Origin of the sequence: Streptomyces sp. NPDC086777, from assembly GCF_040702065.1 — a bacterium.
Classification (GTDB): Bacteria; Actinomycetota; Actinomycetes; order Streptomycetales; family Streptomycetaceae; genus Streptomyces.
On sequence record NZ_JBFBJI010000033.1, the window covers coordinates 1 to 57671 of the forward strand.

At 70.0% G+C, this 57671-nt stretch carries 47 protein-coding genes and 2 pseudogenes (1 of these 49 running past the window's edge); 29 read left to right on the forward strand and 20 right to left on the reverse strand.

Translation table 11 applies throughout. The features are described from left to right. Together AB0472_RS34500 and AB0472_RS34505 are read right to left on the reverse strand one after the other, a co-directional pair. Positions 1–681 (reverse strand): maltotransferase domain-containing protein (locus tag AB0472_RS34500; protein WP_366362416.1); only part of this gene is annotated, 681 nt, incomplete at its 3' end. Between the two features lie 254 nt (positions 682–935). Beyond that, a complete protein-coding gene (locus AB0472_RS34505) occupies positions 936–2174 on the reverse strand; it encodes a S8 family peptidase (RefSeq protein WP_366362418.1) in 1239 nt (412 codons plus the stop codon). 296 nt (positions 2175–2470) lie between these two features. Between AB0472_RS34505 and AB0472_RS34510 the strand changes: the two genes are divergently transcribed. Further along, entirely contained in the window at positions 2471–5095 is a 2625-nt protein-coding gene (locus tag AB0472_RS34510) for a glycosyltransferase family 1 protein (protein ID WP_366362420.1), read from the forward strand. An 81-nt stretch (positions 5096–5176) separates the two neighbouring features. Here the strand turns inward: AB0472_RS34510 and AB0472_RS34515 are convergent, their stop codons facing one another. The 7 genes from AB0472_RS34515 to AB0472_RS34545 all read right to left on the reverse strand — a co-directional run bounded on the left by AB0472_RS34515 (position 5177) and on the right by AB0472_RS34545 (position 17458). Then, positions 5177–5692, reverse strand: a complete 516-nt coding sequence (locus AB0472_RS34515; protein ID WP_366362422.1) for a DUF1990 domain-containing protein — start codon at positions 5690–5692, stop codon at positions 5177–5179. 71 nt (positions 5693–5763) lie between these two features. Continuing rightward, positions 5764–7410 (reverse strand): M4 family metallopeptidase, encoded by a 1647-nt coding sequence (locus tag AB0472_RS34520; protein ID WP_366362424.1) that lies wholly within the window; start codon positions 7408–7410, stop codon positions 5764–5766. Between the two features lie 250 nt (positions 7411–7660). After that, the gene (locus tag AB0472_RS34525; protein WP_366362426.1) at positions 7661–9706 is read right to left on the reverse strand and encodes a M4 family metallopeptidase; all 2046 of its coding nucleotides are present in this window, start codon (positions 9704–9706) and stop codon (positions 7661–7663) included. A gap of 313 nt (positions 9707–10019) precedes the next feature. Beyond that, positions 10020–11762 carry an ABC transporter ATP-binding protein gene (locus AB0472_RS34530; RefSeq protein WP_366362428.1) on the reverse strand — a complete coding sequence of 581 codons (1743 nt, stop codon included), beginning with the start codon at positions 11760–11762 and terminating at the stop codon, positions 10020–10022. Beyond that, the gene (locus AB0472_RS34535) at positions 11759–13657 is read right to left on the reverse strand and encodes an ABC transporter ATP-binding protein (RefSeq protein ID WP_366362429.1); all 1899 of its coding nucleotides are present in this window, start codon (positions 13655–13657) and stop codon (positions 11759–11761) included. The genes AB0472_RS34530 and AB0472_RS34535 overlap by 4 nt, the downstream gene beginning before the upstream one ends. Before the next feature lie 43 nt (positions 13658–13700). Then, positions 13701–15569, reverse strand: coding sequence for an ABC transporter ATP-binding protein (locus tag AB0472_RS34540; RefSeq protein ID WP_366362430.1), 1869 nt, complete (start codon positions 15567–15569; stop codon positions 13701–13703). Next, positions 15566–17458, reverse strand: a complete 1893-nt coding sequence (locus tag AB0472_RS34545; RefSeq protein ID WP_366362432.1) for an ABC transporter ATP-binding protein — start codon at positions 17456–17458, stop codon at positions 15566–15568. Before AB0472_RS34545 ends, AB0472_RS34540 begins: the two co-directional genes overlap by 4 nt. 192 nt (positions 17459–17650) lie before the next feature. Between AB0472_RS34545 and AB0472_RS34550 the strand changes: the two genes are divergently transcribed. The 4 genes from AB0472_RS34550 to AB0472_RS34565 are packed head-to-tail and all read left to right on the forward strand — an operon-like array spanning position 17651 to position 21209. Then, complete coding sequence (locus tag AB0472_RS34550) at positions 17651–18559, forward strand: ABC transporter ATP-binding protein (protein ID WP_366362434.1); 909 nt, start codon at positions 17651–17653, stop codon at positions 18557–18559. Then, a complete protein-coding gene (locus tag AB0472_RS34555; protein ID WP_366362436.1) occupies positions 18556–19290 on the forward strand; it encodes an ABC transporter permease in 735 nt (244 codons plus the stop codon). Before AB0472_RS34550 ends, AB0472_RS34555 begins: the two co-directional genes overlap by 4 nt. Before the next feature lie 28 nt (positions 19291–19318). Beyond that, positions 19319–20575 carry a sensor histidine kinase gene (locus tag AB0472_RS34560; protein WP_366362438.1) on the forward strand — a complete coding sequence of 419 codons (1257 nt, stop codon included), beginning with the start codon at positions 19319–19321 and terminating at the stop codon, positions 20573–20575. Then, entirely contained in the window at positions 20565–21209 is a 645-nt protein-coding gene (locus AB0472_RS34565; RefSeq protein ID WP_366362439.1) for a response regulator transcription factor, read from the forward strand. The genes AB0472_RS34560 and AB0472_RS34565 overlap by 11 nt, the downstream gene beginning before the upstream one ends. A gap of 19 nt (positions 21210–21228) precedes the next feature. Here the strand turns inward: AB0472_RS34565 and AB0472_RS34570 are convergent, their stop codons facing one another. After that, the gene (locus AB0472_RS34570) at positions 21229–21918 is read right to left on the reverse strand and encodes an XRE family transcriptional regulator (RefSeq protein ID WP_366362441.1); all 690 of its coding nucleotides are present in this window, start codon (positions 21916–21918) and stop codon (positions 21229–21231) included. 617 nt (positions 21919–22535) lie between these two features. Here AB0472_RS34570 and AB0472_RS34575 point away from each other — a divergent pair. Together AB0472_RS34575 and AB0472_RS34580 are read left to right on the forward strand one after the other, a co-directional pair. Beyond that, entirely contained in the window at positions 22536–22742 is a 207-nt protein-coding gene (locus AB0472_RS34575; RefSeq protein ID WP_366362443.1) for a hypothetical protein, read from the forward strand. Beyond that, a complete protein-coding gene (locus AB0472_RS34580) occupies positions 22742–23026 on the forward strand; it encodes a hypothetical protein (RefSeq protein ID WP_366362445.1) in 285 nt (94 codons plus the stop codon). The genes AB0472_RS34575 and AB0472_RS34580 overlap by 1 nt, the downstream gene beginning before the upstream one ends. Positions 23027–23227: 201 nt before the next feature. Here AB0472_RS34580 and fxsT read toward each other — a convergent pair whose 3' ends face one another. Both fxsT and glgX read right to left on the reverse strand, forming a co-directional pair. After that, positions 23228–25126, reverse strand: a complete 1899-nt coding sequence (gene fxsT, locus AB0472_RS34585) for an FxSxx-COOH system tetratricopeptide repeat protein (RefSeq protein WP_366362447.1) — start codon at positions 25124–25126, stop codon at positions 23228–23230. 245 nt (positions 25127–25371) lie between these two features. Continuing rightward, the gene (gene glgX / locus AB0472_RS34590; protein WP_366362549.1) at positions 25372–27543 is read right to left on the reverse strand and encodes a glycogen debranching protein GlgX; all 2172 of its coding nucleotides are present in this window, start codon (positions 27541–27543) and stop codon (positions 25372–25374) included. Positions 27544–27864: 321 nt separating this feature from the next. Between glgX and AB0472_RS34595 the strand changes: the two genes are divergently transcribed. From AB0472_RS34595 to AB0472_RS34620, 6 genes are all read left to right on the forward strand, one after another. Beyond that, complete coding sequence (locus AB0472_RS34595; RefSeq protein WP_366362449.1) at positions 27865–29100, forward strand: Ig-like domain-containing protein; 1236 nt, start codon at positions 27865–27867, stop codon at positions 29098–29100. Positions 29101–29312: 212 nt separating this feature from the next. Continuing rightward, the gene (locus tag AB0472_RS34600) at positions 29313–30491 is read left to right on the forward strand and encodes an Ig-like domain-containing protein (RefSeq protein WP_366362451.1); all 1179 of its coding nucleotides are present in this window, start codon (positions 29313–29315) and stop codon (positions 30489–30491) included. A gap of 69 nt (positions 30492–30560) precedes the next feature. Continuing rightward, positions 30561–31328: an enoyl-CoA hydratase-related protein gene (locus AB0472_RS34605; RefSeq protein ID WP_366362452.1), complete on the forward strand. Its 768-nt coding sequence runs from the start codon at positions 30561–30563 to the stop codon at positions 31326–31328. Between the two features lie 289 nt (positions 31329–31617). Then, positions 31618–32121, forward strand: coding sequence for an ATP-binding protein (locus tag AB0472_RS34610; RefSeq protein WP_177232932.1), 504 nt, complete (start codon positions 31618–31620; stop codon positions 32119–32121). A gap of 149 nt (positions 32122–32270) precedes the next feature. Further along, positions 32271–33032 (forward strand): polysaccharide deacetylase family protein, encoded by a 762-nt coding sequence (locus AB0472_RS34615; RefSeq protein ID WP_366362453.1) that lies wholly within the window; start codon positions 32271–32273, stop codon positions 33030–33032. Further along, positions 33032–34225 (forward strand): hypothetical protein, encoded by a 1194-nt coding sequence (locus AB0472_RS34620; RefSeq protein WP_366362454.1) that lies wholly within the window; start codon positions 33032–33034, stop codon positions 34223–34225. Before AB0472_RS34615 ends, AB0472_RS34620 begins: the two co-directional genes overlap by 1 nt. A gap of 47 nt (positions 34226–34272) precedes the next feature. On the opposite strand, the gene AB0472_RS34625 is transcribed toward AB0472_RS34620, so the two are convergent. Next, positions 34273–34956 (reverse strand): GNAT family N-acetyltransferase, encoded by a 684-nt coding sequence (locus tag AB0472_RS34625; protein WP_366362456.1) that lies wholly within the window; start codon positions 34954–34956, stop codon positions 34273–34275. Here AB0472_RS34625 and AB0472_RS34630 point away from each other — a divergent pair. Continuing rightward, positions 34955–35899, forward strand: coding sequence for a MerR family transcriptional regulator (locus AB0472_RS34630; protein WP_366362457.1), 945 nt, complete (start codon positions 34955–34957; stop codon positions 35897–35899). The two genes, AB0472_RS34625 and AB0472_RS34630, sit on opposite strands and share 2 nt — an antisense overlap. Before the next feature lie 60 nt (positions 35900–35959). Continuing rightward, the gene (locus tag AB0472_RS34635) at positions 35960–36172 is read left to right on the forward strand and encodes an EF-hand domain-containing protein (protein ID WP_366362459.1); all 213 of its coding nucleotides are present in this window, start codon (positions 35960–35962) and stop codon (positions 36170–36172) included. A 50-nt stretch (positions 36173–36222) separates the two neighbouring features. On the opposite strand, the pseudogene AB0472_RS34640 reads toward AB0472_RS34635, so the two are convergent. Next, positions 36223–36813, reverse strand: a pseudogene (locus AB0472_RS34640) (hypothetical protein); the annotation flags it as partial. A gap of 622 nt (positions 36814–37435) precedes the next feature. On the opposite strand from AB0472_RS34640, the gene AB0472_RS34645 reads away from it, so the two are divergent. Further along, a complete protein-coding gene (locus tag AB0472_RS34645; protein WP_366362551.1) occupies positions 37436–38134 on the forward strand; it encodes an NAD(P)-binding domain-containing protein in 699 nt (232 codons plus the stop codon). 83 nt (positions 38135–38217) lie between these two features. Here the strand turns inward: AB0472_RS34645 and AB0472_RS34650 are convergent, their stop codons facing one another. Both AB0472_RS34650 and AB0472_RS34655 read right to left on the reverse strand, forming a co-directional pair. After that, positions 38218–38778, reverse strand: coding sequence for a glycoside hydrolase family 25 protein (locus AB0472_RS34650; protein ID WP_366362460.1), 561 nt, complete (start codon positions 38776–38778; stop codon positions 38218–38220). Positions 38779–38878: 100 nt separating this feature from the next. After that, the gene (locus AB0472_RS34655; RefSeq protein ID WP_366362462.1) at positions 38879–39922 is read right to left on the reverse strand and encodes a phosphatidylinositol-specific phospholipase C domain-containing protein; all 1044 of its coding nucleotides are present in this window, start codon (positions 39920–39922) and stop codon (positions 38879–38881) included. Between the two features lie 157 nt (positions 39923–40079). Here AB0472_RS34655 and AB0472_RS34660 point away from each other — a divergent pair, with 157 nt between their 5' ends. Then, complete coding sequence (locus tag AB0472_RS34660; RefSeq protein WP_366362464.1) at positions 40080–40982, forward strand: PfkB family carbohydrate kinase; 903 nt, start codon at positions 40080–40082, stop codon at positions 40980–40982. Between the two features lie 1039 nt (positions 40983–42021). Here the strand turns inward: AB0472_RS34660 and AB0472_RS34665 are convergent. Beyond that, complete coding sequence (locus AB0472_RS34665; RefSeq protein WP_366362465.1) at positions 42022–43512, reverse strand: MFS transporter; 1491 nt, start codon at positions 43510–43512, stop codon at positions 42022–42024. A 577-nt stretch (positions 43513–44089) separates the two neighbouring features. Then, complete coding sequence (locus AB0472_RS34670; protein WP_366362553.1) at positions 44090–44554, reverse strand: helix-turn-helix domain-containing protein; 465 nt, start codon at positions 44552–44554, stop codon at positions 44090–44092. 600 nt (positions 44555–45154) lie between these two features. On the opposite strand from AB0472_RS34670, the gene AB0472_RS34675 reads away from it, so the two are divergent. The 12 genes from AB0472_RS34675 to AB0472_RS34730 all read left to right on the forward strand — a co-directional run bounded on the left by AB0472_RS34675 (position 45155) and on the right by AB0472_RS34730 (position 56982). Beyond that, positions 45155–46216 (forward strand): MBL fold metallo-hydrolase, encoded by a 1062-nt coding sequence (locus AB0472_RS34675; protein ID WP_366362467.1) that lies wholly within the window; start codon positions 45155–45157, stop codon positions 46214–46216. Positions 46217–46461: 245 nt separating this feature from the next. Further along, positions 46462–47364, forward strand: a complete 903-nt coding sequence (locus AB0472_RS34680) for a helix-turn-helix domain-containing protein (protein ID WP_366362469.1) — start codon at positions 46462–46464, stop codon at positions 47362–47364. Between the two features lie 143 nt (positions 47365–47507). Then, positions 47508–48341 carry an alpha/beta hydrolase gene (locus tag AB0472_RS34685; RefSeq protein ID WP_366362555.1) on the forward strand — a complete coding sequence of 278 codons (834 nt, stop codon included), beginning with the start codon at positions 47508–47510 and terminating at the stop codon, positions 48339–48341. A 215-nt stretch (positions 48342–48556) separates the two neighbouring features. Next, entirely contained in the window at positions 48557–49441 is an 885-nt protein-coding gene (locus tag AB0472_RS34690; protein WP_366362471.1) for an alpha/beta hydrolase, read from the forward strand. Between the two features lie 102 nt (positions 49442–49543). Continuing rightward, positions 49544–50515, forward strand: a complete 972-nt coding sequence (locus tag AB0472_RS34695; RefSeq protein ID WP_366362473.1) for a TDT family transporter — start codon at positions 49544–49546, stop codon at positions 50513–50515. A 77-nt stretch (positions 50516–50592) separates the two neighbouring features. Next, complete coding sequence (locus tag AB0472_RS34700; protein ID WP_366362474.1) at positions 50593–51108, forward strand: carbonic anhydrase; 516 nt, start codon at positions 50593–50595, stop codon at positions 51106–51108. Positions 51109–51185: 77 nt separating this feature from the next. Continuing rightward, positions 51186–51725: a carbonic anhydrase gene (locus AB0472_RS34705; protein WP_366362476.1), complete on the forward strand. Its 540-nt coding sequence runs from the start codon at positions 51186–51188 to the stop codon at positions 51723–51725. Positions 51726–51800: 75 nt separating this feature from the next. Beyond that, positions 51801–52601 carry an alpha/beta hydrolase gene (locus tag AB0472_RS34710; RefSeq protein WP_366362478.1) on the forward strand — a complete coding sequence of 267 codons (801 nt, stop codon included), beginning with the start codon at positions 51801–51803 and terminating at the stop codon, positions 52599–52601. Between the two features lie 270 nt (positions 52602–52871). Next, entirely contained in the window at positions 52872–53714 is an 843-nt protein-coding gene (locus AB0472_RS34715; protein ID WP_366362480.1) for an alpha/beta hydrolase, read from the forward strand. 143 nt (positions 53715–53857) lie between these two features. After that, entirely contained in the window at positions 53858–54718 is an 861-nt protein-coding gene (locus AB0472_RS34720) for an alpha/beta hydrolase (protein WP_366362482.1), read from the forward strand. A gap of 108 nt (positions 54719–54826) precedes the next feature. Then, positions 54827–55729, forward strand: a complete 903-nt coding sequence (locus AB0472_RS34725; RefSeq protein WP_366362484.1) for an NAD(P)H-binding protein — start codon at positions 54827–54829, stop codon at positions 55727–55729. Between the two features lie 269 nt (positions 55730–55998). Further along, positions 55999–56982: a nitrilase-related carbon-nitrogen hydrolase gene (locus tag AB0472_RS34730; protein WP_366362486.1), complete on the forward strand. Its 984-nt coding sequence runs from the start codon at positions 55999–56001 to the stop codon at positions 56980–56982. A gap of 274 nt (positions 56983–57256) precedes the next feature. Here AB0472_RS34730 and AB0472_RS34735 read toward each other — a convergent pair whose 3' ends face one another. Together AB0472_RS34735 and AB0472_RS34740 are read right to left on the reverse strand one after the other, a co-directional pair. Further along, a complete protein-coding gene (locus AB0472_RS34735) occupies positions 57257–57388 on the reverse strand; it encodes a hypothetical protein (protein WP_366362487.1) in 132 nt (43 codons plus the stop codon). Positions 57389–57512: 124 nt separating this feature from the next. Further along, positions 57513–57671 (reverse strand): annotated as a pseudogene (locus AB0472_RS34740) (IS3 family transposase); its annotated part runs 468 nt beyond the window's last position; the annotation flags it as partial.

Sequence of the window (57671 nt, forward strand, 5' to 3'; positions counted from 1 at the left end):
GTACCACGAGCCGAACAGCGCCCGTTCACGCTCCACCAGCAACGGCAGCGGCTCCGAGACCGTCACCAACTCCCGCACCGGATACCGCGCCAGGACCTTCTCCGCCTCCGGGCTGAGGGCGGCGGCCAGGCGCCAGGGCGCGGGCCGTTCCTCGTCGCGGAGGGCGGCGGCCGCGGTCAGCAGGATTTCCCGTTTTTTTGCCTTCGGGACGGCGGCGGCGGCCCGTTCGTAGAGCCGGGCGCCCTCCTCCAGGACCAGTTCGGTGTCGATGCCCGCGGGAATCTTGATCTGCGCGTGGTGGCGCCAGGTGGCGACCGGATCCCCCCATGCCTCGACCTGGTAGGTCCAGCGGCCCGGTTTCCCGTCGACGGTCACCGTGGCGCCCCAGCGGTCCGTGCCGGGGGCCAGCTCCCGCATCGGGGTCCAGGGGCCGGGTCGGCCCTTCGGATCCTTCAGTACGACGTTGGCGGCGACGGCGTCGTGGCCCTCGCGGAAGACGGTGGCGGTGACCTCGAACGACTCCCCGGTGACCGCCTTGGCGGGCCGGCGCCCCTGCTGGACCAGCGGGCGGACGTCGAGGACGGGTATGCGGCCGACGGCGGTGGCCTCGTCCGCGGGGGGTGGCGCGCCGGGGGACGGGCGCCGGGTCGGAGGTGCTGACGGTTGGTGCGTGGCGGGCATGACCGCTCCTGTCCGCGGCAACGTGGGTGTGGGCGGATGGGTGGTGGGGAGGTGGGTCCTGCGGGGTGTACCTGGTGTTGTACCGCTGCCTGGTGTCAGTGCTGTGTCTGTGGGGTGTACCGGAGGAGCCTTCCCACCCTATTCGGGTGGGCAATCCGGCACTTTGTTAACTACTCAGCCGTATGTCTACGCACAAGACCGGCCCCGTTCACGGCGAACGGGGCCGGTGGCGTGATCGCGTACCGGAAACCGCTTTACGTCTCCGGCACCCGCAGCAGCCTGTTGGGCGACCCGTGCCCCGCATCCGACACCTTCCCGCTCGCCGCCCTCGCAATCAGGGCGTCGGCGACCTGAGCGGGGGTCGCCCCGCGGTGCCCGGCGAGATAGAGGGCCGCGGCGCCCGCGACGTGCGGTGCCGCCATCGACGTACCCGAGTAGGTCGCGCTGGCGGTGTCGCTCGCGTTCGAGTCCGAGGTGATCGCCACCCCCGGGGCGAACAGGTCGACCGCGGAACCGTAGTCGGAGAAGCCCGCGCGGGCGTCGGTGCGGTCGGTGGCGCCGACGGTGAGGGCCTGCGGCACGTCGGCCGGCGAGTAACGGGCGGCCGGGACGCCGCCGTTGCCGGCGGCGACCGTGTAGGTCACGCCCGCCCTGATCGAGTTCCGTACGGCGGCGTCCAGTGGGGGGCTGTGGTAGCCGCCCAGGCTGAGGTTGGCGACCGCCGGCCTGCGGGCGTGCGCGGTGACCCAGTCGACACCGGCGATGACCTGGGCGGTGGTGCCCGACCCGGTGTCGTCCAGGACCCGCACGGAGACCAGCCGGGCCTTCTTGGCGACGCCGTACCTGGTACCGGCGATGATGCCGGCGACATGACTGCCGTGCCCGTTGCCGTCGCCGGCGGACCCGTCGTTCCCGACGAAGTCCCAGCCGTAGCCCGCACGTCCGCCGAAGTCGGTGTCGGTGATGCGGACACCGGTGTCGATCACGTACACGGTGACGCCCGCGCCCCCCGAACCCGGCGAGACGAACGACCTGTTCAGCGGGAGTCCTGCCTGGTCGACGCGGTCCAGCCCCCAGGACGGCGGGTTCTTCTGGATGTTCTTCCGGATGTTCTGCCGCGTGTTCTCGCGGGTGCGCACCAGTTGCACCCGGCTGTCCTGGACGACGGAGGCGACCCGCGGGTCCGCGGCGAGCCGCCTGGCCTGTGCAGCGCTTGCTTCGACGGCGTAGCCGTTCAGCACGGCGCCGTAAGTATGGCTTATTTTCGCCCCATACCGGGCGGCGACGTCCCTCCCGGCCGCCGACGCCCCCTTGATTCCCGCGTCGAGCGTCACCAGATAGCTCCCGCCGACCGAACCGGCCCGGCCGGCGCCGACGACGGTTCCCTCCGGTAGGGCGTGCGCGGGCAGGGTGGCCGTCGACAGCACCGCGGCCGTCACGACCGCGGTCACGCCCCCCACCAGACGCAGCCACCGGCTGTACGTCCGTGCCATGGCTGTGAGTCCCCCTCCTCGGCTCAGGGGGGCAGGGTCTCGTACGGGGCGAAAGCCGACAAGAAGGCCTCCGGGGCCACACCCCGGTCCGCCCCGCCTCCGGCCCGCCGGGAGCCTCGGGACAATGGCCGGTCCCCACCACCTCCGGCCCGTCCGGTGAGGACGAGGCCGATCAGGCCGAAGTGGGGGTCTGGGGGCGGCAACCCCCGGTGCCACCCCCCGCACCGGTACTGTCGGACCGACGCCGAGCCGCACAGGGTTGTACGGCTCCCCTTGCGAACTGCACGAGGTGGAATGTGAAGGCGATCCGTCGGTTCACCGTCCGTCCCGTTCTCCCCGACCCCCTCCGCCCCCTCAGCGACCTGGCCCGTAACCTGCGCTGGTCCTGGCACGCCGAGACCCGCGACCTCTTCCAGGCCGTCGACCCCGAGCGCTGGGCCGCCTCCGAGGGCGACCCGGTGCGGCTGCTCGGCAGTGTGCCGCCGGCGCGCCTCGCCGAACTGGCCGGGGACCGCCGGTTCCTGCGCCGGCTGACCGCTGCCGCCGACGACCTGAGCGACTACGTGACCGGCGACCGCTGGTACCAGACCCGTCCGCAGACGGCCGAACTCCCGGCCGCCGTCGCGTACTTCTCACCCGAGTTCGGGATCACGGCCGCCCTGCCGCAGTACTCGGGCGGCCTCGGCATCCTGGCCGGCGACCACCTCAAGTCGGCCAGCGACCTCGGCGTGCCGCTGATCGGCGTCGGCCTGCTCTACCGGCACGGCTACTTCCGGCAGACCCTGTCCCGGGACGGCTGGCAGCAGGAGCACTATCCCGTCCTCGACCCCAACGAACTCCCCGTGGCCCTGTTGAAGGAGGCCGACGGCACCCCGGCGCACGTCTCCCTCGCGCTGCCCGGCGGCAGACTGCTGCGCGCCCGAATCTGGCTGGCCCAGGTCGGCAGGGTGCCGCTGCTGATGCTGGATTCGGACGTCGAGGAGAACGACACCGGCGAACGCGGGGTCACCGACCGGCTCTACGGCGGCGGCAGCGAGCACCGGCTGCTCCAGGAGATGCTGCTCGGGATAGGGGGTGTACGGGCGGTGCGGACGTACTGCCGGCTGACCGGCCACCCCGAGCCCGAGGTCTTCCACACCAACGAGGGGCACGCCGGCTTCCTGGGCCTGGAGCGGATCGCCGAACTGGTCCGCGCCGGGCTGGACTTCGACGCCGCCCTGGAGGCGGTCCGCGCGGGCACGGTCTTCACGACCCACACCCCCGTCCCGGCCGGCATCGACCGCTTCGACCGCGAGCTGGTCGCCCACCACTTCGGTGCCGACGCCGAACTCCCCGGGATCGGGGTCGAGCACATCCTGCGGCTCGGCATGGAGACCTACCCCGGCGGCGAGCCCAACCTGTTCAACATGGCCGTGATGGGGCTGCGGCTCGCCCAGCGCGCCAACGGGGTCTCGCTGCTGCACGGCAACGTCAGCCGGGAGATGTTCTCCGGGCTGTGGCCGGGCTTCGACCCCGACGAGGTGCCGATCACCTCGGTGACGAACGGCGTGCACGCCCCGACCTGGGTGGCCCCCGAGGTGGTCCGGCTCGGTGCCCGGCAGCTGGGCGACCGCCGTACCGAGGAGGCGCTGACGGTCGGAGGCCCGGAACGCTGGGACGCCGTCGCCGAGGTCGCCGACCAGACGATCTGGGAGCTGCGCCGCAGCCTGCGCGAGCAACTGGTGCTGGAGGTGCGGGAGCGGCTGCGGGCGTCCTGGCGGCAGCGCGGCGCCGGTACCGCCGAGCTGGGCTGGATCGACAACGCCCTCGACCCCGACGTCCTGACCATCGGGTTCGCCCGGCGCGTCCCCTCGTACAAGCGCCTCACGCTCATGCTGCGCGACCGTGACCGGCTGATGGACCTCCTGCTCCACCCCGAGCGGCCGATCCAGATCGTGGTGGCGGGCAAGGCGCACCCGGCCGATGACGGCGGCAAGCGGCTGGTCCAGGAACTGGTCCGCTTCACCGACGACCCGCGCGTCCGGCACCGCGTCGTCTTCCTGCCCGACTACGGCATGGCGATGGCGCAGAAGCTGCTGCCCGGCTGCGACATCTGGCTCAACAACCCGCTGCGCCCCCTGGAGGCGTGCGGGACCAGTGGCATGAAGGCGGCCCTCAACGGCGGCCTGAACCTGTCGGTCCTGGACGGCTGGTGGGACGAGTGGTTCCAGCCGGACTTCGGCTGGGCGATCCCGACGGCGGACGGCGCCGGCACCGATCCCGACCGCCGGGACGACATCGAGGCCGCCGCGCTGTACGACCTCCTCGAACAGCGGGTCACCCCGCGCTTCTACGAGCGCGGCCGCAGCGGTCTGCCGGACCGCTGGATCGAGATGGTCCGCCAGACCCTCACCCTGCTCGGTCCCAAGGTGCTGGCGGGCCGCATGGTCCGGGAGTACGTGGAGCGCCTCTACACCCCGGCGGCCCACGCCCACCGGTCCATGACCCCGGACACGGCCCGTGAACTCTCCGCCTGGAAGGGCAGGGTGCGGGCCGCCTGGCACGGCGTCTCGGTGGACCACGTCGAGACGGCCACCGTCACGCCCACCGCCGAACTCGGCACCACCCTCGCCGTCCGGGTCCGCGTCCGCCTCGGCGACCTCGCCCCCGACGACGTGGAGGTCCAGGCCGTCTCCGGCCGCGTCGACCCGGAGGACCGCATCACGGACGCGACCACGGTGCCCCTCAAGCCGGTCTCCGGCCCCGACCTGGAGGGCCACTGGACCTACGAGGGCCCCCTCTCCCTGGACCGCACGGGCCCCTACGGCTACACGGTCCGCATCCTCCCCACCCACCGCCTACTGGCTTCCGGCGCGGAACTGGGCCTGGTGGTGGTGCCGGTGGAAGGGGCGGTGACGGGTGCCGGGGTGCTGATGCGCTGAGGTCCTGAGGGGTGCTCCGAGGGCGGGCGGTCTCCGCTCGCCCTCACGTCCGTCCGGCAGGGGCCGCCCGTCGCGGTCGCGTCAGAACTCCGGTTCCGCGTCCGCGCACAGGCGGCGTAGTACGGCGCCGCATCTGCGGGCGTACGCCTGCTGCAGGCCGCGGGTCGCGGCGCCGCCGGCGCGGGTGTACCACTTGGCGGGTCTGCTGAAGGCGGCGACCGTGAGCCAGACCGTGCCGTCGCCGGTGCGGTCGACGACGAAGGCCTCCTCGCCGCTTTCGGGGTGGCCGGCGAGGGTGCCGTAGGCCCAGCCCGCGCGGCGGGCCTCCTCCGCGGTCCAGACTATTCGGCAGGGGGCCTTGATGAGGCCGGCCAGGGTGACGGTGACGTCGACGCCGGGGGCCGCGCGGTCGGCGGCGGTGTCGATGCCCACACCGAGGGCGCGGTGGAGTTCCCAGGTGAGGACCGCGTCGGCGGCCCGGCGGAAGACTTCCTGGCCCTCGCCTATGCGCGTGCGCACGTGCAGGGGGTGGAAGCCCGGTGGGCAGGCGGCGAGGTTGTCGCGGGTGGCGCCGACCGCCTCGTACGTGAAGGACATGGGACAGAGGGTAGGGCGGGCCCCCGGGACGGCTTCGTCCCGGGGGCCCGCCCGAGCGTTCCGCTAGCGCGTCACGCCGTGACGTTGACCGCGGTCCAGGCCGCCGCCACCGCGTTGTACTCGGTCGAGCCGGAGCCGTACAGCGCGGCCGCCGCGGACAGCGTGCCGGTGCGGGCCGACTTGTAGTTGGTGGTCGACGTGAAGTACGTGGTCAGGGCCTTGTACCAGATCTGCAGGGCCTTGTCCCGGCCGATGCCCGTGACCGTGGAGCCGTTGTACGTCGGCGAGTTGTAGCTGACGCCGTTGATGGTCTTCGAACCGCTGCCCTCCGAGAGGAGGTAGAAGAAGTGGTTCGCGACGCCGGACGAGTAGTGCACGTCCAGGTTCTTCACCGACGAGGACCAGTAGTTGGCGGAGGCGCCGTCCTTGCTGGGCTGGTCCATGTAGCGCAGCGGGGTGCCGTCGCCGTTGATGTTGAGCTTCTCGCCGATGAGGTAGTCACCGGGGTCCGAGGCGTTGTTGGCGTAGAACTCGACGCCGGTGCCGAAGATGTCGGAGGTGGCCTCGTTCAGGCCGCCGGACTCGCCGCTGTAGTTGAGGCCGGCGGTGTTCGAGGTGACGCCGTGGCTCATCTCGTGGCCGGCCACGTCCAGCGAGGTCAGCGGGTGGGTGTTGCTGGAGCCGTCGCCGTAGGTCATGCAGAAGCAGCTGTCGTCCCAGAACGCGTTGACGTAGTTGCTGCTGTAGTGGACGCGGGAGTAGGCGGCGACGCCGTTGTTCTTGATGCCGTTGCGCCCGAAGGTGTTCTTGTAGAAGTCCCACGTCTCCTGGGCGCCGTAGGCGGCGTCCACGGCGGCCGTCTGGTCCGTGGAGGAGCTGGAGGCCGTGCCGGTGCCCCAGGTGTTGTCGGCGTCGGTGAACAGCGTGCCGGTGCCGGAGGTGCCGCGGGCCAGGTTGTACGTCTTGTGGCCGCCGCGCGTGGTGTCGTACAGCTGGTACGTCGAGCCCGACAGGTTCGTGCTCAGGCTGACGGTGCCGGAGTAGAGGCTCTTGCCGGTGCCGGTGGCGTTCTCGATGCCCTGGTACTCGAAGAGCTTCTTGCCGCTGGCGGCGTCGGTGATGACGTGCAGCTGGTTGGGGGTGCCGTCGTCCTGGAAGCCGCCGACGACCGTCTCGTAGGCGAGGACGGGGGTGCCGGAGCCGGCCCAGATCACCTTGCGGGCGCCGTCGGCGGCCGACTTGGTGGAGCCCAGGGTCCTGGCGGCGGTGAGGGCCGCCTTCTCCGCCTTGGCGACGCTGAGCTGCGGCTTCAGCGAGGCCACCTTGATGGTCGCCTTGGTCGCCTTGGTGACGCCCTCGGTCTTGCCGGCCTTGGAGGTGTGCACGACGATGTCGCCGCCGAGGACGGGCAGGCCCGCGTAGGTGCGCTCGTAGCGCGTGTGGACCGTGCCGTCGACGTCCTTGACGACGTCCTTGACGACCAGCTTCTCCTTCGTGCCGAGGCCTATCTGCTGGGCCGTCTCGGCGACGTTCGCGTCCGCCTTCTGGATCAGGGCGGTGCGGGCGGAGTTGGAGAGCAGGGTGGGGGCGGCGGCCAGCGGCTGCTTGTCGACGGCCGAGGCGTTCGCGGTCATACCAGTGGTGAGGAGGGCGCCGGCGGCGACAGCGGTGGCGATGGCGAGCGTGGTGCGCTTGTGACGCGCGTAGAGGGGGCTCACTCAAGCTCCTTCAGGATGTGGGGAGTCCGGGGCGGAGTGGGGTACTGGCCCGGCTGTGGGGTTGTGAAGTTGCTGTGCTGTGCGACGGGTGAAGGAAGAGTGACATCAAGGTCGCGTACATGTCAGTCCCCTGAAGTGATGTTGGCCGAAAAGCAGCTGTTGGGTGAACGTTGCGGGCATGTAAAAAGGGCGCCGCCCGCGGGGAGGTCCCCCGTGGACGGCGCCCGGTGCGCGCGTCTGTTACCTGCGGTTACGGGAAGGTCAGCTTCCACCCGTTGATCGTGCCGACGTCCTGCGCGGCCTGGTCCTGGACCTTGAGCTTCCAGGTGCCATTGGCCGATTCCGACGAGGCGTTCACCGTGTAGGTGTCCGTCACGTCGTCCGCGGAGTCGGAGGAGCTGAAGTTCTTCAGCCGGTACGACGTCCCGGACGGACCGACCAGGTCGATCACCAGGTCGCCGCGCCACGTGTGGCTGATATTCGGCGTTACCTGCAAGTTGTTCGGGGCGTTCCCGGTCCGGCCGGAGACCGTGATCGACGAGGTGACCGCGGGCCCGTTGTCCGGAATCGACACAGGCGTGGTGCTCTCGTACGACGTGCCCGTGCCGCCACCGCCGCCGGACCGCGAGCCGACCGCGACGGCCGCCCAGGCGTCCTGCACCGCCTTGTACTCGGTGCTGGTGGTGCCGTACAGCTCGCCCGCCGCCGCGAGGCTGCCGGTGCGCGCGGCCGCGTAGTTGGTGGTCGAGGTGAACTTGGTGGTGAGCGCCCGGTACCAGATCTGCAGCGCCTTGTCCCGGCCGATGCCGGTGACCGGAAGGCCGTCCTTCGTGGGCGAGTTGTAGCTGACGCCGTTGATGACCTTGGCGCCGCTGCCCTCGCTCAGCAGGTAGAAGAAGTGGTTCGCGACGCCGGACGAGTAGTGCACGTCGAGGCCGCCGACCGACGAGGACCAGTAGTCGGCGCTGCCGCCGTCCTTGCTGGGCTGGTCCATGTAGCGCAGCGGGGTGCCGTCGCCGTTGATGTCGATCTTCTCGCCGATGAGGTAGTCGCCGACGTCGGAGGAGTTCGCCGCGTAGAACTCCACCCCGGTGCCGAAGATGTCGGAGGTGGCCTCGTTCAGGCCGCCGGACTCGCCGCTGTAGTTGAGGCCGGCGGTGTTCGAGGTGACGCCGTGGCTCATCTCGTGGCCGGCCACGTCGAGCGCGGTCAGCGGGTCCGCGTTGCCGGAGCCGTCGCCGTACGTCATGCAGAAGCAGCCGTCGTCCCAGAACGCGTTCACGTACGAGTTGCCGTAGTGGACGCGGGAGTAGGCGCCGACGCCGTTGTTCTTGATGCCGCTGCGCCCGAAGGTGTTCTTGTAGAAGTCCCAGGTCTCGGCGGCCCCGTAGTGCGCGTCGGCGCCCGCGGTGGCGGCGTTCGACGTGGTGCCGTTGCCCCAGGTGTTGCTCGACTGGGAGAACAGCGTGCCGGTGCCGGAGGTGCCGTGGTTCAGGTTGTACGTCTTGTGGCCGCCGCGGTCGCCGTCGGTCAGCGTGTACGTCGAGCCCGACTGGGTCGTCGACAGCGACACCGTCCCGCTGTACTGGGTGTTGCCGGTGCCGGTGACGTTCTCGATGCCCTGGTACTGGAAGAGCTTCTTGCCGGTGGCGGCGTCGGTGATGACGTGCAGCTGGTTGGGGGTGCCGTCGTCCTGGAAGCCGCCGACGACCGTCTCGTAGGCGAGGACGGGGGTGCCGGAGCCGGCCCAGATCACCTTGCGGGCGCCGTCGGCGGCCGACTTGGTGGAGCCCAGCGTCTTCGCCGCGGTGAGGGCGGTCTTCTCGGCGCTCGCCGCGGTCCTGGCCGGGGTGAGGTCGGCGACCTTGAGCGTGGCGTTGTTCGCCTTGATGACGCGCTCGGTGGCACCGGACTTCGCGCTGTCGACGATCAGGTCGCCGCCGAGCACCGGCAGGCCGGCGTAGGTGCGCTCGTAGCGGGTGTGCAGGGTGCCGTCGGCGTCCTTGACGACGTCCTTGACGACCAGCTTCTCCTGGGCGCCGAGGCCTATCGCCTTGGCGGTGGCGGCCCGTTCGCCGCTCGCGTCGCGGAGCAGTTCGGCGCGCTGCGAGGGGGAGAGCTTGACCGCCGCGTGGGCCGGGTTGGCCCGGCCGAGCTGCGGCGCGGCCGGAGCGGCGCTGGCGGCGCCCGACTGGACGGCGGCGGCGATCAGGGCGCCGACCCCGGCGAGGGCGACGGCCGCGGTGCGGCGGTACGTGCTGTGGGGGGTGCGTCTGCGAGAGGAACTGCTTCTCAACACTGACTCCTTCTGCGTGGCCGCGGGTCACACGGCCAGGGGAGATCCGGACGGCGGGTGGGCCGGCCGGGCAGAACTTGGCGGAACGCGGAACCATGTGCGTGTGCAGTGCCGGACCCGGCAGCGACGGTGGGGATGAAGCTGTGGGGTTGCTGTGAGTCGGCCGTGGGAAGAGTGGCAGCAGAAAACGCCACCTGTCAGGACCGCGTCAGAAACTTGGCCGGAAATCGTCCGTTGTCCGGATGTTCATGTTCGGTATGCGGATTGTTGAGGAGGTGCCGAGGACGCCCGGCAGCACGGGGCCCGCGACCGCTCAGGGCGCCGTGTCCCCGTGCCAGGTCGCCCACAGCGCCGCGTACGCCCCGCCCGCCGCCACCAGCTCCTCGTGCGTGCCGAGTTCGGTGAGGAGGCCGTCCTCCATCACGGCCACCCGGTCGGCGTCGTGAGCGGTGTGCAGCCGGTGCGCGATGGCGATGACCGTACGGCCTTCGAGCACGGCGGCCAGCGCACGCTCGGTGTGCCGGGCGGTGGTCGGGTCCAGCAGCGCGGTCGCCTCGTCCAGGATCAGCGTGTGCGGGTCGGCCAGCACCACCCGGGCCAGCGCGAGTTGCTGCGCCCGGGAGCCGTCGGTGGCCGTGCCGCCCGTGCCGAGCGGGGTGTCGAGGCCGCCGGGCAGTCCGCGCACCCAGTCGTCGGCGCCGACCGCGGTCAGCGCCGCCCACAGGTCGGCGTCGGTGGCGGCCGGTTCGGCGATCAGCAGGTTGTCCCGGACCGTGCCGAGGAAGACGTGGTGCTCCTGGGTGACCAGGACGACCTGGCGCCGCAGCCGCTCCGGTGCCAGCCCGGCGACCGGCACCCCGCCCACGGTCACCGTGCCCGACCCGGGCGCCTCGACGCCCGCCAGCAGCCGGCTCAGCGTCGTCTTCCCGGCGCCGGACGGCCCCACCACCGCGAGCCGCTCGCCGGGCCGCACCGTGAGGTCCACCCCGCGCAGCACCTCGCCGCCGCGCTCGTAGGCGTACCGCACCCCGCGCACGTCGATCCGGTCGTCCGCGGGCGTCGGCGCCGCCCCGTCCGGTACCGCCCGCGGGGCCCGCGCCAGCCCCTCCACCCGGGCGAACGAGGCACTGCTGGACTGGAGTTGCTCCACCCGCATCAGAATCTGGTCCAGCGGTTCGGTGAACTGCCGCAGATACAGCGCCGCCGACACCACCACCCCGACGCCCGCGTGCAGCAGCCCGCCGACCAGCAGCACCCCGGCCACCGGCACGGAGTACGACACCTCGACGGCCGGAAAGAACACGGTCCGCAGCCACAGAGTGTGGACTCGGGCCTTCCGGTTGGTCTCCAGGGCGTCCCGGCTCGCCGTGATCCGCTGCTCCTGGAGCCGGAAGGCCTCCACCGTGCGGGCGCCCGCCACCGTCGCCGTGACGATCTCGGCGACCCCGGAGGTGGCCGCGCCCTCGGCGAGATAGCCGTCCCGGGCCCGGCGCAGGTACCAGCGCAGCGCGAACCAGACGGGGGTCAGCCCGAGCACCCCGAACGCGGCGAGCAGCGGGTCGAGGGCGAACACCGCGCCCATCACGAACAGCGCCTGAACCGTGCAGACCAGCAGTTCGGGACCGGCGTCCCGCAGGGTGGTGCCGACGGTGCTCACGTCGCCCGTGCCGCGCGCGGTCAGGTCGCCGGTGCCGGCCCGCTCCACCGCGGACGCGGGCAGCGCCAGTGCCCGGTCCACGAACTCCTCGCGGACCCGGGCCAGCGTGCGCTCGCCGAAGCGGTGGCCGAGATAGCGGGCGGTGCGGGCGAACAGCAGCTCGGCGAGGGAGCAGAGCAGGATCCACCGGGCGAGGTGGTCCACGGCGCCGACCCCGCGGCCGGCCCGGACCTCGTCCACGATCCGGCCCACCAGCCAGGGGCCGACGAGGCCGGTGCCGGCCGCCGCCGCGTTCAGCAGCAGCGCGGCGGCGAAGGGGCCGCGGTCCGCCCGCACCAGGCGGAAAGTGGCCCGGCGTACGTCGGCACGGCCGGCGACCGGGAGCCGGCTGGTCGTCACCTTGCGAACTCCTCGTCCTCCGTGTCCCGGGCCACGAGGGCGCGGTAGCCGGGTGTGCGGTCCAGCAGGCCCTCGTGCGTGCCGGTCGCGGCGACCCTGCCGCCGACCAGGAAGACCACCTCGTCGGCGTGGGCCAGCAGCAGCGGCGAGGTGGTGGTGACGAGGGTGGTGCGGCCGGCGCGGGCGGTGCGGAGGCGCTCCGCCACGAGGGCCTCGGTGTGCGCGTCGAGGGCGGAGGTGGGTTCCACGGCGAGGAGGACCTCGGGGTCGGTGAGCAACGCCCGCGCCAGCCGGATGCGTTGGCGTTGACCGCCGGAGAGGTTGCGGGCCTGGGCGGTGAGTTCGGAGTCGAGGCCGTGGGGGAGGGCGCGGACGATGTCGTTCGCCGCGGCCGCGTGCAGGGCTTGGGCGAGGCGCGCGTCAGGGGGTGCGCCGGGAGGTGCGTCGGCGGGTGCGGGTGCGTCGGGGTTGCTCGCGTAGTTCCCTGCGTGCCGTTGGGGCGCGTTGTGGCTCGTGCCTTGGGGCGCGTCGGCGGGTGCGGCGCCGTCGTGGCTGGTCGCACAGTTCCTCCCCCGGCCTTCGGCCGGGGGTACCCCCAGCGCCCCCAAGGGGCGCGTTTCGCCGGCGCTCAGCGCACTGCGCAGGGGGCCCGCGAACAGATCGGCATCGTTGTCGGCCACCAGGATGCGGGTGCGTACTTCCGGGAGGGGGACGGCGTCCAGTCGTACTCCTCCCCAGGTCACGTCCGAGGGGGTGTAGCGGCCAAGGCGGTCCACCACCGCTCCTGCCTCCGTCGGGCTGGCGCTCACCAGGGCCGTCAGGCGGCCGGGGCGGACCAGTACGCCCGAGTCGGGATCGTGGAGGGCGGACGGCTCGGTCGGGGCCGGTGCGGAGCCGGTGTCCGGCAGCGGCTCGTGGCGCAGGAGGCGGACGACCCGGCGGGCGGCCACCACGCCGCGGCTGAGCTGGTAGCCCATGTCGAGGAAGAAGGCCACCGGCCCGACCAGGACCGCGGCATAGCCGTACACCGACACCAGCTGGCCGACCGTGATGTCGCCGCGCGCGGCCATCCGGGCGGCGATCCAGGTCACCACCGCCAGGAACACCGTCGGCAGGCCCATGCCCAGCGCCTGGACCCAGCTGGCGACCTCGCCCACCCGGTAGCCCTGGGCGCGCAGGTGCTGGGAGTCGCGGCGGAAGGCGTCGGCGAACAGGCCCTTGCCACCGAGCCCGTTGAGGACGCGCAGGCCGCCCGCGAGGTCGCCGATACGGGCCGTCAGGACGCTCTGGCGCTCGCGGTACTCGGTCTCCCTGCCCTGCAGCCGCCGGGCCGGCGGGCCCGCGACGAGCGCCACCACCGGCACCCCGAGCAGCACCACGCCCGCCAGCAGGGGCGAGATCGTCAGCAGGAGCCCGGCCACCACCCCGTACACGACGACCGCGCCCACCCCGGGGCCGACGACGGTCAGCGCCTGGGCGATGGTGTGCACGTCGCCGACGCCGATCGTCACGACCTCCCCGGCGTCGGACCGGCGCGGCAGCTCGGCGCCGAGCCGCACCGTCTGTCCCACGAGCACCTTGACCGTGCGGAAGTAGGCGTCCATCCGCACCCGGGTCATGGTGCGGTGGCGCATGATGCTGACCCAGGCGTTGACCGCCCCGAGCACGAAGATCGCCGCCGTCCACCCGGCCAGCACCCCCATGCGGCCCGGCACCAGGCCGTCGTCCACGGCCCGGGACATCAGGTACGGCGTCCCCGCCATCAGCGTCAGCCAGACACTGCCCAGCAGCGCCCCGGCGAGCGAGCGGCCCCGCTGGCAGGTCACCAGCCACCACAGGTAGGACCACCCGCCGCGCGTGTCGGGCGTGCCCGGATCCTCGTACGCGTCGATCACCCTGCGACCCCCGTTCTCGCGTCTGCCCCCGCCTGCTCCCGGCCTAGGCCAGACTGTCCCGCCACGCCCGGTGCAGATCCGCGAACCGGCCCGTGCCCGCGATGAGTTCGGCCGGGCGGCCGTCCTCGACGATGCGGCCGTGCTCCATCACCAGCACCCGGTCGGCGATCTCCACGGTGGACAGCCGGTGCGCGATCACCACCGCCGTACGGCCCTTGAGGACCGTCGACATCGCGCGCTGCACGGCCCGTTCCCCGGGGATGTCCAGGGAGCTGGTCGCCTCGTCGAGGATCAGCACCGCCGGGTCGGCGAGCAGGGCACGGGCGAACGCGACCAGCTGGCGCTGCCCGGCCGAGATGCGCCCGCCGCGCTTGCGGACGTCCGTGTCGTACCCGTCGGGCAGCGCGGCGATGAACTCGTGGGCGCCGATCGCCTTGGCCGCCTGCTCGATCTCCGCACGGGTGGCGTCCGGGCGGCCGATGGCGATGTTCTCGGCGACCGTGCCGGAGAACAGGAACGCCTCCTGGGTGACCATCACCACCCCGCGGCGCAGCTCCGGCACGGTCAGGTCGCGCAGGTCCACGCCGTCCAGGAGGACCCGCCCGGCGGAGGGGTCGTAGAAGCGGGCCAGCAGCTTGGCGAGCGTCGACTTGCCGGCGCCGGTGGAGCCGACGACCGCGACCGTCTGCCCGGCCGGGAGGGTGAGGTCGAAGACGGGCAGCACCTCGCCGCCGGTGCGGTAGGCGAAGCGGACACCGTCGAAGGCGACCTCGCGGCCGGGGAGCTCGCTCGCCGGCGGGGGCAGTTCCTTCGGGACCGAGGGCTCCGGCACGGTCGGGGTCTGGGCCAGCAGGCCCGCGATCTTCTCCAGGGAGGCCGCGGCCGACTGGTAGGAGTTGAGGAACATGCCGAGGCGGTCGATCGGGTCGTACAGCCGCCGCAGGTAGAGGACGGCCGCGGCCAGCACGCCCAGCTCCAGCGAGCCGGACGCCACCCGGTAGGCGCCCCACAGCACGATCACCGCGACCGAGGTGTTGGCGACCAGCCGGGAGCCCACCACGTACCGCGCCATCTCCAGCAGCGCGTCGCCGTTGGTCCGCTCGTGGCGGTGGTTCAGCACCGCGAACTCGGCGTCGTTGGCGGCCTCCCGGCGGAACGCGCGCACCGGGCGGATGCCGTTCATCGTCTCCACGAACTTCACGATCACCGCCGCGATCGCCGTGGACCGCGCCTTGTACACCCGGACCGCGCGCCGCTGGTACTGCCGCACGAGCAGGTACAGCGGCACGAAGCTGGCCACCGCGACCGCGCCGAGGCCAGGGTCCAGCCAGAGCAGCATCGCCGAGATGTAGAGGAAGGAGAGGATGACCGTGACCAGCTCCTGGAGGCCCTCGGCCAGCAGCTCGCGCAGCGACTCGACGTCCGTGGTGGAGCGGGAGATGAGCCGCCCCGACGTGTAGCGCTCGTGGAAGTCGAGGCTCAGCGCCTGCGCGTGCCGGAATATGCGGCCGCGCAGGTCGAGCAGGACGTCCTGGTTGACGCGGGCGGAGGCCTTGACGAACGCGTACTGGAGGCCGCCGGAGAGCACCGCGCTCAGGCCGTACCCGGCCGCGACCGCGAACAGCGGGCCGTGGTCGTGGCGGCGGAACGCCGGTACGGCCGTGTCGATGGCGTAGGCCACCAGCAGCGGGCCCGCCTGGACCGCCGCCTGCTGGAGCAGCAGGAGCAGCGTGGTGACGGCGACCCGCGCCCTCATGGGGGCGAGGAGCGAACGCAGCAGGGTGGCCGTGGCGCCGGGCGGGGTGGGCAGGACGTCCCGGTCGAACGGGTCGACGCCGGCCGTGCCGGCCGGGTCCGGGTGCGGGCGCTCGTCGTCCTCGTCGGGGGCGGGCAGGGAGGTGGCTGCGGTCATCGGCGGTGATCCTCCCCGGACATCAGGTGGGCGTACTCGGCGTTGGTGCGCAGGAGTTCGTGGTGCGTGCCGACGGCGGTGACCCGGCCGCCGGAGAGCAGGGCGACGCGGTCGGCGAGCAGGACGGTGGAGGGGCGGTGGGCGACGATCAGCGCGGTGGTGTCGGCGAGCACGTCGCGCAGCGCCGCCTCCACGGCGGCCTCCGTGTGCACGTCCAGCGCGGAGAGCGGGTCGTCCAGCACGAGGAAGCGGGGGCGGCCGACGACCGCCCGCGCGAGCGCGAGGCGCTGCCGCTGGCCGCCGGAGAGGCTGAGGCCCTGCTCGCCGACCCGCGTCGCGGTGCCCTGCGGGAGGGCGTGCGCGAAGTCGGCCTGGGCGACGGCGAGGGCGCGTGACAGCTCCGGCTCCCCGGCGCCCTCGCCGGCTCCCATGAGCACGTTCTCGCCGACGGAGGCGGAGAAGAGGGTGGGCTCCTCGAAGGCGACGGCGACGAGCGAGCGGAGTTCCTCGCGGGGCATGGCGGTGATGTCCACGCCGTCGAGGGTGATCCGCCCCGAAGTGGCCTCGTGCAGGCGGGGGATGAGGGCGGTGAGGGTGGTCTTGCCGCTGCCGGTGGCACCGACGAGGGCCATGGACTCGCCGGGGCGGATGTGCAGGTCGACGAGTTCCAGCGTCGGGGCGGAATCGGGGGCGGCGTCGGGGTAACGGAACTGCACGTTCTCGAAGCGGATGCCGTCGGGTTCGGGGGCCGGTCCGTCGTCGGGTGCGGCGCCGTCGTGGCCGGTCGCGCAGTTCCCCGCGCCCCTTTGGGGCGCCTCGGCGCAGCTCCCCGTAAGGGGCGCGGGGGACTGCGCGCCCAGCCCCCACGCACCCGCACCCGACGACGAATCGGCGCCCTCCTCCAGCGCGTCCCGCACCTCGAAGTACCGCTCCGTGGCAGTGGCGGCCTCCTGGCTCATCGCCAGGAGGAAGCCGATCGACTCCACCGGCCACCTCAGCGCCAGCGCCGTCGACAGGAACGCCACCAGCGTCCCCGCGCTCAGCTCGCCGTCCGCGACCTGGATCGAACCCCACAGCAGCGCGGCCCCGATCGCCACCTCCGGCAGCGTCACGATGACGCCCCAGATCATCGCCAGCATCCGCGCCTTGCGCAGCTCCGTGCCCCGCAGGGTCCGCACCAGTTCGCGGAACGCGTGCGCCTGGCTGCGGTGGCGGCCGAAGCCCTTGATGATGCGGATGCCGAGCACGCTCTCCTCGACCACCGTCGTCAGGTCGCCGACCTGGTCCTGGGCGAGCCGCGCCACCCCCGCGTACCGCTTCTCGAAGATCACGCAGGTCCAGATCACCGGAATCGTGGGACCGAGGATGACCAGCCCCAGCGTCCAGTCCTGGGCCAGCATGATCAGCACACCGACGAGGATCGTCACCCCGTTCACCAGGAGGAAGGTCAGCGGGAAGGCGAGGAACATGCGGAGCAGCATCAGGTCGGTGGTGGCCCGGGAGAGCAGCTGGCCGGAGGCCCACCGGTCGTGGAAGGCGACCGGCAGGCGCTGGAGATGGCCGTACAGGTCCGCCCGCATCCCCGCCTCGACGCGCGAGAGCGGTCTGGCGACCAGCCAGCGGCGCAGACCGAAGAGGAGTGCTTCCGCGATGCCGAGCAGCAGCAGGTACAGCGCGCCGAGCCACACCCCGGCCGGGTCGCGGTCGGCCACCGGCCCGTCCACCATCCACTTGAGGACGAGGGGGATCACGAGCCCCGTACAGGAGGCGACGATCGCCACGAACGCGGCGACGGACAACCGCACCCGCACCGGCCGTACGTACGGCCACAGACGCAGCAGGGTGCGGACGGCGGACCGGTCCTTGGTGGTTGCACGTGTCGGAGGCATCAGGAGCGAGCCTACGGATCGGCACTGACAACGCCCACCGAGTTTTGGCCGGACCGGGATCGGCCGCCGGTCCTACGACCTGGGCGTTCGAAAGGTCGTACAGGTGGATCCGCGGCATCAGCCGATCGGTTGACGGCGGTTCGAGCGAGGCGGCCGATGCGGCGGACCCGGGGCGGACGCGACCCTCGGAACATGCCAACCGTCATCGAAGTGACAGACCTGCGCAAGTCCTACGGCGGCCGGGCCGTCGTGGACGGGGTGAGTCTCGCCGTCGAGGAGGGCGAGATCTTCGGGATCCTCGGGCCGAACGGCGCCGGCAAGACCACCACCGTGGAGTGCGTGGAGGGACTGCGGGTGCCCGACGCGGGGCGGGTCCGGGTCACCGGGCTCGACCCCGTCGCCGACCACGACGAGGTCGCCCGCGTCCTCGGCGCCCAGCTCCAGGAGAGCGAGCTGCAGCCCAAGCTCACCGTCCGCGAGGCCCTCGAGCTGTACGCCTCCTTCTATCCGGACCCGCTCGACTGGCCGCCGCTCGCCGAGCGCCTCGGGCTCACCGACAAGCTCGCCACCCGGTTCGGCAAGCTGTCGGGCGGCCAGAAACAACGGCTCTTCATCGCACTGGCGTTGATCGGGAACCCGCGGGTCGTCGTCCTCGACGAGCTGACCACCGGGCTGGATCCACGGGCCCGGCGGGACACCTGGCAGCTGATCGAGGACGTCCGCGACCGCGGCGTCACCGTCCTGCTCGTCACCCACTTCATGGAGGAGGCGCAGCGGCTCTGCGACCGGATCGCGGTGATCGACAAGGGGCGGGTGGCCGCCCTCGACACCCCGGCCGGACTGATCCGCCGCAGCGCCGGCGCCACCGTCATCAGCTTCACCCCGTCCGCACCCCTGGACGACCACGACCTCGCCGCCCTCCCCGCCCTCGCCTCGGTCGAGCGCAAGGACGGCCGGATCACGCTCTCCGGCACCGACGAGACCGTCAACGCCGTCATCACCCTGCTCGCCCGGCACCGCATCACCGCCCACCAGCTCCGCGTCGTGGACGCCACCCTCGACGACGCGTTCCTCGACCTGACGAAGGAGGCAGCAGCATGAACACCGCCGTCCTGCGCACCGAGTTCCGGCTGTTCCGCCGCGAACCCGGCGCCGTCTTCTGGGTCTTCCTGTTCCCGACGCTGCTGCTGGTGATCCTCGGCTCCATCCCCTCCTTCCGGGAGGCCGACAAGTCCCTGGGCGGGCTGCGCCCGGTCGACGCGTACGTCCCCGTCGCCGTGCTGATCGCCCTGATCATGGCGGGGGTGCAGACCCTGCCCCAGGCGCTCACCGGCCACCGGGAGCGGGGCATCCTGCGCCGGATGCGGCTCACCCCCGTACGGCCCTCCGCGCTGCTGTCCGCGCAGATGGCCGTGCAGGGCACGGTCGCCCTCGGCTCGGCGCTGCTGGCGCTCCTCGTCGGCCGGCTCGCCTTCGACGTGCGGCTGCCGAAGCAGCCCGGCGGATACCTGCTGGCCCTGCTGCTCGCGGCCACGGCCGCGCTCGCCCTCGGCTCGGTCGTCTCGGCGCTGTCCCGCACCACGAAGATCGCGGGCGCGATCGGATCGGCGGTGTTCTTCCCGATGATGTTCTGCGCGGGCGTGTGGATCCCGGTGCGGGAGATGCCGCACACCATGGCCCGCGTCGTCCAGCTGACCCCGTTCGGCGCGGCGGCCCGCGCCCTGGACCGGGCCGCGGCCGGCCACTGGCCCGGCTGGGAGCACCTGGGCGTCCTTGCCCTGTGGACGATCCTGCTGACGGCGGGCGCCGCCCGCTGGTTCCGCTGGGAGTAGGAGGCGGGCCGCCGTGCAGACTGGGGACATGACCGCGGACGACAACCGGATCGACCGGCGCTGGGAGCAACTGCACACCTGGGCGCCGTACGGGTTCCTCGGCGTCAGCCTCGTCCTCGGGGTCGCCTCCGCCGACCCGCACACGAGCGCGGCCACGTGGTACACCGGCTGGTCCCTGGTCGCCGCCGCGGTCGTGGTCCAGCTGTGGTGGCACGGCACCCGGTCCCGCCGTCCCGGCCGCGGCCGTACGCCCTCCCCGGCCGGCAGCCTGTACTACGTCGTCCGCTGGGCCCTCGCCTTCGCGCTCACCTGGCTCAACCCGTTCTTCGCGTTCTACGCCGCGTCCGGCTACATGGACGCCGACGAACTGCTGCCGCGCCGGTGGCGGCGGCTCGGGCTGCTGGCGAGCGCGGTCACCGTGGCCGGTGCGCAGACGGGCGGGATGCCGTTCCGGAGCGCGCTCCAGTGGGTCCTCTTCGGCGTGCTGCTGGCCGTCAACTCCGCCCTCCAGGTGGGGATCGCCCACCTCGACGAGCAGGAGAAGAAGCGGTCCCTCGAACGCACCGAGACCATCGCCGCCCTGCGTCAGGCCCTGGACGAGAACGCGGCGCTGCACGCCCAGCTCCTCCTCCAGGCGCGGGAGGCCGGGGTCGCCGACGAGCGGCGCCGACTCGCCGCCGAGATCCACGACACCATCGCCCAGGGCCTGGCCGGGATCATCGCCCAGCTCCAGGTCGTCGCCAACACCCCCGATCCGGCGGTGGCCGAGGACCACGTGGGCCGTGCCCTCGCGCTGGCCCGGCACAGCCTGGGGGAGGCCCGCCGCTCCGTGCACAACCTGGCCCCGGTCGCGCTGGAGCACGACGGGCTGCCCGAGGCACTGCAGAAGACGGTCGCCGAGTGGGGCGAACGCACCGGCATACGGGCCGACTTCACCGTCACCGGCACCGCCGAGCAACTGCACGGGGAAGTCGCGGCCACCCTCCTGCGGATCCTCCAGGAGGCCCTCTCCAACGCCGCCCGGCACGCGCGGGCCTCCCGCGTCGGCGTCACCCTGTCCTACCTGGGCGACTTCCCGGGCGGCGAGGTCATCCTCGACATCCGTGACGACGGCACCGGCTTCGACCTGCTCACCGTGCCCGCCCGCACCCGCGCCGGCGGCTTCGGCCTGGACGGCATGCGCGCCCGCGCCGAGCGCATCGCCGGCTCCCTGACCGTGGAGTCCGAACCGGGGCTCGGCACCGCGCTGTCGGCGCGCGTACCGTTGGTCCGCCATGACAACTGAGCCCCCGATCTCGCTGCTCATCGTCGACGACCACCCGGTGGTCCGTGACGGCCTGCGCGGCATGTTCGAGTCCGCCGCCGGCTTCACGGTCCTCGGCGAGGCGTCCAACGGCACCGAAGCCGTCACACTCGCCGGCACCCTCGACCCCGACGTGGTCCTCATGGACCTCCGCATGCCGGGCGGCGGCGGGGTCGACGCCATCCGCGAACTCACCCGGCGCGGCGCCCGCGCCAAGGTCCTCGTCCTCACCACGTACGACACCGACTCCGACACCCTCCCCGCGATCGAGGCGGGCGCGACCGGCTACCTCCTCAAGGACGCCCCGCGCGAGGAGCTCTTCACCGCCGTCCGCGCCGCCGCCCAGGGCCGCACCGTCCTCTCCCCGGCCGTCGCCACCCGCCTGGTCTCCGCCGTCCGCACCCCCACCGCCCCCGCCAACGAGCCACTCTCCGCCCGCGAACGCGAAGTCCTCACCCTCGTCGCCCGCGGCACCTCCAACCGCGAGATCGCCCGCGAACTCTTCATCAGCGAGGCCACCGTCAAGACCCACCTCACCCACCTCTACACCAAACTGGGCGTCAACGACCGCGCGGCAGCGGTGGCGACGGGGTACCAGCGGGGGATTCTGGGCTAGCGCCAATTCCGTCTCGCCGTCAAAAACCAACGGGTGTTGCCCGCGACCAGAGTTCTTCGGCGTGCTCGGTGAACCGATCGAATAGCCCGTCTTGGTCGCGTCGACGCAGATGCAGCAGAGGGGAGTCGTGGCCCACAAGCCTAGCGAGGTGAGGTGTTACGAGAGCCTGGGAATCGAACCGGAACACAGATAGGCTCACGTGATTCGCTGCATCTTCGGAGATACTGAAACGCGTTTCCAGATTTTCCGCTCCGCTCAACTTGCGTAGATTCTCCAGCGTGATGCGGATGCGTGTGGAGACAGACAGGGCAACATCTTCGATAGCTTCACGCTGGCGTGTGGTTTCACCTTCGGGGTCGCCCAGAAGGAAGCGGACCCGGCACCCGCTTTCGAGCTTTTTGCGCAGTGTGGCTACGAAGTTGGGCTGTTCGATGAACAGGAAGTAGTTCGTGTATCCGGCGAAGAACAGATCTTCTTTCGTGCTGGCCACAAGCTCGCGCCAGACCGTTGACGGGCAGGCGGAGCGGTAGGGGTAAGTTCGCACGATTTCCAGGTCCTCGGCTGTTTTTAGGCGGTTCTTAACTGCCTGGGGCCAGAGCATTTCCTCATCTACTTTCAGCGCTTCGGCGGCGTCTGCTCTGTTTCGAGCATGCGGAATTAGGTTCTCATCCGCGACCCAACGTTCAATGGTCTTGCTCGCGACTCCCACACGGACCGCAAGCTGTCGCGGGGACAGTCCGGCGTCGTGCATAGCTGACCGTAGGGATTGGTTCAAGTCCCCTCCTCTGGACGTTTGGGCGTTTTCAACGCTACCGCCCAACTGGCCCAACTGTCCTTCCATGTCCGGCGATACGGCCACCCGAGGTCAGGACGATTGAGCACGCAAGAGACCCCGGCGACCGCGCGAACGGTCCCGGGGCGTGGCCAACGCTTCAGAGGAGCGCTGACAGTGTCCTCCCTATCACAGGCACTCGAATGGATGAGAGCCGTCCTGTTCGGGCGCCGTACGCGCGGCAAGCACGCTGCCGCCTACATGCCCCCCGCACTGCCCAGGGCATCCCGCAGGCGCTCCGCGCCGGACGTCTGGAGGACGCGGCTGGTCATCGCTCGCAGTCGGTGGGTGGACCGGCACGCATGGACGCCGTATCCGTCTCAGCGGTACGGACGCGCCGAGTGGTTCGTGCTGAGCGACTGGGAGGCGGAAGCGGCGTGGGCTGCGTGGGAGTGTGCGGGACCTCGTGTCCGGCCCTATGTCGACGCGCAGTGTGAGGCGCCCAGGAACAGCACCGAAGGCGCCGGGGTAGACCCTTGGGAGCGCGCCCAGTGATGACGATCGAGGTCTACAGGGTCAACCCGGAGACCGGCGCTCGCACGCAGGTGCGCAGCAAGCGCACCGTGAAACCGTCGGACATGCCGGATCTCTCCAGCGGATACCCGCCCTGCACGTGCCCGTACTGCACCGCACCCGGCAGTCGCAACAGGATGCATGCGCTCGTGACCGAAGCCAATCGGCGCAGCAGGGGGGAACTGTGATGCGCGCGATCATCACCGCCGCCGAATGGAGTCTCGGGGCCGATACCGCAGAGGGTGCTCCGTCGGCCATCCACTCGGCTGAGTGCCTCACCTGCGGGGCGCAAGCGCAGCCAACCGACGACGAGCGTTTGCCGGTTGAGATCTGGGCGCTGAAGCATACGGGCCAGAATCCGGCACATCGTCAGTTCAAGGCCATGACGGAGACCTTCTGGCGAGTCACACCTGGCAACGGCAACCCGTATGCCGGGCAGGAAACCGTCCGGACTACGCCCAACGCGCGCTGACTGCACCCCTCCCGATGGCCGCCGCTCCGCTGCGCTGTAAGAGGTGCATGGGCGGCACTGCCAGACCCTTGCCCGCCTCTTCGAAGGGACGGTCAAGGCCCCGGCTGTGTGGCAAGTCGCACAGTCGGGGGCCGCGTGCTGTGCGCCGCTGAAGCTGTATTGGACGAGGGGTGGGTGCAATCGGTCAGTGGGGATTCTGGGCTAGCGCGTCCCGCCTTGCAGGCTGCTGACCAAAGCGAACGCATCCTCGGTCTTGGGGTGGGTCCTGCCCAGTCGGGTGTGCAGGATCTGCGCACCCCGGCGCGCCGGCTCCGCCGCGGTCGTGTCGTCCAACGCGTGCAGGACCCGGGCCTGGAACAGCAGGACGTACCCGATGTACAGGTGGTCCGGCGCGTACTTCGCCTCGCGGATGCGCAACGCGCGCGAGATGAGCGGTGCGGCACTCGCGTGGTCGCCGAGGTCGACGTGGACGTTCGCCAGCGCGATCAGGTCGAAGCTCACGTACGGGTCGTCCGGCCCGTACGCCGCCTCGTCGATGCGCAGCGCCCGTTCGGCCAGTGGCCGCGCTGCCTCCTGCTTACCGAGGATGCACAGCGTCCGCGCGAGCGTGGCCAGGTCGGTCGCGATGGCGGGACTGTCCGCCGGCAGACAGGACTCGTGCACGGTCAGCGCGCGTTCCGCCAGTCGGCGTGATGTCTCCGGTGCGCCGAGGTCCCGGTGGATCTGCGCCAGGGTGATCAGATCGAAGCCAACTTCGGTGCCCCGCCCCTCGATCGACTCGTCGAGCGCCAGGGCGCGCTCACACAGAGGCAGGGCCATCGAGAAGTCCCCGATCTGGACGAGGAACTCCGATGCCAGCCTCAGTAGTACCGCCGTCTCGGCGGCGCACTCGGCCGGTGGATCGTCCCTGGTCACGGCGATGACGTGCGGGAGTAGTTGCTGCCACCGCGGCCGGGCGTCCGGGTCGCTGTGGAGGTCGTCCGGTAGGGCCGCGAGCAGCGCACGAGACAGTCGGGCCCGGGCGTCGGTGTGCGCCTCTGCCGGCATCGCGGCCCTGACGGCGGCCTGCACCAGGCGGTGCACCGACAGGGATGCCTCCCCGCGCCTCGCGAGACCGAGTCCGGCGAGGGCACCGACGGTCGTGTCCCACGTCAGCGCGTCGGCCGGTGTTCCGTCCAGCATTTCCGGACTGCCGGTGAACAGGTCCAGCGGGACCGGCTCCGGTGCCAGCAGGGCGCAGAGCTCCAACAGGCGGACAGACTGCGGCTGTTCCGTCTCCAGCCGTTCCACACTGAGCCGCCACAGGGAAGCGACGACCACTGCGGGCCGGTCGCTCGGCTCGCCCTGCCCGATCATGTCCTCCAGGTGCGACCCCAGCAGGTCCCGGTACCTTTCGGGCGTCGTCCGGTTGTAGCCCATGTATCCGGCCGCCTGTTCCAACGCCAGTGGCAGGTCGCCCAGTTGCTCGGCGATCCGGTCCGCCAGGGCCTCGGTCATGCCGGGTACCCGACGGACCAGGAGCTTCGTCGACTCCTGCCTCGTGAACACCTCGAGATCGACGACACCGGCGCTGCCCGACCAGCCGCTCACCCTGGTCGTGACGATGACATGGCCGTTGCCCGCCAGGCCCCCCGACGGCAGTGCGTGCGTGAGCGTGCCCGGCTTCTCCGCGTTGTCGAAGACGATCAACCAGGGCCTGCGGTCTACCAGATTGCCGTACACCCGTGGGATCGCCTGCTCGGAGTTCACGTCCGCCAGCCCCAGCTCCCCGGCCAGTGACACGAACTGCGGCGCGACCAGGTCGGGAGCCTCGGCGTCCAGGAACGCCACGAACCGGTACTTCGACAGGTAGCGGTAGGCGTACTCCACCGCGAGCTGAGTCTTGCCGACGCCTCCCATCCCGTGCACGACCAGCATCGCCACGTCGTCCGCCGAGGTGAGTCGTTGACGTACCTCCTGCAGCGTGGCGTCACGACCGGTGAAGTTGGAATTGCGCGGAGGCAGCCGGTGTGCCGTGGGCGGCAGGGGATCCGGCCTGCGGCCGGGCCGCGGGGGCTGCCCCAGCCCGACCAGCGCCAGGGGGATCAGGAGGACCAACACGACCCACGGGTGAACCCGCACGAAATCCAACGGTCCCGGCCAACGGCTCTGTCCGGAGGCCGCGTTGAAGGCAAGACTGCCGACGAACAACACGAGCAGAGCGGCCACCGCACTGGCCAGCCTTCGCCACATGGCTCCCTCTTCGGTACGGCGGCGACCGCGCCGGTCGGCGGTCGGCTCGACCTCGGCCCAGAGCCTAGTCGGGGTGCGGGACAGCGGCGGCGGCGATCCTCCGCCCCGGGGTGTCAGTCGGTCACTTTCAGGAAGAGGACTGTCCGGGCCGGTACCGGGACGGGTGTTCCCGCCTCGTGGACGACCTGGGGTTCCGTGCGCTGGTCCTCCAGGGAGGTGTCGATCAGTACTTCGTAGCGCCGGGCCCAGGGCGGGCCCGGCAGGGTGAACCGGGTGGGGTGGGCGCCGGCGTGCAGGACGGTCAGGAAGCTGTCGTCGAGGACCGGGGCGCCGCGGTCGTCGCGGCCGGGTATGTCCCGGCCGGAGAGGAACATGCCGAGGGTGGCGGCGGGCGCGTACCAGTCGCCCGCGGTCATCTCCTCGCCGTGGGCCGTGAACCAGGCCAGGTCGCGCAGGCCGTCCGCCGAGTGCGCGCGGCCCGAGAAGAAGGCGCGGCGGCGCAGCACCGGGTGGCGGTGGCGGAGCCGGATGAGACGGGACGTGAGGTCGAACAGGGGCCGCCAGGCGGGGTCGTCGAGCAGGCTCCAGTCCAGCCAGCTGATGTCGTTGTCCTGGCAGTAGGCGTTGTTGTTGCCGCCCTGGGTGCGGCCCAGTTCGTCGCCGGCGACCAGCATCGGGACACCGGTCGACAGGAGAAGGGTGGTGAGGAGGTTGCGGAGCTGGCGCCGGCGGAGGGCCTGTACGTCCGCGTCGTCCGTCTCGCCCTCCGCGCCGCAGTTCCAGGACCGGTTGTCGCCGGAGCCGTCGCGGTTCTGCTCGCCGTTGGCCTCGTTGTGCTTGCGCTCGTACGACACCAGGTCGCGCAGGGTGTAACCGTCGTGCGCGGTGACGAAGTTGACGGAGGCGTAGGGGCGGCGGCCGCCCCAGGCGTAGAGGTCGCTGGAGCCGGACAGGCGGTAGCCGAGGTCGCGCACGTCCGGGAGGGCGCCGCGCCAGAAGTCGCGCACGGCGTCGCGGTAGCGGTCGTTCCACTCGGTCCACAGGGGTGGGAAGGCGCCGACCTGGTAGCCGCCGGAGCCCACGTCCCACGGCTCGGCGATGAGCTTCACCCGGCGCAGCACCGGGTCCTGGGCGATGACCGCCAGGAAGGGGGAGAGCATGTCGACGTCGTGCATCGAGCGGGCCAGCGCCGCGGCGAGGTCGAAGCGGAAGCCGTCCACGCCCATCTCGGTGACCCAGTAGCGGAGGGAGTCCGTGATCAGACGCAGCACGTGCGGGCGGACCACGTGCAGGGTGTTGCCGCAGCCGGTGTAGTCGGCGAAGCGCCGGGCGTCATGGTCCTGGAGGCGGTAGTAGCCCCGGTTGTCGATGCCCTTCAGGGAGAGCGTCGGGCCCAGCTCGCCCGCCTCCGCGGTGTGGTTGTAGACCACGTCGAGGATGACCTCGATCCCGGCCGCGTGCAGCGCCCGCACCATCCGCTTGAACTCGCCGACCTGCTGTCCGGTCGTACCGGAGGCGGCGTAGGCCGCGTGCGGCGCGAAGTAGCCGATGGAGTTGTAGCCCCAGTAGTTCTTCAGGCCGCGCCTGAGCAGGTGGTCCTCGTGGGCGAACTGGTGGACGGGGAGGAGTTCGACGGCCGTCACGCCGAGGCCGACGAGGTGGTCGATCGCGGCCGGGTGGGCCAGGCCCGCGTAGGTGCCGCGGAGTTCCTCGGGTATCCCCGGGTGCAGTCTGGTGAAGCCGCGCACGTGCAGCTCGTAGATGACGGAGTCCGCCCACGGGGTCTTGGGGCGGTGGTCGTCGGACCAGTCGTCGTCGTCGTGGACGACCACGCCCTTCGGAACGTACGGCGCCGAGTCGCGGTCGTCGCGGACGGTGTCGGCGACCTGCTGGTCGGGCCAGTCCCGGACGTGCCCGTACACCTCGGGCGGCAGCGTGAACTCGCCGTCCACCGCCCGCGCGTACGGGTCCAGGAGCAGCTTCGCCGGGTTCCAGCGGGCGCCGGTCCACGGGTCCCAGCGGCCGTCGACCCGGTAGCCGTACCGCTGTCCCGGCAGCACGCCGGGCACGAACCCGTGCCAGATCTCGTGCGTGAGTTCGGTCAGCGGGATGCGGGTCTCCCGCCCCTGCTCGTCGAAGAGGCAGAGCCGGACCGCCTCCGCGCCGGCCGCCCACAGCGCGAAGTTGGTGCCCGCCACCCCGTCGGGCCCGACCCGGAACCGGGCGCCGAGCGGTGTCGACGCCCCCGGCCAGGCCGCCGGGACGGGGAGGGGCGTTCCGTTCACCGCGGGGGCGTGCGCCGTGGCGCCGTCCGCCCTCGGCGCCCGCGCCGGTGCCCCCTGCTGCTCGGCTGCGCTCGTCACCTGTCGGCCCCTTTTTGTGTCCCGCGGCTCGCCGACCACCGGGGCGCACGCACCCGCGTCCGAGCGGCCGACGGCGCCCGGACTCCCGGTCCCGGGCACGGTCGGCGGCTCGCTACGGACGTGCCCGCGACGGCTCGCGCACGGGCACGGCGGCTCCCCAGCTCGTCGTCCTTCCCTCTGTTCTGCCCAGTGCCGGCGTCGCACTCACGTTTCCCAGGGGCATGCCCGCTCGTTGAGCCGCACGTGAGGCATCCACAAGGGCGCGCACGGCGCGCGGGGGCCGCGTTGGCCGCGGTACTGACATGGGCGGCGCTGCTGGCGGGAGCCGCCGGCTGCTCCTCGGACGGCAGGCACGGGCTCGGCATCGACCACGTCCTCGGCGGCAGACCCGCGGCCCCCGAGGACGTCATCCGCATCTCCCCGGACGACGGCACCAGGGCCGTACGGCCCAACGGACCGCTGATGGTCCGGGTGCCCGGCGGCCGCCTGGAATCCGTCCACGTCGTCAGGTCCCAGGACGCCCAGGACTCCCCGGTCCCCGGGCACATCGCCGGCGGCGGCACGATCTGGCGGCCGGACGACCCGAAACTCGCGCTCGCCGCCAAGTACACCGTCGACGCGGTGGCCGTCGACGGCGACGGCCACCGCTCGGCCCGCCACACCACCTTCACCACCCTGGTCCCCGACGAACGCTTCATCGGCTACGTCACCCCGGAGAACCGGGCCACCGTCGGCACCGGCATGATCGTCTCCCTCGCCTTCAGCCGCGACATCGACAACCGCGCCGCCGTCGAACGCGCCGTCCAGGTCACCGCCAAGCCCGCGGTCGAGATCCGGCCGCACTGGTTCGGCAAGAACCGCCTCGACTTCCGCCCCGAGCGCTACTGGCAGCCCGGCACGGTCGTCACGGTCGGCCTGAACCTCCGTGACGTCGAGGGCGCCCCCGGTGTCTACGGCCTCCAGTCCAAGACGTTCACCTTCACCGTCGGACGCAGCCAGGTCTCTCTCGTCGACGCGGCCGCCCACACGATGGAGGTCCGTCGGGACGGCGAGCTGCTCGCCACCGTGCCGATCACCGCGGGGGCGCCCGAGCACACCACCTACAACGGGAAGATGGTGGTGATGGAGATGCACGACGTGACCCGCATGAACAGCCGCACCGTCGGCTTCGGCGGCGAGTACGACATCCCCGACGTCCCGCACGCCCTCAAGCTGACCGACTCCGGCACCTTCCTGCACGGCAACTACTGGGCGCCGGACGCCCCCGGCCGCGTCAACGTCAGCCACGGCTGCGTGGGGCTGCGCGACGTGAAGGGCGGCAGCTCGGACACGCCCGCGGGCTGGTTCTACGACCGCAGCCTCATCGGCGACGTGGTCGAAGTCGTGAACAGCAAGGACAAAACAGTCTCTCCCGACAATGGCCTCGGGGGATGGAACATGGGGTGGAAGGAGTGGAAGGCGGGCAGCGCGGTCAAGTAACCAGGTGGGGGGCGGGGCGGTGGGGGCGAGAAGTTGCGACGCAACGGTGACATTCGCCCAACACCAAGCTCAAAACCCTGCGGTTACTATGCGCCAATGCGCGCGCCTGACGCGCTGGGGTGGGCCTGACCAGGCCCTGGGAGGGGAGAACGACTGTGAACGAGCGGCCGATATCGGGGGCGTCGGTTCGGGGGACGCGGCGGAAGCAGGGGATGGCGGTCGTCGCCGGCGTCCTGCTCGTGGCCGTCACCGCCTGCGGCGGGGGCGGCTCCTCCGACAAGGGTGCGGACCAGGGCAAGGTCAAGGACTCCACCACCCAGGCGAGCAAGCAGTCCGTGGCGACCGTCAGCATCAGCCCGAAGTCCGGCGCGACCGGCGTGGACACCAGCGGGGCGCTCAAGGTCAGCGCCGCCCAGGGCAAGCTGACCGACGTGGAGGTCAAGGACGCCAAGGGCAAGGAGATAGCCGGGGCGATCGCGACCGACGGCGCCAGCTGGACGCCGTCGACGCACCTCGCCAGCTCCACGAAGTACACGGTGCACGCGGTCGCGAAGGACGCCGACGGCCGTGAGTCGGCGGAGGACTCCAGCTTCACGACGCTGACCCCGAAGAACACGTTCGTCGGCTACTTCACGCCGGAGGACGGTTCCACGGTCGGTGTCGGCATGCCGTTCTCCGTCCACTTCACCCGGGGCATCACCGACCCGGCCGCGGTGGAGAAGGCGATCACCATCAAGACCGAGCCCGCCGTCGACGTCGAGGGCCACTGGTTCGGCAACGACCGGCTCGACTTCCGCCCCGAGAACTACTGGAAGTCCGGCACGAAGGTCACCGTCTCCCTCAACCTCGACGGCGTCGAGGGCCGGGACGGGGTGTACGGCGAGCAGGCCAAGACCGTGAAGTTCACGATCGGCCGCAACCAGGTGTCGGTCGTCGACGCCAAGAAGCACACCATGAAGATCATGCAGGACGGCAAGGTCGTGAAGACCCTGGCGGTCACGACCGGCAAGCCGGGCTACGACACGTGGAACGGCCAGATGGTCATCAGCGAGAAGCTGCGCGTGACCCGCATGAACGGCGAGACGGTCGGCTACGGCGGCGAGTACGACATCAAGGACGTGCCGGACGCGATGCGCCTGACCACCTCCGGCACCTTCATCCACGGCAACTACTGGGGCGGCGACGCCTTCGGCAACTACAACGCGAGCCACGGGTGCGTGGGGCTTCGCGACATCCGGGGCGGGGGTGACCGCGCGTTGCCCGCTGCCTGGTTCTTCGACCACTCCATCATCGGGGACGTGGTGACGGTGAAGCACTCCAACGACCGGACCGTGTCGCCCGACAACGGCCTCAACGGCTGGAACATGTCGTGGAAGGAATGGACCGCGTAGGCGTTCGGCCGGGGCGCCCCCGGCGCCCCTGACGGGGCACGCTGCTGAACGGGCGTTAACCTGCCAGGCATGACTGTGACCCTCGAAGTCTCGGCAGGCGTGGGTACCATCCGCCTCGACCGGCCGCCCATGAACGCGCTCGACGTCGCCACCCAGGACCGGATCAAGGAGCTGGCGGGCGAGGCCACCCGTCGCGAGGACGTACGTGCCGTCGTCATCTACGGCGGTGAGAAGGTCTTCGCGGCGGGAGCCGACATCAAGGAAATGCAGAACATGGACCACGCCGCCATGGTTCTGCGCTCACGGGACCTCCAGGACTCCTTCAGCGCCGTCGCCCGGATCCCCAAGCCGGTCGTCGCGGCCGTCACCGGCTACGCGCTCGGCGGCGGTTGTGAGCTCGCCCTCTGCGCGGACTACCGCATCGCCGCCGACAACGCCAAGCTCGGGCAGCCCGAGATCCTCCTCGGGCTCGTCCCGGGAGCCGGCGGCACCCAGCGGCTGCCCCGGCTGATCGGCCCGTCCCGGGCCAAGGACCTGATCTTCACGGGCCGTATGGTCAAGGCCGACGAGGCGCTCGCCATCGGACTCGTCGACCGGGTCGTGCCCGCCGCCGACGTCTACACCGAGGCGCACGCCTGGGCGGCGAAGCTGGCGCAGGGGCCGGCGATCGCGCTGCGGGCCGCCAAGGAGGCGATCGACACCGGTCTGGAGACCGACCTGGAGACCGGGCTCGCCGTCGAACGGAACTGGTTCGCGGGGCTGTTCGCGACCGAGGACCGGGAGCGCGGGATGCGGAGCTTCGTCGAGGAGGGGCCGGGCAAGGCCAAGTTCCTGTGATCTTCGCCCTGTTGTGAAAGCCCCGAACCCCTTGCAATTGACGCGATGTCTGATTCCGGGTCCCCCGATGGGGCGGATTATGGGAGCCTTAAGGCAACCGTAAGCCCGCCTTGTCGAGGGGGTCTGGCGATTGCCTGGTGATGGGGCGTCTTCGCAGGTCGGACCGGATCCCGACGCGCTCGGAATGCCGATGGCATATGCCGATCGCCCGGTGACGGGTGGAAGCTTTGCGGGGGCGTATTCCCCGGGAACGGCCACGGAGGACGCTCTCGGCGGCCATGATGGGGGCATGGCGGGGCTGGAGGGCATCGAACAGCCGCGGGGACACAGCCGTGCGGCCGCGGCGCGCTGGTCGCCTGCGGTCGAGGACGAGCGGGCGCTCAAGGCGATCGAACTGTTCGGCAATCCGACGGACGCGGAGGTTCCGCTGCCGTCCCGCCCCGAGTCAGCGGCGACCGCCCGCCGGCTCGCCCAGGTCGTCGTCCTCCGGCAGTGGCGGCTCAGCCCCAAGATGACGGAGGACGCGGTCTTACTCGTCTCGGAACTGGTGGGCAACGCCGTACGGCACACCGGAGCCCGGGTGTTCGGCCTGCGGATGCGCCGCCGCCCCGGCTGGATCCGGGTGGAGGTGCGCGATCCGTCGCGCGGCCTGCCCTGCCTGATGCCGGTTCAGGAGACCGACATCAGCGGCCGCGGCCTGTTCCTGGTGGACAAACTGGCCGACCGCTGGGGCGTGGATCTGCTGCCGAGAGGAAAGACGACGTGGTTCGAGATGCGGGTGGCTGATCGATAGGCCCGGCGAAACGCGCCCCTTGGGGGCGCTGGGGGTACCCCCGGCCGAAGGCTGGGGGAGGAACTGCGCGAGCAGCCCCCACCGGCCGAAACGTGCAAAAATAATCCACTTCGGGTCAATAGCTGCCTTTCTTACCTATGCACCCTTAAATGGTGCAGGTGACCCCCACCCGTCGACGCGACCTCCTCCGCGCAAGCGCCGCCTTCACCGCCGGAGCCGCGCTCATCACCGGTTGCGGCAACCCCGGTACGGCCACTGCAGCACCGCCCGCCACCCCCAGCCCCGCCTCACCGTCGGCCTCCCCCACCCCGCTCCCCTTCCAGGTCACCCACGGCCCCCGCACCACCGCCTCCGTCGCCCTCACCTTCCACGGCCAGGGCGACCCCGCCCTCGCCGACCAGCTCCTCGGCACCGCCGAGCAACACGGTGCCCACCTCACGGTGCTGGCCGTCGGCAGCTGGCTCGACGAGCACCCCGCCATGGCCCGCCGCATCCTGGACGGCGGCCACGACCTGGGCAACCACACCCAGCGGCACGTCTCCATCAACGCCATGGCGGAGGCGGACGCCCGCAAGGAGATCACCGACTGCGCGGAGCGGCTCAGGCGGCTCACCGGATCGATCGGGACCTGGTTCCGCCCCTCCAGGGCGCCGACCGCCTCCCCGCTCGTCGCCCGGCTCGCCGCCGAGGCCGGCTACCCGCACGTGCTGTCGTACGACGTCGACTCGCTCGACTACACCCGGCCCGGTGCGTCGGCCATCACCCGCAAGGTGCTCGCGGAGGTCACGGGCGGCTCGGTGGTGAGCATGCACTTCGGGTATCCGGACACGGCCGCCGCCCTCCCCGCCGTCCTCCAAGAACTCCACCGCCGTGGACTGCGCGCGGTCACCACCACGGAGCTGCTCAGCTGATGCGAACCACGAACGCCGCCCGTCTGCTGTCCGCCGGTGCCGTCCTCGCCGCCCTGGCCCTGCTGCCCGCGTGCAGCGGCGACTCCGGGAGCCCCGCCGCACCGGCCGTCGGCACCACCGCGGCCGTGCAGCCGCCGGCGAAGAAGGCGGAGCCGGCCGTCGACGCACTGCCGGGGATGCCCCCGGTCCTCGACCCGAAGGACGTGTACGCAGCCGACCGCCCCGGCAACCTCTCGCCCGTCGTCAAGGGCTTCCCGTCCCTGGTCTACGTCCCGAACACCAACTCCGACACGGTCTCGGTCATCGACCCGAAGACGTACCGGGTGATCGGGACCATCCCGGTCGGCCGGCAGCCGCAGCACGTCGTGCCGTCCTGGGACCTGAAGACCCTGTGGGTCAACAACGACCTGGGCAACAGCCTCACCCCCATCGACCCGAAGACCGGCCGGGCCGGCAAACCGGTGGCCGTGCACGACCCGTACAACCTGTACTTCACGCCCAACGGCAAGTACGCGATCGTGATGGCCTCCAACGACCGTCAGCTGGTCTTCCGGGACGCGCACACCATGCAGACCGTCAAGGCCGTCCCGGTCAGCTGCTACGGCGTCAACCACGCCGACTTCTCCCTCGACGGCCGGTACTTCATCGTCTCCTGCGAGTTCAGCGGCGAAGTGCTCAAGGTGGACACGGAGCAGATGAAGGTGCTCCGGCAGGAGAGGCTGCCGTACCACGGCGCCATGCCGCAGGACGTCAAGGTCTCGCCGGACGGCAAGCGGTTCTACATCGCCGACATGATGGCCGACGGGGTGTGGATCCTGGACGGCGACGCCTTCACCAAGCCGACCTTCCTGCCCACCGGCAAGGGCGCGCACGGGCTGTACGTCAGCCGGGACTCCCGCGTGATGTACGTCTCCAACCGGGGCGAGGGCACCATCTCGGTCTTCGACTTCGCCCAGAACCGGCTGACCGGCAAGTGGCGGCTGCCCGGCGGCGGCAGCCCCGACATGGGCGGGGTCTCCGCGGACGGCAAGGTGCTGTGGCTGTCCGGCCGTTACAACTCCGAGGTGTACGCCATCGACACCCGCACCGGCACCGAACTGGCCCGCATCCACGTCGGCAGCGGCCCGCACGGACTCGCCGTCTACCCGCAGCCGGGCCGCTACTCGCTCGGCCACACCGGCATCTTCCGCTGAGGCGGGGTGAGGCGGGGTGAGGCGGGGTGCGGCGGGGCCCTCGGGCCTCAGCTCCTGAGCAGCAGCGCCTCGGCGCCCACCGGCACATAGCCGGCCGCCTGGAACGCCCGGACGCTGCGGGCGTTCCCCGGCGCGACCTGCGCCCACAGCGGTTCGTCCGCGAGCTGCCGGGCGGCGGCCACCAGGGCCCGGCCCAGCCCCCGCTGCCGTGCGCCCTGGTCCACCTCAACCGACACCTCCAGGCGCCCCGCGACACCCCGGCCCAGCACCAGCACCCCGCCCGCCACCGTCCAGGCGCGCACCTCGTCCCGGCGGGCCCGGGCGTAGCCGACCCGGGAGTGGTCGGGGCCGGTGAGCTCGGTCAGCGGCAGGTCGGGGCGGCCGGGCAGCGGGCCCGCCACCAGCAGCGCGTCGATCGTCTCCTGCTCGCGGCCCGTGCGGTCCATCAGGGCGGTGAGGAAGCGCGAGTTCATCGTCGCGGCCAGTGGGTCGCTGGGGACGGCGCGCAGGGTGTCGTACACCCACTCCGGGTCCTCGTCCACGAAGACGACCGAGTGCGCGGAGAAGGAGAGCACCCCGGCGTCCCGGGGGGACGGCTGCGGCACGACCGTCGTACGGCCGTCCGGCGGCGGGAAGACACCCCGGGCCGCCGCGTCCAGAATGTCCCGCAGGGTCTCTGCCACCGTGCTCCTTGAGTCTCCACCCACTGGAAGGCCCACACTCGCAGACATGCTGCACTATCCGGGGGGCGGCCCCCCAGACCCCCCGAACGACGGCACCGGACTTTTCACCATCGGCGAGCTGGCGAAGGCCACCGGGCTGACCGTGCGCACCATCCGCTACTGGTCCGACGAGGGCGTGCTCACCCCGGTGACCCGCTCCGCGGGCGGCTACCGGCTCTACGACGCCGAGTCGTTCGCCCGCCTGGAGCTGATCCGCACCCTGCGCGAACTGGGGCTCGGTCTCGGGCACGTGCGTGCGGTGCTCTCCGGCGAGCAGACCGTCGCGGAGGTCGCGGACGCGCACGTGGCGGCGCTGGACGCGCAGATCCGCTCCCTGAAGGTGACCCGTGCGGTGCTGTCGACGGTGGCGCGACGCGGTTCGAACGCGGAGGAGATGACCCTGATGAACAGACTGGCACGGCTGTCGGCCGCCGAACGGCAGCGGATCGTGGACGACTTCGTGGAGGAGATCTTCGAGGGGCTGGACACGGCCGACCCCTGGATCCGGGAGCGCACCCGGACCCTCGGGGTGGCGCTGCCCGACGAGCCCGGCCCCGAGCAGGTGGACGCCTGGGTGGAGCTGGCCGAACTGCTGCAGGACCCGGGCTTCCGGGCGGCGATGCGCAGGATGATCGAGTTCAACGCGGCCGACCGGGGGCCGGACACCCCCGCCGGCGCCTCGCAGTGGTTCTTCCGCCGGCTGGTCGACGTCGTCGGCGCGGCCCGCGAGCGCGGGGTGACGCCCGAGGCACCCGAGGCGGACGCCGTGCTCACCGAGGTGTTCGGGGAGGGCACCGACCGGGTGGCGGTGCTGCGCCGGATCGACCTGGGCAACGAGGTGGCCCGCTACCGGGAGTTGGTGAACATCATCAAGGGCGCTCCGGCGCCGCCGCGGTACCAGGAGGAGTTCGGCTGGGTGGTCGCTGCGCTGAAGGCCTGGCCGGGCCGTTAACCTGGCCTGCGGCACTACGCCGGTACGGCAATGGAAACACGGACAAAAAGGGGCGGATCGGTGGCGGACATCGACGAGGCACGCGCGCACTTCGAGCGGATCGACGCGGACGGTGACGGGTTCATCACCGCCGCCGAGTTCAAGTCCGCTCTCGCGCAGGGGGGCGACTGGAACGTCACCGAGACGGTGGCCGAGGCCATCATCAAGACCCGCGACCTCAACGGCGACAAGGTCCTGTCGTTCGACGAGTACTGGGCCTACCTGAACAAGTAGGTTCCACGAGCGCAGGGGCGCCCGGCACCTGGAGTGCGGGCGCCCCTTTCTCATGCCCCGGCGCCGAGTGGCCCGGTGTCGAGTGCGCGGGTGTCGAGTGCGTCGGCGCCGAGTGGCCCGGTGTCGAGTGCGCGGGTGTCGAGTGCGTCGGCGCCGAGTGGCCCGGTGTCGAGTGCGCCGGCGTCGGCTGCCCCCGCGTCGACCCGGACCGTCCGGCGGCCGCCGTGCCGTTCCAGGGTCAGCGGCAGGTCGAAGCACGTGCCGACCCGGTCGCCGGTGAGGACCTCGGCCGCCGGGCGGTGCGCCAGGGGCCGGCCCTCGCGCAGCAGCTGCGCATGGGTGGTGCCGGCCGGAAGCTCCTCCAGGTGATGGGTGTCGAGGACGGTCGCCGGCCGCGGCCGCGGCCGGGCCCGACGCAGCGCGTCCAGCGCGCCGAGCAACTGCTCCCGGCCCGGCAGGTCCAGGCCGGTGGCCGGTTCGTCGAGCAGCAGGAGCCGGGGTTCGGGCATCAGGGCCCGGGTGATCAGGGTCCGGCCGCGCTGCCTCTGCGACGGCGTGGGCCAGCGGGCCTCCCGGTGCGCGGCCGGCCCCGGCATCCCGATCAGCAGGTCGGCACGGGCCGTCTGCTCCGGCGTCGGACGCCGGCAGATCGCCGGTGGCGCCTGGCCCGTCGGTCCCGGCTGCCCGGTGAGACGAGCCTGGCCAAGGAGCTGGGCGTGGGCCGCTCCACGGTCCGCGAGGCGCTGCGCGCGCTCGCCGCAGCCGGGCCGGTCCGGCCCCGGCAGGGCTCGGGCGTCTTCGTCATCGCCACCGAGGCCGCCGAGGACTGGCCGACGCGGCTGCGCCGGGCCGCGGTGAGCGACGTGTACGAGGTCCGGACGGCGGTCGGGGTGCACGCGGCCCGGCTCGCCGCGCGGCGCCGCACCGCGGCCGACGTGGCGGCGATCGAGGCGGCGCCGGCGGGCCGGCGGGCCGGCGGGCCGCCGGGCGGCCGGGAGCGCCGACGACGCGGCCTTCGTCGACACCGACATCGCCTTCCACGCGGCCGTGGTGACCGCCGCGCACAACCCGGTGCTCACCGATCTGTTCGCCGGGTTCGGGCCGGTGCTCCGGGAGGGGCTGATCGACCTGCTCGCCCTGACCGGCCTGCGCACCACCGACCCGGACACCGGCGACGCGGCCCACCGTTCCCGGTGCCTCACCCGTTCGGACCGGCCGTGGAATAGGCCGCGCAAGCCCGAGGTTGTCGCCGCACAGCAGCATATGCATGCAAGTGCATGGACTCTCGAAAGGCGTGTCATGAAGATCGGCATCATCGGCGCGGGCAACATCGGCGGCAACCTCACCCGGCGGCTGGCCGCACTCGGTCACGACGTGTCCGTGGCGAACTCGCGGGGCCCCGAGACGCTCGCCGGGCTGGCCGCGGAGACGGGAGCGACCCCGGTACGGGCCGGGGACGCGGCGCGCGGTGCGGAGGTCGTGGTGGTCACCGTCCCGGTGAAGAAGGTCCCGGACCTGCCGTCCGGCCTCCTGGACGGCGCCGCCCCGAACGTCGCCGTGATCGACACGAACAACTACTACCCGCGCGAGCGGGACGGCCGGATCGCCGGCATCGAGGACGAGGGCATCACGGAGAGCCGCTGGACCGAGCGGCAGATCGGCCACCCCGTGATCAAGGCGTTCAACGGCACCTTCGCCCAGGACATCCTGGACCGCGGCCGCCCCGCCGGGGAACCGGGGCGCCAGGCCCTCCCGGTCTCCGGCGACGACGAGGCCGCCAAGCGGGTGGTCCGCGCCCTGATCGACGAACTCGGCTTCGACACCGTCGACAACGGCGGCATCGACGACTCCTGGCGCCAGCAGCCGGGCACCCCGGTGTACGGCCTGCGGGCCGACGCCGAAGGCGTGCGCAAGGCCCTGGCGGAGGCGTCCCCGGAGCGCCCGGAGAACTTCCGCGGCTGACGGCACCGCCGGGTCCAGCGGGAGACCGGCGGCGGGACCGGCACGGAGAGCCCGGTCCCGCCGCCACGGACCGGCGCCGTCGCTCAATCCTGCTTCGCCGCCCAGGCCTTGAGGGCGGCCTTGCTGGCGAAGTCCGCGACGTCCTTGTCGTGCGGATCGCTGCTGTACTGGTGGAAGACCCAGTCGGCCTTGATGCGGGGGTGGCCCGCGCTGACGTAGTCGGCGATCCAGAGGCCGTCGCCGGCGTACGAGGTGGTGTCGATGGTGAGCCAGAAGTTCCGGTTGGTGTAGAGCACCACCCGGTAGCCGGGCCGGAGTGCCTTCACCTTGCGGATGAAGGAGTCCTTCTCGGCGTTGCTGGCGTGGGTGCCGTCGCCGGTGGTCTCCCAGTCGACGGCAAGGATCTCACCCGCCCGCTCGGGGGCGTGCTGGACGAAGTACTCGGCCTGGGCGGTGAGGTTGCCGGGCCACAGGAAGTGGTAGTAGCCGACGACCAGTCCGGCGTCGCGACCGGTCTTGGCCTGGGCGGTGAGTCTGGGGTTGACGTACGAACGCCCCTCCGTCGCCTTGATGAAGACGAAGGAGAGGCCGTCCGTGTCGTAGCTGGAGGACTGGTAGGCGCTCACGTCGATTCCGTGCAGCATGTGCGGTGACTCCCTGGTGCCAGTGGGGTGACACGAATTGCAACTGCGTATGTCGTATGCCCCGCCACGCCGTGAGCGATCCGCGTGCGCGCGTGAATTGTCAGCCGCGGGCCGCCACCTCGCTGAGCACGGCCGCCGACTTGGTCGACCAGTCCGAGGTGATGATGCTGGCATGGTCGGCGGCGAGCAGTGCCAGCCGGGCCGCCACCTCGGCGTCCGTCGGAGCGGTCGAGGAGATCGCCGGTGAGACGTTGTAGGCGTCCGTCATGATCAGGATGTAGTGGTTCGTGGCGTAGAACGACGTGTCGTAGCCGTTGTTCACGTACGTCGCCGCGTCGCCGTCGAAGAACACGAACCAGGGCCGGATGGAAGCGTCGTACCTGCTGGTCCGGGGATCCCCGTTCGCGGCGCCCAGCACCGCGGGGAAGGCCTGGGCCTGGGAGATGTTCCCGGCCGCGGACAGGTCGCGCAGATGGTCGCCGTACTCCTCGTCCGTCCAGTAGTGGTCGAACGGGTTGGCCTGCTCCACCGTGCCGGGGATCAGTTCGAAGATGAACTTGCCCTTGAGCTGGTCGCGGGTGGGCCAGGCGTCGGCCTTGGCGGCGGCGTCGAGGGTGGCGTACGACGAGCCCAGCAGGTCGGCCGGCTTGTACACGCTGCTGCCGAGCTTCTGCGAGACGAGCGTGTCGAACGCGGTGGGCCCGAGGCCGATGGTCTGGTTGAACCCGACCTTCATCTCGACCTTGACGACGACGGGCGCGTGGTCCGGGTGCAGTTGCTCCCAGGCCGCCATGTTGTCGAGGCAGCTGCCGAGGTCCTGGCTGGTGGCCTTGCTGTACAACTGGCCCGGGGTGTTGGCGTTTTCGCAATTGTTGTCGTTGCCCCACGGGTTGCTGTGGCTGACGCGCCACCGCTTGCTGATGCTGTCGACGTACACGTCCAGCTCCAGCAGCGAGGCCCCGGAGTCCATGGCCTGCGCCCAGTAGGTGTACTTGCCCTTCTCGTAGGCGTTGTGCGTGCCGATGGACGTGGTCTCGGAGAACTTCGCCGCGTTCGTGGCCGTGTCCGCGTGCGCGGCGGAGCCCGCCATCACGAACAGGGCCCCGGCACCCACGACCGCCGCCAGCCGTCTCAGTACACGCATGACCCAACTCCTTTGGGTTGATGGTGAGTTGGCGGCAGCGTAGAAGCATCCGGTTACTGATCGGTAGCCCCTGGGGGAACATCGGCCTCCGGAACTCCCCCAGGACTCACGAGGCCGCACGTACGCTGGCCGCGGGCCGAGGCCGGAGGAGGCGCTGGTGCGGACGGATCCGAGGGCGGGGCGGCGGCCCGCGGGCCTCTTCGTGGGGCTGTGCACGCTCGACGTCATCCAGCTGGTGGACCGGGTGCCGGGGCCGGACCAGAAACTGACGGCCCGTGACCAGGTGGTGGCGGCGGGCGGTCCGGCCACGGGCGCGGCGGTGGCCTTCGGCCGGCTGGGCGGACGGCCCCGGCTGCTCACGGGCCTCGGTTCCCATCCACTGGCGCTCGGCGTCCGGGCGGACCTCGACGCGCTCGGCGTGCGGGTCACGGACCTCGCCGTCGACCACGTGCGGCCGCCCGCGGTCTCCTCGATCCTGGTCACCGAGTCGACCGGAGAGCGCGCGGTCGCCTCGACGAACGCGACCGGGCACCGGCTGCGGGCCCCCGCCGACCTGGCGGAACTGGTGGCGTCGTGCGACGTCGCCGAGTTCGACGGGCACCACATGGACCTGGCCGTCCAGGTCGCGCGCGCCGCCCGCGCGGCCGGCCGGCCCACCCTGCTCGACGGCGGCAGCTGGAAGGACGGCACGGAGCGGCTGCTGGCGTCGACCGACGTCGCCGTGTGCTCGGCGGACTTCCACCCGCCGGGTACCGCCACGCCCGCCGAGACCCTGGACTTCCTCCGGGACCACGGGGTGACCTGGGCGGCGGTCACCGGCGGCGCGGCACCGATCGTGTGGGCGGGCCCCGGCGCCGGTGGCCTGGTCGGCGTTCCGGAGACCCGCGTGGTGGACACGCTGGGCGCGGGAGACGTCCTGCACGGTGCCCTCGCCCACCACCTGAGCGGCCCCGGCCCCCTCGACGGGCCGGCCTTCGCCCGAGCCCTGGCACGGGCCGCGACGGTGGCCTCCCGCGCGTGCGCCTCGTTCGGCACGCGCGCGTGGCTGACCGCGGGCTGACCGGCACCCGCCGGCGAACGCGGGCCGCGTCGGCTTCCTCATCCGCCCCATGGACCACTCGCGTATCCCCCCGCGGCGTTTCGGCCATGTCCCGTGGCCCGGGAGGCGCGGTGGCGGGCGGTCGGTGAGACGCGAACCCCGGATTCCCGCGGCCGGGGATCCGACTCAAACACGCGTGTTCGAGCCGGGCCCGCCGGTCGTTGTCCCGGTCACCATCAGACATCCCCAACGCGGTCCGGACACCGCGTTGTTGGCGGCACGACGGGACATCCGTGCCCCGCCGTGCCACCACCGTCCCGCCCTGCCGTCACCCCGGCTCGGCCGACCACCGGAGGAACCATGAATCCCGCCCCCGCCCCCGCGCCTCTCCTCGCGCATCCCGAGGCCGTCCGGTCGGTCCCTCGCCACCGCACGGTGACCCCGGCCGACCGCACCCCGGCGGGCGCCATGGACCAGCCCGGCCTGACACCGAGGTGGAGGGCAGGACAGCACAGCGATCACAACAGCCACGGCAGCCAGGACAATCACGGCAATCACCGCAGTCACCACGGCTGTGGCAGTCACCCCCGGCACCCGTCGTCTGACCGAGGCACGCACCCTGGGCGACCGGCCAGCCGCGGCCGGCTGGGCAGCCGTACTGGACCGGGCACACGGCGATGCGCACACATGACCCCCGCACCCCGACCAACTGGTTCTCCGGGATTTTCTTGATCCGTTCGGCCGCTGGGGACTTCACCGGGACTTGCGGTGGCCGGAGGGTCGGGACGGAAGTGCTCGCGTGCCCGTGCGGCGAGGCTGGGCGCCGGGGGGGGCGTCGCGGGTCCTGCGCCCTTCGGGAAGTGAGAAGCAGGGGCGTCCCCTGATGGCCCACTCGGGCTGCCGTCGGACGTGGGCACCTACGACGAACTCGCCGACGAAAACGGACCGTTCGCGGTACTTCTGGCCCCGTTCACCAGCCGCTGGCACCCAAGGAGAGTGCCGCGCCGGCTCGACCTCGCGCGGCACCGTGTTCCCCCATGCCCCGCAGCTGTGTTCGTGGTCACGCTTGGGTTGGTCCGCGGAGGGTGGCAGAGGCTTCGGAGTTCGAAATGCCTGGGTTTCGCCGCCAGGGGGGAAGCACCTGGACTATTCCGGCGGCGAGACCGAGCACCGCAAAAACCCACCAGATGTGGTGGAAATTGGCTACTCGGGGGACCAGACCAGAAGGGCCCAGAAGTGCGACGAAGATGCTGATTCCCAGGACAGCCCCGAGTTGCCTGAAGCTGGAGTTGATTGCAGAGCCGATGGCGAACTGAGCCGGGGGCAGTTTCGCGACGGCAGCGGCGGACTGGACGGGCAGGGTGAGGCCGATACCCAGGCCGGTGAGGAGGGTCCAGGGCAGCCAATGGGCGACCCACTGCGGAGAACCGTTCACGGACAAGGCGAACCCGAGGCAGCCAAGAGCCCAGGTGAGCGATCCCGCGAGCAGCACGGGACGGTGCCCGACAACGCTGGCGAGCTTCGTGGTCGAGCGGGCGATGAGGGTGACGACGACCGGCCCCGCGGCGCTGGCCAACGCCGCACGCAGTACGGAGTAGTGCCACTCCGTCTGGAGAAATATCAGGTTGCCCAGCAGCAGCCCGAAGAAGGCTGTCGAGAACAGCAGCGTAGCGGCATTCATTTCCGTGAACTGGCGCTCTTTGAAAAGAGCAAGGTCCAGTACCGGACGAGCGGACTTCGACGTCCGCCACAGGAAGACGGGAAGCGCGAGGGCCGCCCCGACGAAACCGGCCACCACCCATGAATTGGACCATCCGCGAGACGGCCCCTCAATGATGGAGTAGCTGAGAAGCGCGGGAATCGCAGCGACAAGGACCGACCCGAGAGGGTCCGGGACACCAGACGCATGCACGTCGCGGGACTCACGCAGCAGTCGTTTGCCGAGCGTAATAATGACCGCCGCGATCGGGATGTTGACCAAGAAGATCCAACGCCACGAGGCGTATTCGGTGAGCAGCGCGCCGAGGGTAGGCCCGACCGCCGCCGCCGCGGCGGCCATCGCCCCCCATACGCCTATGGCGACATGGCGTCGGGCGGCGTGAAATTCGTGGAGGACGAGCGCCAGGGAGGACGGCACGACGAGCGCGGCGAAGACCGCCTGCAGGGCTCGAGCTGTGATCAACACTGCGGCGTTCGGGGCGAGTCCGCACAAGGCGCTCATCAGTGCGAAGCCGATGATCCCCACCATGAAGGTCTGCTTGCGCCCGTACCGGTCGGCGACCCGGCCTCCGGGGATGAGGACAGCCGCGAACACCACGCTGTACGCGTTCAGGACCCATGCCAGATGTCCGGTCGTGGTGTTGAAGCTGTGGTTGATCGTCTCGAATGCGATGTTCACGATCGTGGTGTCGAGGAAGACCACGAACGCACCGAGGCTGCCGAGGGCCAGTACCCAACGGGCCCGCTGGTTGTCCGCGGACCCCATGTCTTGAGATCCGTTCACGGGCACGGTCTGGCTGCCCGAGACCGGTGCTCTCTCCGTATTGGCCATGGTGCACTACTCCTGGTGTGTTGTGACGTACAAGAAATCAACGATGCAGAACGGATGGTCGGACAACCAGCGGAAAAAGTGGTGGTGCACCTTGTGCACAGAACTGTGCACTGAAAGACGAATGGCTCAGCTGCGGCAGGGTCGGACGGCAGCAGCAAAGCCGTTCCTGTCGCTGTTCTTACTGGGAATTTTGGGCGTGCGATTACCTACGCCGTTCGCTGCCCCGGCTGATATCGGGGAAGAGATGCGGCTCGCGGCCGGCTCTACATACTCGCCCGCTGTCTGCGTAAACTCGGAAATGCTGGAGTGGTAGGTGCCGATGACGCAGGGAGCACTCGCCGGGGGAATCCGAGGCCGGACGCGTCGGTGAATCTCCAGCGGCGCGCGATCGCCATGGCGGCGCTGACGCCGGACGCCGGCCGGGCCGGCTCGTCCCGCCCCCCTGCGGACGGTGGTGCGGATTCGGTCCCCGAGCGAGATCCCAGCACACAGGAAGGACGTTTTGCATGGCGGGGAGCGAAACGGGGATGGGAGTGTCACACGAGGGCGCGGCGTCGGCCCATAGGGGAGGAGCGTGTCAGGACGGCTTCACGTCCGCCTGGGCAGCAGGGCCGCCAACCGTCCATCCGGGCGCGCGAGACACCAAGTGAAGATCTTCTTCGCTGACTGCCTGCCCGCAGACACCGCACACGGTGACCGGCTGGATCTGGTGCCCGTGGTGCTCCAGAACCATGGGCGGTTCATCGACCACCCAGCGGTCACCCCAGGCCATGAGGTTGGCGAGCACGCCGAGAAGCTCCTTGCCCGCGTCCGTGAGGTGATACTCGAACCGCGTGGCCTGGTACTCCCGCTTCTCAAGGATGCCGTCCGCGACCAAGGACTTGAGCCGGGCAGCCAGCCTGTCACGTGGGGCGCCCGTGTTGCGGGCGATCTGACTGAACCGCCGATTCCCGAAGAGGACCTCGCGTGCGGCCAGCAACGACCAGCGGTCGCCTACCAGTTGAAGCGTCGCCGCTACCGAACAGGGCCTTCCTGGGACCATCGGGGACTGAGCCACGATTCAGAATATCAAGCCACGGTTTGCGATCCAAACCGTCCAGCGGTAGCGTGACCTCACGGTCTCAAAATCAAACTGTTCGGGTCGTGATCCCAGTCCTCCGGGACCGTCCATCCGCTCAAGGCGGCATGCCATGTCATCCAGCGGCATCCTCGTTGTCACAGGCGCAATCGGTGGGACTGGACAGCGCACGGTTGAGCTGCTTCTTGAGCGTGGGCAACGGGTCCGGTCCCTGGCGCACACGGCGGATGCTCGATCCCGCAAGCCGGCCGAAGCCGGCGTGGATGTCGTAGCCAGCGGCCCGCGGGACCTGAGGGCGTCGACACCGTCCTGGCGGACGTCCGGTCCCGCCTGCTTCGTCCACCCGGTCGAAATGGACCACGGACAAGTGGCGGCCCTATGTCCGGAGTGCTGGGCCGCTGTTCGAGGCGGGCCACGTCCAGGGCCGATTCTGACCTCCGGGTATCCATGACACCGCGCCCAGAGGCGAGCAGGGACCGGACGCAGCGAATCCCATGTATCCACCGTCCCACGGAATGAAGTCTGCTGTGATCCTCCAGCGCAGCGAGTCCCGATCGGAGAATCATGTGTGACGCGAAGAACGCGAGTGCGGTGGAGGTCGAGGAGTCTGCGCCGAGGCCAGCCGACGGAAAGGCCGTAGATCCTATTCCCCTTGCACCGGTCGACGAGGTGCGAGTCACTGTCCTGGTAGACAACGTATTCGACGCACTACTCACAGGAGACACGAGGACTGCGCGATTCGGGTTCGGATCCGTCGACGTCCGTGCCGACCAGTTCGAAAGCGGATCGACATCGGTCGGCCTGATGGCCGAGCATGGATTCTCCGCCCTGGTGACTGTTCGCCGGGGCGAACGAGAGACCTCCCTGCTGTTCGACGCCGGTCTTTCGCCGCATGCAATGGTCGACAACGCGGACCGGCTCGGCATTCACCTGAAGTCCGTCCACGGAGTCGTACTGAGTCACGGACACTTCGATCACGCCGGCGGACTGGCCGGACTCAAAAGCAGACTCGGACGTAGCGGCATGCCCATGGTGATCCATCCACACGCCTGGGCCCGCCGGAGGATGGCAGTCCCCCATGGCGGCGCGGGCGAATTCCCGACCCTCAGCAAACGTGCCCTGACAGGGGAAGGATTCGATGTCATCGAGCGACGTGAACCGTCACTGCTGGTGGACGGAAGCGTCCTGATCACCGGGGAAGTGGACCGCACCACCGAATTCGAACTCGGTATGCCATCGGCGCACCAAGCCTGGAACGGGACCCGGTGGGAGAAAGACCCTCTTGTGATCGACGATCAAGCACTCGTGGTGAACCTGCGAGGGCACGGCCTGGTGGTCCTGACAGGATGCGGTCATGCCGGCCTGATCAATATCCTTCGCCAGGCAAGACGGCTGACCGAAGTGCAGCAGGTCCACGCCGTGATCGGCGGACTGCATCTTGCCGGCCCGGCGTTCGAGCCGGTCATCGCCCCCACTGTCGCTGCACTGAAGGACATTGCGCCGACGCTGATTGCCCCCGGGCACTGCACGGGCTGGCGTGCCCAGCACACCCTGGCAGCGGAATTCGCTGATGCCTGGGTTCCCAACAGCAGCGGTACCACGCACCGGCTGACCGCTGCTGCCTGAGACCGGGCGAGGTGGCCGTCGGCGGTGCCCGGTACATTCCCAAGTGGAGAGACCCATGGAATGCCGGCGGATACCTGTTGTTTTCATTCATGGCCTTCGGGTGCCCGGTTTTCCCGCACACTCGTCGAGATGGTTCGGAGGGCAGAAACCCTCTGCTTGCAGGTAGCAAAGGCGGCGCGACGATGACACGAAGATGGGATATCCGCGACATCTCTGCGAGGGAGCGGGGTGATGCAGTCCGCGAGGTGATAGCCAACCTCACCGGTAAAGTCGACATCAGTTTCCCGGACCAAGGTAAATCCGTAGAGGCCGGCGGGACCACATCGACCCTTGGGCCACTGACCGTGGCAACTGTGCGTTCGAACGCGAGAAGCGTTGAAAGAACTGGGAGTTTCACCAAGGACGATCTGGAGCCCGCCATCTTTGTCGGCCTTCAGATACACGGCTTCAGTACCGTGATCCAGCAGGACAGGCAAGCCACCCTCCGGCCCGGTGACCTTATTTTCTACGAGTCCACCGAACCCTATCGAGTCGAGGACGCCAAGGGAATCCGACAGCACTTCTTCCGGATTCCCGTCGGACGGCTCGCATTGAGCCCGGCAGTCTTCAGCAAGAACTCTGCGACCGTCCTCAGTCCCGGCCACCCGATCACTCAACTGACCGCCGACCACCTGCGGCGTCTTGCGACAGGGCATGCAGATTTCCAGGGAACGAGCGCCGAGGCGGTAGGACAGCCCAGCATCGATCTTCTGCGAGCCGTCATCGCCACCCACATCGATGCCACACAGATTACAAATGCGTCTCTTCAGGAGACCCTGCTGGTCAGGATTCTGGAGTACGTGCGAGCGCATCTGTCCGAGCCCGGCCTGAATGCCGCGCAAGTGGCAGCGGAGCATCACATCTCGCTCCGGCATCTCTACAAGATCCTGGCAGCGAACGGTATCTCTCTCGCGGACTGGATTCGCACGCATCGTCTCGAAGAGTGCCGGGCGGAATTGAGCAGCACGGGCTCCCGGTCCAGCACGATCGAAACCGTGGCGCGACGCTGGGGATTCAGCGACATGTCCAGTTTCAGTCGGATCTTTCGCACGGCCTATGGAATGTCACCGCGCGAGTGGCGCACCCTGTGCAGAAATGAAAAATCTTAGCGCATGTGTCCATGCTCAAACCCTGCATCGTTCTGTGTAAGCCGTGCACGGAAGCCCGGTGGAGCTGTTCTGGCCGGAAGTCGCTGGTCACAATGATCACGTGCTGATGCCCGCGCGCAGAAACGATGGAAGGAGACCCGCTCATGCCCTTTGTCGCTGTAGGTGAAGAGAACTCCAGGGCGATCGAGCTCTACTACGAAGATCACGGCAGCGGGACTCCTGTCGTCCTGATCCACGGTTACCCGTTGGACGGGCGGTCGTGGGAGAAGCAGGAGGCGGCGCTCCTGGCGGCCGGCTACCGCGTGATCGCGTACGACCGGCGTGGTTTCGGCAAGTCGAGTCAGCCGGGCTTCGGCTATGACTACGACACGTTCGCCGCGGACCTCGACGTCCTGCTCACCGAGCTGGACCTGCGCGGCGTCGTGCTCGTGGGTTTCTCGATGGGTACCGGTGAGGTCACACGCTACCTGGGTACATACGGTTCGGCCCGAGTGGCGAAGGCGGCTCTGCTCGCGCCCCTGCCCCCCTTCCTGCTCAGGACGGACGACAACGCCGGGGGTCTGGACAAGGAGCTCTTCGACGGGTTCGCGGCTGCGGCCGGCAGCGACCGGCCGGCGTTCATGACGGGTTTCCTGTCGGAGTTCTACAACTACGACGTCTACGCCGGCTCGCTGGTCAGCGAAGAACGGTTCAGGGCAAGTTGGAACACAGCCACCACGGCCTCGGCGATTGCCAGTGTCGAGTGCATTCCCGCCTGGCTGACGGACTTCCGTGCGGACCTGCCGAAGATCGACGTTCCCGTCCTGGTCATACAGGGCGACCAGGACCGTGTCCTGCCGCCGGAACATACCGGCAACCGGCTACCCGGATCCATGACCAACTTCGCCGGGCATATCGTGATCGACGGCGGTCCCCACGCGGTCATCTGGACTCACGCAGAGCAGGTCAACGCGGCGCTCCTCGACTTCCTCACATGAACGCCGCGAATGGGCCCCCTTCCACGGACGCGAGACGCGAACGCGCCGGGCCGTCCGTCGCCACGCGCGCGGTACGCGGGGACGGTCGCACCCGCACGGTGCAGCCGGCCATCGCTCCCGCACGACGCAGGTGGCTCCGGACCAGCAATGGGGGCCCCGAAGAAATCCCGACGGCACCGGCTCGTCTCGGAAGGCGCAGCGGGTGGTGGTGGCACATGGACGTTCAGCGAGGAGAAGCCATGACAACGCCGACGTACGTTCAGCACAAGGTAGCGACCCCGTTCGGGTCCCTGGCCGTGCGGGACTTCCCCGGCGGCCGGGACCCGTTCGTCCTCCTGCACGGGTTCCCCGACGACTCGGCCATCTACGACAAGCTGGTCCCCGAGCTGCAACCCCGGCGCGTGGTCACCTTCGACTACGTCGGCTACGGGCAATCCGAGCGCGTCCACGGCGCGGGCGTCCTGGAGGGACAGAGACTCAAGGAGACCGCGGCGGTCATCGATCAGCTGAACCTCGAAAAGGTTGTCATCGTAGGTCATGACGCCGGCGGTCCGGTGGCCATTGAGTACGCCGCGGCCCATCCTGACCGAGTGGCCCGTCTGGTGCTCCTCAACTGCTACTTCGGCGAGTCACCCACCCTGCGGTTCCCCGAAATGATCCGGCTTCTGGGCGATCCGCATCTGGTCCCGCTCGCCGATGCGCTCATGCAGGACCCCGCGCAACGGAAGTGGCTCCTGGAGCACACCGCTCGGCAGTTCGGCTATGCCCCGACGGACGACATCCGTGAGATGTCGATCATCCCCCAGTTCTTCGGCAGCGCAGCACAGCCCGACTCACTCGAAGCCATCCGGGCATGGACGGGTCGACTGTTCCGGGACGTCGCCCTCACCAATGAAGTGATCGCGTCGGGCAAGTTGGCGACCCTGCCCTGCCCTGTCGACGTGGTGTTCGGCACGAACGATCCGTACCTGAACACCGGCGTCGCGCAGCACCTCGCAGGTCTGTTCCCGAACGCTCAGCGGCACTCCATCGAGGCACGCCACTGGGTGCAGTGGGACGAGCCCAAGGCACTGGCGGGAGTGCTCATGCGAGCGGGCTGAAGTCTGCCTCGCAGTCATTCGAGACCCGCCCGCGCGGTGTCACTGACGGTCGTCAGCGACATGAGACTTTCGCGTCGGCAATTCCAGCATTGGCCAGGCCCCATGAGCAAGACAGCTACAGCCCGACCGGCGTACCGGGTGAGTCTCAACTACTTCGCCATCCCCCTCGGTCTCGCGGGACTGGGAGGAGCATGGACGGCGGCGCCAACGGCGCTGAATGCTCCCGAATGGGTGGACGGCGTCCTGTTCTCGGTGAGTGGCGTGTGCTGGCTGGCATTCACGGTCGTGTACGTCGGAGAACGCGTCAGGGATCGTGGGGCATTCCGGGCCGACCGTGAACACCCCGTCGACGGGGCGTCAGCAGCTTTCCTCCCCGTTGTCGGTATCTTGCTGACCATGCATTTCGAACAGTACGTCTCGTTTGATGCGGCGCGAATGATCTGCTGGCTGCTCGTATTTGCGCTGTCCGTCGTGGCGGGCCAACTGTTCGCCCATTGGCTGACCGGGCGGACGAGTTTCGACCAGCTTCATCCCGGCTACTTCCTTCCGCTGGTCGCCGGGCCCTTCGTGGCCAGTATCGGACTGTCGACCGTGCACGCTCAGACCGCAGCGCGAGCAGCGCTGGGAGCGGGCATCTTCTTCTGGGTCATCATCGGCGGCGTCATCACGGCACGCCTCATCACCGCAGGTCCCCTGCCATATGCTGCCACGCCGGCCCTGTCAGTCCTCCTGGCCCCACCCGCCACAGGGGGCGTCGCGGCCTTCGCCGCGTACCCGGGTCCTGCGGGAACGCTCCAGGCCACGTTCCTCGGGATCTTCCTGATGACGCTGATGGTGCAGGTCTTCCTGCTGCCCAAGTATCGGAAACTCGCGTTCGGACTTGGCTTCTGGAACTTCACCTTCCCAGCCTCAGTATCCGCCAACTACATAATTCGCTGGTGCCGAACTTCAGCGTTCGCCGGCTGGGAGGCACTGGCCTGGACCGCGCTCGGACTTGCCACGGTCATCGTGCTGGTCATAGCAGCGGCAACTCTCAGAAGTCTTCTACCGGCAAAGAGTGGCCGGGCAATTTGAGGACCGTTGTCACCGCAGCGGCCGCGGTCATGTCCCCCGTCCAGAAACCGAAACTCCGTATCCCCGAGGAGCGAGCCATGAACGTAGTAGAAACCCTGACTGCCAGGAACGCGGATTTCGCGGCCGGGCACTTCACTCCCGGACTGCGCCTGATGCCGTCACTGAAGACGATCGTCATCGGTTGCGTCGATCCCCGCGTCGACCCGAACGAGGTACTCGGAGCAAAGGCCGGTGAGATCGCGACGCTCCGCAACGTCGGAGGACGCGTCACCCCCGAATTGCTCATGGAACTGATGATGCTGCGCAAGGTGACGCAGGCTTTCGGCGGTGACATCGGTCCCGGCTGGGAGTTCATCGTCCTTCACCACACGGACTGCGGCATCACCCGGCTCGAAGAACAGCCGGAAGTCCTCTCCGATTTCTTCGGAGTCGACGAGGAAGAGCTGGACGAGCTGCACGTCGGCGACCCCCGTGCAGCTGTCACCCGCGACGTCGCCACGCTCCGCTCCGACAACCGGCTGGCGGGTGTACGGGTCTCGGGCCTCGTCTACGACGTCACCAGCGGCACCGTGGAGACCGTCGCCGCACCCTGATTCCTGCCCAGGGACGGGTGGCCTCGACAGAGCCGGCCACGGTCCCAGCACGATCCGGCTCTCCGGAAGGCGGCGCCATGACAGACATGCACGATCTGACCGAGCGAAACGCGACGTTCGCTGCCGACCGCTACAAGACCGGCTTGAGCATCAACCCGAGCGGCAACCTCATGATCGTGGGCTGCGTCGATCCACGGGTGGACCCCGCCCACGTACTTGGCCTCGGCCAAGGCGAAGCGGCAGTCATCCGGAATGTCGGAGGACGCATCACGCCCGCGACGCTGAGCACGATGGCCATGCTCAGGAAGGTCGGCCTGGCGAACCCTGACGGCAAACAGCCAGGTGACTGGAACCTCGTCATCCTCCACCACACCGACTGCGGAATGACCGATCTCGCCGCCTACCCCGACCTCCTGGCCGCCTACTTCGAGGTCGCGCCCGACGGACTGCGGAACAAGTCGGTCAGCGACCCGTTCGGCTCCGTCCGCGTGGATGTCGACGTAGCCCTGCGTGAGATCAACCGGAGCGCGTTCCTCGTTTCCGGGCTCGTCTACGACGTGGCCACCGGACGAGTCGAAACGGTCGTTGCGCCCACACCTCCCAGCGCCGTGCCGTGAGCGTCGACCCGTCGCCCACGCGCCCGATCAATCATCAGATCAGCGTGCCAGTTCGTTTCCCAGAGGGAGAACCAAATGGATACCCCGCGAATACCAGTTGTCTTCATTCACGGCTTGTGGGTGCACGGCTCGTCGTGGGCGCCGTGGATGAAGGTCTTCGAGGACGCCGGGTACGCGCCTGTCGCGCCGGGCTGGCCGGGTGACGCCCCCACCGTCGAGGGGACGCGCGCCGCGCCGGACGGCCTTGCCGGGAAGGGCTTCGACGACATCGTCGAGCACTACAGGACCTTCATCACAGGGCTGGACACTCTCCCCATCCTCGTGGGGCACTCCTTCGGTGGGACGGTCGCCGAGAAGCTCCTCGGGATGAATCTGGGGGCGGCAGCCGTGGCCGTCGACGCCGCGCAGATCAAGGGCGTGCTGCCGGTGCCCGTCGCGGCGCTGCGCAGCGCGTTCCCGGGCCTGAGGAATCCGGCCAACCTGCACAAGGCGGTGTCGTTGACGGCTGAGCAGTTCCGTTACGGCTTCGGCAACGCGCTGACCGAGCAGGAGTCCGACGAGCTTCACGAACGGTGGAGCATCCCGGGGCCGGCCAAGCCGTTGTTCGAGGCATCCGTCATGAACTTCGTGCCGCACTCACCTCTCAAGGTGGACACCGGCAACGAGCGGCGCGGGCCGCTGCTGCTGATCATGGGCGGTCAGGACCACACCGTCCCGGAAGCGATCACCAAGGCGACACTCAAGCAATACCGTCATTCCGCGGCGGTCACCGACATCGAGGAATTCCCGGACCGGGGCCACTCGCTCACCATCGACCACGGCTGGCCCGATGTCGCAGCCCTCGCCCTGAAGTGGCTCAAGGGGCAAGGGTTCTAGGCCTGCTGCAACCCAGCACTATCCACGTCAGCCGGGCCTGAAGCGCCGACGGCAGCAAGTCCCCAGTCGTCACACGGCCTCGCCCGTACGTCATCAGTGCCGGCGCAGGTACGTGCGACGGCACTCCGCCCAGCACCAGGCAGGGTCCTGGACGCCATTGAGCGAACAACTGGCTGACCCACTCACGTTCAGACCTGCCCTAGGACCGCCCCGCAATCACCCGGCCTCCCGAGGACCGGGTCAGACCGCATGCCCGTTCCGCCACGCCAGATGCCACATCTGAGGAGAAGAACCATCAACACCACCAGTAGATTCGCGGTGGCCGTCGCGGCCGTCGCCGGTGCCACCGGCCTGCTCGCCAGTGCGCCCGCGGCCACGGCCACGCAATCCCCCGAAGCCAAGCCGACGATCGTTCTCGTTCACGGGGCCTGGGCAGACGGCTCCAGCTGGGCCGGTGTCACCGAGCGTCTGCAGCACCAGGGCTACACCGTGGACGTTCCGCCGAACACCCTGCGCGGCCTCGCCACCGATTCGGCCAACCTGCACGCCTTCCTTCAGACGGTCAAAGGACCGATCGTCCTCGTCGGCCACTCCTACGGCGGCGAGGTCATCACCAACGCAGCTGTGGGAATCGACAACGTCGAGTCGCTCGTCTACGTGGACGCCTTCATCCCCGACAACGGGGAGACCGCAGGACAGCTCAGTGCCGCCAAGCCGGGATCGGCACTGGCCGTGGAGGATCCCAGCACCGTCTTCAACACCGTCACCATCCCCAACGGCGGAGGCAACGTCGACCTGTACGTGAAGCCCGGACTCTTCCCGCAGATCTTCGCCGGCGGTGTCGACCACGACAAGGCGGCCGTTCTGGCCGCCGGACAGCGCCCGCTGGCGGGCAGCGCACTGTCCGACCCCTCGGGCGAACCGGCCTGGAAGACCCTCTCCTCCTGGGCGCTGATCGGCACCGCCGACAAGGTCATCCCTCCTGCGGAGCAACAGGTCATGGCCGACCGTGCCGGCTCGCACATCGTCAGGGTGAACGCACCCCACCTGTCCATGGTCGCCAGGCCCGGAGCCGTCACCGACCTGATCACGGCCGCTGCCAGGCACAGCTGACACGCGGCGACACCTCGCCCGGCCTTTCACCAGCATGTGACACGTCCAGGACGGTGGGCCGCCACCCGCCGTCCGTCTGCCCAGTCCTGACCAGGGCGGCGACAGTCGGCAGCGCAGTCCGGCCCACCACCAAGGAGCGAATCATGCAACCGTCCGCAGCAGTGGAACAGCGGGTCTCCACCCGGCACGGCTACCTCCATGCCAAGGACCACCCGGGACACGGCACGCCCTTCGTGTTCCTGCACGGATACCCCGACGACTCGACCGTCTACGACAAGCTCATCGCGCAGCTGCACCCTCACCGATCGGTGAGCTTCGACTTCCTCGGCTACGGACAGTCCGAGCGGGTGCGGAACTCGCCGGTCGCGGACGGTCAGCGGCTCGCCGAGACCGAGGCCGTCATCGACCAGCTGGGACTCGGGAAGGTCATCCTGGTGGGGCACGACGCCGGAGGCCCGGTCGCCGTCGAGTACGCCCTGGCCCATCCGGACCGAGTCGAGCGCCTCGTCCTGTTCAACTGCTACTTCGGAGAATCGCCGACGTTGAGATTCCCCGAGATGATCCGCCTGATGGGCGACCCGGACCTCGTTCCGCTCACCGACGCGCTCTTCGCCGATCTCGCGCAGCGGCAGTGGCTGCTGGGCTACACCGCCACCCGGTTCGGGTACGGACCGGCCGACGACATCCGTGACCGGGTCATCGTCCCCGTGTTCTTCGGGAGCGAAGGGCAGCCGGACGCCCTCGATGCGATCCGCGCGTGGACGGCACGGCTGTTCACCGACCTCGCGATCACCAGCGAGCTCGTCGCAACAGGCAAGACCGGAGACCTCCAGATCCCCGTGGACATCATCTTCGGGGCGAACGACCCCTACCTCAACAGCGGAGTCGCCGAGCACCTGGCCGGACTCTTTCCGAACGCACGGCTCCGGTCCGTACAAGCCCGCCACTGGCTCCAGTGGGACGAGCCAGAGGCCGTGGCCCGTCTGCTGATCCACGACGAGTGATCCCGGCCTGGCAGACCCCGGGCACGGGGGCGTCATGCAGCCGGCCGCAGACACGAAGAATTCAGAACGCTTGCCCTCACCCTGAGGCGCATGTCGAAAGGAAACAGGATGCCGGAGAAACTGATTCTGGTGACCGGAGCCGGAAACGCCGGATCCGTGGGGAGAAAGGTCGTCGAGCGCTTGCGGCGTCGGGGACTGCCGACCCGTGCGCTGGTCAGGAAAGACGACGAGCGTGCCGACACTCTCCGCGCAACAGGCGCCGAGGTGGTCGTAGGTGACCTCACCCAGACAGCGGACGTTTTCCGTGCGCTGGAGGGCTGCCACCGGATCTACCTCGGGATGAGCGTCTCCAGCTCCTATTTGGAGGCGACAACGGCAGTTGCCGCTGCCGCACGCGAGCACGGGGCCCTGGAGGTCCTCGTCAACATGTCGCAGATGACTGTCTCGCAGATGACGATCACGAGCACCTCGGAGTCACATCAGCAGCGCCTCCACCTGCTGAGCGAACGGATCCTCTCCTGGTCGGGCCTCCCGGTCGTTCAGGTCAGGCCCACCATTTTCATGGAAAACCCCCTGTTCCAGTTCGCGATCCAGTCGACTCCGCAGAGGATCACCGTCCATTTGCCGTTCGGCTCCGGACGCACCTCGCCGGTCGCCACGAGCGACGTCGCAGACGTAGTGGTCACCGTTCTCGCCGAGCCCAGATCTCATCTTGGCCGGGTGTACGAACTCACCGGACCGGTGTCCAGGGACATGAACGGTGTCGCGGAGCAGTTCGCCAAGGCCGCGGGCCGTCCCGCCACCTACGTGGACGTGCCCCCCGAAGAGTGGGCTCAAAGCCTGGCAGCAGTGAAACTTCCGGACCATCTCATCGAGCATGTGACGACCATGGCCCGACTGCATCGCGAAAACCGATACGACCGGATCTCCACGGATATCGAGACCATCCTCGGCAGACCGGCCCTTGATGTTCGTGATTTCGCCGAGAACAACCCTCAGCTGTTCCAGTAGGCCGGTCTTCCGGCCCCGGCTTCGATCCAGCCGTGCCCGTCGCCCTTTCACCCCGGCACCCCGCGAGATCCACGGCTCGCTGCGACTCGGCCCTGTGCTCCTCCGCAGTCCGTTGCCGCGGCAGAGACGTCCGCCGCGGTCGTGGTCGTTCCATGCCGCTCCCCGCAGCACCATCGCTCAGCCATCGGCATCGTGCCGAGCCCTGACGCACCGACAGGCGCAGGCACCTCCGCCAGTCATGACCCCGTATTTCGAAAAGGAACCGCGCGATGACCGTCGTAAAAGCTGCCGCAGTCCAGATCAGCCCCGTGCTCTACAGTCGCGCGGGCACTGTTGAAAGGGTCGTTCAGAAGATCCGCGAGTTGGGAACGAAGGGCGTCCAGTACGCGGTCTTCCCCGAGGCCGTCGTGCCCTACTACCCGTACTTCTCTTTCGTGCAGGCCCCCTACGCCATGGCAAAGGAGCCGTTGCGCCTGCTCGAAGAGTCGGTGGCCGTGCCGTCCGCCGAGACCGAAGCGATCGCCGAGGCCGCGAGGGAGGCTCACATGGTCGTCTCGATCGGTGTCAACGAGCGTGACGGCGGCACCATCTACAACACGCAGCTGCTGTTCGACGCGGATGGCACGCTGATCCAGCGCCGCCGCAAGATCACGCCGACCTATCACGAGCGGCTGGTCTGGGGTCAGGGCGACGCTTCCGGCCTGCGCGCGGTGGACAGCGCCGTCGGTCGTGTCGGCCAGCTCGCCTGTTGGGAGCACTACCAGCCGTTGGCACGTTACGCGCTGATCGCCGACAGTGAGCAGATCCACGCGGCGATGTATCCAGGGGCCTTCGGCGGCCGGCTGTTCGCCGAGCAGATCGAGGTCAACATTCGCCAGCACGCACTGGAAGCGGCTTGTTTCGTCGTCTGCGCAACCGCCTGGCTCGACAACGACCAGGTGGGGCGAATCGCCGAGGACACCGGCGGCCCGGCGCTTTCCGGCGGCTTCTTCACCGCAATCGTCGATCCCGAAGGACGCATCGTCGGCAAGCCGCTGACGTCCGGCGAGGGTGAGGTCATAGCCGACCTGGACTTCGCGCTGATCGACCAGCGTAAGCGTCTGATGGATGCGCGCGGCCACTACAGCCGCCCGGAACTGCTCAGCCTGCGGATCGACCGCACTCCAACGGCCCACCTCCACGAGACGGGGGCTCCTGCGACGGTCCAGAGCGCTTCCGCGGTGCCAGAAGACCGCTCCGCCATGCCCCGCTGAGCCGTTCCCACCCGTGTTGCATCCGGGTACGACGCAGGTCACCACAGCTGGACTGGGGTGACCGTGCTGTGCGGCAACGCGACGGGAGGATCCACGACGCCGTCAACGCCGTTGGTTCTTCCCCGGCTCGACAAGAGCGGCGGCCCAAGTCGACCCTCCAGTGGCACAGGTGTCCGACCTTCGTTCTGGCCTACTCAGGGACTTTCCCCCGTGTGATCAGGGAAGGCCCCGACAGCGCCGAAAGAAGCGAAAGCGCTGCTCAGGGCCCATCCCCCTAGCACTCGATGATGTTCACCGCGAGCCCGCCTTGGGCCGTCTCCTTGTACTTGACGGACAAGGCGGCGCCGGACGCGACGAGCCCGCTGGCCTGCTGGTTCTCCGGGATTCTCTTGATCCACTCGGCCACTGGGGACTTCTCGGGGACTTTCGGCCAGGCGGCGGTTCTCCAGCCACGCGTCCATGGCAAGGGTCTGCCGCACGATCGGGTGACATCTTGACCTGCCCCACGGTTTGGGTTCCAGCTGCAGTGGCTAACTGGCTGCGTGGGTGGTGTCTTGTGCGGAGAGTGGTTCGTACTCGATCGGGGTGCGGTAGCCCAGTGCTGAATGTCGTCTCCGGCGGTTGTAGAAGATCTCGATGAACTCGAAGATCGCGTCGGCCAGTTCGACCCGGGTCTTCCAGCGCTCGCG

What these genes read in the sequence shown, in the direction of transcription:
- AB0472_RS34505 (WP_366362418.1), bottom strand. Translation starts at nt 2,174, where the DNA reads ATGGCACGGACGTACAGCCGGTGGCTGCGTCTGGTGGGGGGCGTGACC.
- AB0472_RS34515 (WP_366362422.1), bottom strand. Translation starts at nt 5,692, where the DNA reads ATGTCCTTCACGTACGAGGCGGTCGGCGCCACCCGCGACAACCTCGCC.
- AB0472_RS34540 (WP_366362430.1), bottom strand. Translation starts at nt 15,569, where the DNA reads ATGACCGCAGCCACCTCCCTGCCCGCCCCCGACGAGGACGACGAGCGC.
- AB0472_RS34545 (WP_366362432.1), bottom strand. Translation starts at nt 17,458, where the DNA reads ATGCCTCCGACACGTGCAACCACCAAGGACCGGTCCGCCGTCCGCACC.
- AB0472_RS34550 (WP_366362434.1), top strand. Translation starts at nt 17,651, where the DNA reads ATGCCAACCGTCATCGAAGTGACAGACCTGCGCAAGTCCTACGGCGGC.
- AB0472_RS34555 (WP_366362436.1), top strand. Translation starts at nt 18,556, where the DNA reads ATGAACACCGCCGTCCTGCGCACCGAGTTCCGGCTGTTCCGCCGCGAA.
- AB0472_RS34560 (WP_366362438.1), top strand. Translation starts at nt 19,319, where the DNA reads ATGACCGCGGACGACAACCGGATCGACCGGCGCTGGGAGCAACTGCAC.
- AB0472_RS34565 (WP_366362439.1), top strand. Translation starts at nt 20,565, where the DNA reads ATGACAACTGAGCCCCCGATCTCGCTGCTCATCGTCGACGACCACCCG.
- AB0472_RS34575 (WP_366362443.1), top strand. Translation starts at nt 22,536, where the DNA reads ATGACGATCGAGGTCTACAGGGTCAACCCGGAGACCGGCGCTCGCACG.
- AB0472_RS34580 (WP_366362445.1), top strand. Translation starts at nt 22,742, where the DNA reads ATGCGCGCGATCATCACCGCCGCCGAATGGAGTCTCGGGGCCGATACC.
- AB0472_RS34600 (WP_366362451.1), top strand. Translation starts at nt 29,313, where the DNA reads ATGGCGGTCGTCGCCGGCGTCCTGCTCGTGGCCGTCACCGCCTGCGGC.
- AB0472_RS34605 (WP_366362452.1), top strand. Translation starts at nt 30,561, where the DNA reads ATGACTGTGACCCTCGAAGTCTCGGCAGGCGTGGGTACCATCCGCCTC.
- AB0472_RS34610 (WP_177232932.1), top strand. Translation starts at nt 31,618, where the DNA reads ATGGCGGGGCTGGAGGGCATCGAACAGCCGCGGGGACACAGCCGTGCG.
- AB0472_RS34615 (WP_366362453.1), top strand. Translation starts at nt 32,271, where the DNA reads ATGGTGCAGGTGACCCCCACCCGTCGACGCGACCTCCTCCGCGCAAGC.
- AB0472_RS34620 (WP_366362454.1), top strand. Translation starts at nt 33,032, where the DNA reads ATGCGAACCACGAACGCCGCCCGTCTGCTGTCCGCCGGTGCCGTCCTC.
- AB0472_RS34630 (WP_366362457.1), top strand. Translation starts at nt 34,955, where the DNA reads ATGCTGCACTATCCGGGGGGCGGCCCCCCAGACCCCCCGAACGACGGC.
- AB0472_RS34625 (WP_366362456.1), bottom strand. Translation starts at nt 34,956, where the DNA reads ATGTCTGCGAGTGTGGGCCTTCCAGTGGGTGGAGACTCAAGGAGCACG.
- AB0472_RS34645 (WP_366362551.1), top strand. Translation starts at nt 37,436, where the DNA reads ATGCATGCAAGTGCATGGACTCTCGAAAGGCGTGTCATGAAGATCGGC.
- AB0472_RS34650 (WP_366362460.1), bottom strand. Translation starts at nt 38,778, where the DNA reads ATGCTGCACGGAATCGACGTGAGCGCCTACCAGTCCTCCAGCTACGAC.
- AB0472_RS34655 (WP_366362462.1), bottom strand. Translation starts at nt 39,922, where the DNA reads ATGCGTGTACTGAGACGGCTGGCGGCGGTCGTGGGTGCCGGGGCCCTG.
- AB0472_RS34665 (WP_366362465.1), bottom strand. Translation starts at nt 43,512, where the DNA reads ATGGCCAATACGGAGAGAGCACCGGTCTCGGGCAGCCAGACCGTGCCC.
- AB0472_RS34670 (WP_366362553.1), bottom strand. Translation starts at nt 44,554, where the DNA reads ATGGTCCCAGGAAGGCCCTGTTCGGTAGCGGCGACGCTTCAACTGGTA.
- AB0472_RS34675 (WP_366362467.1), top strand. Translation starts at nt 45,155, where the DNA reads ATGTGTGACGCGAAGAACGCGAGTGCGGTGGAGGTCGAGGAGTCTGCG.
- AB0472_RS34685 (WP_366362555.1), top strand. Translation starts at nt 47,508, where the DNA reads ATGCCCTTTGTCGCTGTAGGTGAAGAGAACTCCAGGGCGATCGAGCTC.
- AB0472_RS34690 (WP_366362471.1), top strand. Translation starts at nt 48,557, where the DNA reads ATGGACGTTCAGCGAGGAGAAGCCATGACAACGCCGACGTACGTTCAG.
- AB0472_RS34695 (WP_366362473.1), top strand. Translation starts at nt 49,544, where the DNA reads ATGAGCAAGACAGCTACAGCCCGACCGGCGTACCGGGTGAGTCTCAAC.
- AB0472_RS34700 (WP_366362474.1), top strand. Translation starts at nt 50,593, where the DNA reads ATGAACGTAGTAGAAACCCTGACTGCCAGGAACGCGGATTTCGCGGCC.
- AB0472_RS34705 (WP_366362476.1), top strand. Translation starts at nt 51,186, where the DNA reads ATGACAGACATGCACGATCTGACCGAGCGAAACGCGACGTTCGCTGCC.
- AB0472_RS34710 (WP_366362478.1), top strand. Translation starts at nt 51,801, where the DNA reads ATGGATACCCCGCGAATACCAGTTGTCTTCATTCACGGCTTGTGGGTG.
- AB0472_RS34715 (WP_366362480.1), top strand. Translation starts at nt 52,872, where the DNA reads ATGCCACATCTGAGGAGAAGAACCATCAACACCACCAGTAGATTCGCG.
- AB0472_RS34720 (WP_366362482.1), top strand. Translation starts at nt 53,858, where the DNA reads ATGCAACCGTCCGCAGCAGTGGAACAGCGGGTCTCCACCCGGCACGGC.
- AB0472_RS34725 (WP_366362484.1), top strand. Translation starts at nt 54,827, where the DNA reads ATGCCGGAGAAACTGATTCTGGTGACCGGAGCCGGAAACGCCGGATCC.
- AB0472_RS34730 (WP_366362486.1), top strand. Translation starts at nt 55,999, where the DNA reads ATGACCGTCGTAAAAGCTGCCGCAGTCCAGATCAGCCCCGTGCTCTAC.